The sequence below is a fragment of the Pseudomonas sp. RW10S2 genome, assembly GCF_014268985.1.
Lineage (GTDB): Bacteria > Pseudomonadota > Gammaproteobacteria > Pseudomonadales > Pseudomonadaceae > Aquipseudomonas > Aquipseudomonas wayambapalatensis.
Genome location: NZ_JABWRO010000009.1, coordinates 1 through 55,903 on the forward strand (window position 1 = coordinate 1; position 55,903 = coordinate 55,903).

The window sequence follows — 55,903 nt, forward strand, 5'->3', positions numbered from 1 at the left end:
CGCCCGCCAGTGGGTCGCTGCCGGCGGCGTATTCACCGATGCGGATCAGCATTTCGATATCGTTGCGCCGCGCCATCAGCTCGCGCATGCGCATGGCCAGCTGGCGTTGCTCAGGGCTGGCGACCTGCTCCATCAGGCGGCTGCGGCTGCGCAGCACATCGATGGCGGGAAAATGGTTGCGCTGAGCAAGCTCGGCGCTGAGCACCACATGGCCGTCGAGAATCGAGCGCGCCTCCTCGGCCACCGGATCGGTCGCCGCGTCGCCTTCGGTGAGCACCGTGTACAGCGCCGTGATGCTGCCCCGGGCTGCGGGGCCGGCACGTTCCAGCAGGCGCGGCAGGGCCGAGAAGAACGACGGCGGATAACCGCGACGGGTCGGCGGCTCGCCCACCGCCAGGCCGATCTCGCGCTGGGCGCGGGCGAAGCGGGTCAGGCTGTCCATCAACAGCAGCACGTTGCGGCCCTGGTCGCGGTGATACTCGGCCAGCACCGTCGCCACATAGGCGGCGCGAGCACGCTCGGCGGCCGGCCGGTCGGAGGTGGCGACCACCGCCACGGTGCGCGCGCGGGCCTGAGCATCGAGCTGCACGTCGAGCAGCTCGCGCACTTCGCGGCCACGCTCGCCGATCAGGCCGATCACCACCACGTCGGCATCGGTGTTGCGCACCATGCTGGCGAGCAGCGACGACTTGCCCACCCCCGGCTCACCGAACAGGCCCATGCGCTGGCCACGGCCCAGGGTCAGCAGCCCGTCGATGGCGCGAACCCCCACCGACAACGGCTCGACGATCACCTGCCGGGCGAAGGGTTCAGGCGGCTCGGCCTGCAGCGGATAACGGCGCATCGGCCCCAGCGGCGGCTGGCGGTCGCCATCGAGGTAATCGCCCATGGGGCTGATGACCCGCCCCAACTGGCCATCGCCCACGCTCACCCCCAGCGCCTCGCCGGTGGCCGTGATCTCGGTGCGCGTCGACAAGCCTTCGAGCGAGCCGATCGGCGAGAGAATCGCCTCGTCGCCATCGAAACCGATGACCTCTGCCGCCAGGGCGCGACCACTGGACGGGTCGTGCAGGCGGCACAGCTCGCCGATGCGCACCCCGGCGACGCTGGCACGCAGCAACACACCACGAATGCTGCGGATGGTGCCCTTCATCGGCCGTGGCCGGGCATCGCCCAGGCGCGCGTGCAGGCGCGGCAACAACGCTTGCAAGCTCACGGCGTCACCTCGCCGAACGGCAACAGGCTACGGCGCAGCGCCTGCAACTGGGCGTCCAGCCCCAGCTCCACCGAGCCGACCGGGCTGCTCAGGCGAGCCTGACCGGGCTGCAATTGATCATCGGACTCCACGGCGATCGTCGCCAGGCCATCCGTTTCGCCGTGCATGCGGCGGCGCACGGCCTCGACCTCCAGGCGCGGCACGAACAGCGTCAGCGCCTGGTCCTGGCGAAACGCAACCAGCGCCTTGCGTGTGCACAGCACGATGCGCTCGGCGTCCCCCAGGCTCTCCAGCACTTCGCGGGCAATGCCCAGGGCTAAGTCGGCCAGGCTGTTTTCCAGCCCCGTCAGGTAGGCCTCGACCTTGGCGGCAGTGTCGGCCAGCAATTCGCTGACTGCCTCGGCGCCCTTGGCGCGGCCGAGTTCAAAACCCTCGGCGCGGACCTGCTCCAGCCAGCGCGCGCTGTCTTCACGGATACGTTCGGCCTCATCGCGGGCGGCCTGCAGGTAATCGCGTCCATCGGTCCAGGCCTGGACCTCGGCGGCACGCAGAATGCGCGACGCCGGACGGCTGGGCAACTGACTCATTGCACGCTCTCCCGGTTCTCGGACAACGGCATCAGCAAGGCGGCGACCCGACGCACGATGCCAGGGTCGGCCAACGATGCCGAACCTTCCGCCACAGGCATCGGCAGGCGCAATTGCAGCCAATCGCGCAGGTCGGCGGGCTGCTCGTCGAACCAGGCCTGCACACAGCGCGCACCGTCGTGATCGATGGCGGTCAGCAGGTCGTCAGGCTGGCGCAACAGGTCCATTGCCCCGCCCCATTGCCTATGGGCAATGGCCAGGCCGAAGACCTCATGCCCAAGCCCCTGGCGCAAGTGCTCGACCACCTCGCGACGGATTTCCCGGCCTAAGGTCGCACCGTGCCAGATGGCCCCACACAGGCGCGGCAAACGGGCGAAATCCTGCGGCGCCAGCAGCAATACCGGCAGGTCCTGTTCGGTCGGTTGCGACACCTGATCCAATGGCTGCAACTGGAAGTGCGCCAGCATCAGCGCCTGCAGGCGCGCCTGGAAACGCGGCGACTCGATCAATGCCTGGATCTGCGCACCGGCGACGTTCTCGGCGAAACAGCGGCGCAGGTGGCGCCGGTCGACAAAGGCCAGAGGCTGCTCCAGCAGGGCCTGCCATTGGGGCATCAGGCTCATGGCGCCTCCGACAGGCTGTACAGCGCACGACCACGACGCTGCTGCCAGTGTCGCCAGCCCAACAGCCCGGCGAGGGCCAGCGCCACCAGCAGGCTGCCACCGAGCAGCAGACGCGCGCGGGACGCATCTTGCTCTAGCATCCAGATGCCCATCACGCTGACCAGGCGCGGCTGGCCGTCGGCTTCGCTCCTGGGGGCTGCGGCCTTGATCGCTGTCACCGACACACCGTCATAGCTGAGCCCGGAAATGCCGTTGGCGACCAGGGTCTTGATCTGCGGGATCAGCGGATTGATGTCGGTGTTGGCGTCATAGCGCACCAGCACCGAGGCCGACGACGGGGAAATCACCCGCTTGAGCAAGTCGTTGTCCGGCAGCACCACATGTACCCGCGCCGAGACGATGCCGTCGATCTGCGAGACGCTGTGCGACAGCTCTTCGCTCAGGGCGTAGACCATCTGCGCACGCTCCTGCACCGGCGAGGACACCAGGCCATTGCTCTTGAACACTTCGCCCAGGTTGGAGAACGACTGCCCCGGCAGCCCGGCCTCGTCGAGGCGGGCCATGGCGTCGGCAAAGCGACGCTCGTCCACCACGATCTTCATCTGGCCGTTGTCCTGGACCTTGCGCGAGGCCGGGATGCCATCGCGCAGCAACACCGCGAGCATGGCATTGGCCTCGCGCTCGCTGAGGTTGCTGTACAAGTCCATGTCACAGGCCTGCAACAGGCTGGCCAGGGCGACGACGATCAGCACACGCAGGGCTCGCCAACAACGGGTCATCGATTCATTGTCCTTTGAGCAGGGTGTTGGCGGAGCCGGAAACCTGGGTCGCGCCACGCACCACCATCTGGGTTTCGATGGAGTAGTCGAACATCCGCCCGAGGGACTCGACGATGTTCGCAACCTGGGTCTCTCCGACCTTGGGCGTGCCCTCGGCGCCCGGCGCCACGAACGGCGACGAGCCCACGGCCGGGCTCGACGATGGCATCGCTGGGCCGCCATGGCTAAGCAACTCGGCCCGAGCGCTGAAGGTGCGCGAACGGTCGATGAAACCATCCAGGCGCTGCATCAGGCTCTCACCGATCTGGTGAGGACTGGCACCTTCAGGCATGCCCTTGGCGCTGTTGGCCATGTGTTCGAAGAGGTTCTGGGAGGCACCAAGCCCCCCTTGTCCTCCTGACGGCGGCAGTGCCGCCGTAGTCGCAAGACTGGCTGTCATGGCCGCTTACTCATCGTCGTCCGAGGACTGGGCTTCGTTCAGCATTTCCTGCGCCTTGGGCATGATGATGAACTGCCCGCCGATCATCACGGCCTGGTTCACCAGCGCCTCCTGGAAGCTTGGATCGTCAGAGGCGTCCTGGGATTTGCCGAGCGCAGCATCGAAGCGCGCTTCAGCGCTGCTCGGGGTGCTGCCGGGGGTATCGATCGGGGTAACGGCCATGGGGCTTCTCCTGGTTGGTTTTTCAGTGATCGCTGACGCTGGCGCCGCGGAACACCCGGATACCCCGGGAGGCTGCGGACGTCGCGACGGGTTGGGGTCGGTTGTCGAGGTGCTGCTGGATCATGTTCAGGTAGGCGGGCGGTCCGGACACCAGCAGCTCGTCGCGGTCGGCGCCAGGGCGTTGCGACAACTGGCGGCCGTACACATCGAGGCTTTGCAGGTAGTCGCGCAACTGCTCCAGGTCCAACCCGGGCTGGCGACGGAACAAGCGCGTGGCCACTTCATCGTTGCTATTGATGTAGAGCACGTTGCCGTCGTAGTACCAACCCAGCGCGTTGCTGTCGCACAACTGGGTGAGGAATTCGCCGGCAGTGCTGCTGCGCAGTGGGCTGCGAGCCTTGCCGCGGACCTTGTCGGACACCACCACGACCTGCTCCAGGTTCTGCCCGAACTCGCTCAGGGCGCCGCGCAGGTCCTGGTCGACCAGGGCGTAGGCATAGGGTTGGGCGAACCAGGCGGGGTCACCCTTGCCTTCATCGCTGCGCGCAGGCAACGACAGCACGACCAGCAACAAACCGATGAGCCAGAGCGGGTTACGCATGGGCAATCACCTCTTTGGCAGAGGTCACAGGCGTGAAATCGTATGAAGCGCAGTCGAATTCACACATCAAGTCGCTAGAATGGCCACTCAGTCGTCCGCTCGAGTCCTTTCCATGCCCAAGCGTTTGCCGTCCACCCTGCTTCTGATCGCCAGCACCTTGCTCGGTGCCTGCACCAGCCAGCCACACACTGCCGACGATGGCTACGATCGCCTCATGCACCTGGCGGGCGATCTGCAGCAGCGCGGCGATACCGCCTCGGCTGCTGCGCTCTACCAGAATGCCGCGCAGCAACCTGGGCGCCATCCCGAAGCCTGGCAGAAGCTGGGCGACACCACGCTGGCCGCGGGCGATGCGCGCGCGGCCGAGCGGGCCTACCAGCAGGCGCTTGAACTGCAGCCGGACAACCTCGACGCCCTGCTGGGGCTGGGCAGCGCCCAACTGCGCCAGGGCAAGCTGGAACGTGCGGTCACGTCCCTGACCCAGGCGGCCGAACGTGGCAACCGCGCCGATGCCTGGAACCGCCTGGGCATCGCGCAGATCCTGCGCGGCCAGGCCGTTGCTGCCCAAGGTGCATTCGCCAAGAGCGTGGCGCTGGCCCCGAACGACCTCGACACCCGCTGCAACCTGGCCCTGGCCTACGCCCTGGGCGGTCAGGCGCAACGGGCCCTGGACACCGTGCGCGTGGTCGGCCAGTCGCCCCGTGCCCTGCCCCGGCACCAGCGCAACGAACTGCTGGTCACCGTACTGGCCGGTCGCGAGCAGGACGTCGCCGGCCTGCCCCTGGACGATCTCTCCGCCAGCGAACGCCAGACGCTGCTCAACGAAGCCCGGCGCATCAAGGCGATCCCGGATGCCCAGGCCCAGGCCCGCGAGCTGGGCCTGGTGGACGGTCGCTAGCACCTGCACATGCGCGCGTTTCATTGCTTCTCCTGGCGATCGGCGCGCGCTTGCTGTTCATCCTGGCGTCGACGCAGCTCGGCGCGATCGTAACCCTCGATATAGACCTGCGCGGCGCGTCCCACGGGCGCCGCCATGGTCGGGCCGGTCGGCCGCCCCTGGGCCAGGTCGTCCGGCTGCTCTACCATGCGCATCAGCGTGAGGTTGTTGGCGCAGCCCGGCGGCAGCAGCGGCACGAAGTCCTCATCGAGGCCGAAGTCATCCTTGCTCGCCGGTTTCAGGCACTCCACCGGCAGGATCTCGGTGCTGCCATTGGCCAGTGTCTTGTGCTGGAAATCCGGTGAATAGGAGACCGGCTCCAGGTGTGTCTGGCAGCCAGCCAGCAGTGCCAATGGCAACAGCCAGCAGAGCCCGGCGGGGGCGCTGATCATCGGCTTGGAAAAGATCGATTTCATGGTCACCCCCAAGTCAGTTCATGTAGAAGCCGAACTTGCCGCCACTGCGTGGCCCCGCCGAAGCGGTCGCAGGGCCCGGCAGGGCATCGAGGGGGGTGGCCAGGTCGCGCTCGCGGGTCGGCTGGACCAGGTACGGGGTGATCAGGATCACCAGCTCCGTCTCGTTGCGCTGGAAGCGCTTGGAGCGGAACAGGTTGCCCAGGATCGGCATGTCGCCGAGCATCGGCACCTTGTCCATGTCCTGGCTGCTTTCGCGCTGGAACAGGCCTGCAATGGCAAAGGTCTGGCCGCTGCCGACCTCGACCCGGGTATCGGCACGCCGCACGCGGAACGACGGCACCCGGTAGCCGTTGACGTCGGTGGTGTCCGAGCCCATCAGGCTGCTGACCTCGGGGCGCACCTGCAGGGCGATATGGCCGTTGGGCAACAGCGTCGGGCTGAACAGCAGCGACACACCGAAAGGCTTGTACTCGATGCCCACCAGGTCACGGTTGACCGGCACCGGCACGGGGATTTCGCCGCCCGCCAGGAAGCTTGCGGTCTGCCCGGTCATGGCGGTGATGTTCGGCTCGGCGAGGATCTGCAGCACGCCATTGCTCTGCAGGGCTTCAAGTATCGAGTCGATGTTGACGTTGCCCGAACTGAGGCCGGCGCTGATGACGTTCGATGCACCGCTGGCGGCGTCGGCGGCAAGGCGACCACCGGTGATCAAGCCAAAGGAAAAGGTGCCGTTGTTGAACAGTGCGTTCCAGCTCACCCCGTAGCGCAGCAGCTCGGAACGCGAGACTTCGGCAAAGCGCACGCGGATGTTGACCTGGGCAGAACCGGCATAGGTCGCGGCGTTGACCGCTGGCACCGGGCTCTGGTTGTCGAGCAGTGCATTGAGGTCACTGGCTTCGCCGACATCCCTGACCAAACCCTTGGCCACCAGCTGATTACCCACGGCGCTGACCTGCGCGCCGCTGGCCGGATGCAGGTCCTGCAGCGGACGGCTGACGCTCTGGGTGGCGTTGTTCACCGACAGGCTCAAGGCCGCCAATTGCTTGCCCGCGTCGTCAAGAGCAATCAGGCTGGTCTGCCCCGGCGCCTTGCCGAACACGTAGATCACCCCGTCGGACACCACTTGCAGGTCGGCGATTCCCGGCTCGGCGACCAGCACCGACGCCACCGGCGCTTTGAAATGCAGCACCCTGCCCTCGCCCGATGCCAGGTCCAGGCGGCCATGGCTGCCGGCCGCGATCTCATCGGCAGTGGCCAGGAAGGACAGCAGCAACCCGACCAGGCCGAGCCACAGCCGGTAATGAAGCACAGCGCCAACGCGTGATGAACCGATCATGAAGCACTCGCCAGAGAAGTGACCGAGGCACCGCTGGTGGAGCGGCGTTGAGAGGTGTCGCCAAGTTCGAGAGTGCCCACGGCCTGCAGGTTGTATTCACCGGCCAACTCGCGGAACGACAGCACAGCCAGCTCCAGGTCTCCACGCAGCACCAGGCGGCGCAGATAGCGGCGCAATTCCGGGTGTACCAGCAGCACACTGGTGCGGTCTTCGGGCAGGCGCTCGCAGGCCTGGCGCAGTTGCAGCATCAAGGCGCGGCTGACCTGCTCGGGAATCGCCTCGCGACTACCGTCCTGACGCCGTATCCCAGTGCGCAACTGCTGCTCCAGCACCGGCGCCAGCACCAGGGCGCTGATCACCCGGTTGCGGTCGGCATATTGGTGGCTGATCTGTCGGGCCAGCGCTGCGCGCAGGTGTTCGGCCAGGTGCGCGGCGTCGGCATCGCGGCCTCCCCAATCGACCATGGCCTCAAGCAAGGCGCGCTGGTTGCGGATCGACACACCCTCTGCAACCAGGTAGCGCAGGGCTTCGGCCATACGCTGCAACGACAGGTTGCGCAGCACTTCCTTGATCAGCTCGCCATAGCTGCCCTCGATGCTTTCCAGCAGCGCACGGGTCTCCTGAATGCCGAGGAAATCTGCCGCGTAGCGGCGCAGGGTGCGCTCGACCGTCGCCCGCAGGACTTCCTCGGGGAGCATGAAACCGACGCCCGCCTGTTCCAGACGCTCCTGGTACTCACGAGCGATCCAGTGGGCGCTGCGCGCGGCCAGGGGCGAGTCGGCTTCGATCATCGGGATGTCGAGCAACTGCACATTGACTGGGTCGTCCCTGAGCAGCAGGCAATCGGCAGGCAGTTCACCTTCGCTCACCGGCACGCCTTCAAGTTCGATGACGAAGCGCTGGGCGGCGCTCTTGGCGTCCACATGCACGGCGGCCAGGGGCACATCGATGCCGAGCTCGCCACGGATCTCGTGGCACAGCGCCTCGAAGCGCTGGCGTAGCGGCTGCTCCGGCGCACTGGTCGCAAGGCCCGGCCCCATGACCAGGAGGATACGGCAGTCGAGCGGCTTGCTCGCCGACACGCTGGCCTCCACCGTCGGCATCTGGGGTTCGTCCTCGGCCTCCGGTGTTTGCACAGGCTCAGCCTGCTCGATCGCCTGGCGACGCTTGAGGTAGAACGCCGAGCCACCCAGCACTGCGGCAAGCACGAAGAACACCGCCGCCGGGAAGCCCGGCAGCAGGCCGATGCCCAGCAGGATCAATGCAGTGAGAAACAAGGCACGATGGCTGGCGCCCAACTGGCGAATGATCTCCGTCCCCAGGTCACCGCTGGCACCGTCGCTGTTGACGCGGGTCACCACGGTGCCGGCCGCCACCGAAATCAGCAGCGCCGGAATCTGTGCGATCAGGCCGTCACCGACGGTCAGCAGCGAATAGGTGTGCACTGCGGTGCCGAACGGCATGTCGCGCTCGACCATGCCGATCAGCATGCCGCCCAGCAGGTTCACCGCGAGGATCACCAGGCCGGCGATGGCGTCGCCCTTGACGAACTTCATCGCACCGTCCATGGCGCCGAACATCTGGCTTTCACGCTCCAGGCGCGAACGACGGCGACGGGCTTCGGCCTGGTCGATGTCGCCGTTGCGCAGGTCGTTGTCGATGCTCATCTGCTTGCCGGGCATGGCATCGAGGGTGAAGCGCGCGGCCACCTCGGCAACCCGCTCGGCACCCTTGGTGATGACCACGAACTGCGCCACGGTGATGATCAGGAACACCACCAGGCCGACCACCACCTGGCCGGCGATGACGAAGTCACCGAACGCCTGGACGATATGGCCGGCATCGCCGTGCAGCAGGATCAGCCGCGTGGTGGTGATCGACAGCGACAGGCGGAACAGGGTGCTCAGCAGGATCAGCGGCGGCAGCGCCGAGAACTCCACCGAGTGGTTGATATAGAAAGCGACGACCAGGATCAGCATGCTCAGGGCGATGTTCAGGCCGATCAGGCCGTCGACCAGATAGGTCGGCAGCGGGATGATCATCATCGCGATGGCCATCAGCATGAACGACACGATGATCACGTCGGTGCGCTGGGAGGCCGCACGCGCCAGGCCGTTGAGGCGATCGAGCGGGCTCATCGGGCGGCCCTGCGTGCACTGAGGTAGCGCTTGAAGCACTGGCGCGCTTCGTCCTTGCGCCCGCCGCGCCACAGGGCATGGCTGCGCAGCAGCAACAGGCCGGGTGATTCGCCTTCCTGCTCGGTGAGGCGGTCGAGCGCGTTCAGGGCACGACTGGCGTTGCCGCTGTCGGTGAAGGCCATGGCCAGGTAGCGCAGCAGCGTGCCGTCCTGCGGGGCCATCTGCGCGGCGATCAACAGCATCACCAGCGCGCGCTGGGGCTGACCGCTGCGGCGGTAGAGGTCGCCCAGGCCCTTGAGTAGCTCGATGCTGTCGTGTCGTTCGCGGGACATCATGGTTCCTGCACCTCGGCGCGTTGCTGCTCCAGGGACTGGCGCAGGTGTATCTCTTCACGAAGCAGGTCTTCGGCCAGATCGCGGATCTCCGGTTCGGCATCCAGCGACGGCATGACTTCGTCCAGCAGGTACTGCAGCAGGTCCAGCGCACGGGTGCCGCTGAACAGGTCCGGGTTGATCTCCTCGCCGGCGCACGCTTGCTCGAGCTCTGCGCGCAGCGAGCGGCGACCAGCCACTTCACGCTTGCCCAGCAACGCATCGAAGCGAGCATTGGGGCGCGCCTGCAGCGGGCGCACGGCCTCGACGGAGGGGGTCTTTTCGGTGGAAGACGGCAACAATGGCCGCGGTTCGATCCTCATGCTCGGTCCTATAGGGTCAGGGTGAAGCGTTCTTCACCCCTGGCCAGGATCACCTGGTCGCTGTCGATACGTTCCAGCATCCAGCCGTCGGCCAAGGCCGCGCCGGGATAGAGGCGCTTGCCGCTTTCGCTGATCACATAGGGGTTGTTGCCGAACCACACCGCCTGGAAGCGCACCCGTGGACGGGCGACATCGGCCTGGGCGGTGACCGTGCTGTGCAGCATCACCTGCTGGCCGTAGCGCTGGTCGTAGTCCTGGCGTACGGCGAGCCAGCGCGCCTTCTGCGTCAGGTCCAGGCGCCCCTCGGCCAGCAGTTGCCCGCCTGCTTCGCTGAGCCGTACGCCTTCCAGGCCGTTGACCTGCAGCTGCTGCCCCAGCCATTGATGGGCCTGCGCCAGCGAAGGCAGCTGCGGTGCACGCGGCGCAGGCATCACGCTGGCGGCCAGGGGTTTGGGTGGCTCGCCACGCACGGCGTAGGCGAAGGCGCAGATCAGCATCAGGCCCAGCGCCAGCGCAACGTGGGTACGGGTGAATGCCGAGGCGTTCTGGGGCTGTGCGATCGCGGCAGCGGCGCGCGCGAGCTGTTCGTGCTCCAGGCTCAACCGCGCCTCACCCAAGGCGATACGCAGCGGCAACTGAGCGCGATAACCGCTGCCCAGCGGAACGATGATCGCCCGTCCCTGCTGGTCTTCGACCCGCACTTCGCCGCCCACGGCCTCGACTGCGACCTTGCCGTCAGCCAGGCGCAATACCAGGTGGCGGGGCTCGACGCCCGGGTCATTGAGAATGAAGTCGGCATCAGGTGTGCTGCCGAAGGTGTACTGGGTGCCGTCCAGACTGATTCGGCCACCCTGATGCAGACCCTGGGTGACGCTGAGGACCGGCTTGGAGGCTGTCGCGCCACCGGTGACGGCGGCCAGAGCAGTAAGGGCTGTCATGGGCGGGGCACCACCGTGAATAACACGGGCAACGGCCATTCAGGCCCTTGCCGAAAAATGCGTCGTTGCAAGACATGCGGGCGGAGCAACCTCCGCCCGCAGGGCACAACGTCAGTTCTGCGGACGCTGTTTGGTGGCGTCGAGCTCAGCCTTCTTGGCCGTGGTCAGCTCGGTGATCTGGGCCGACTTCTCGATAGCCATGTTGAAAGTGGCTTCCATCTTGGCGATTGCTGCGTCTGCGCCGCCACCGCTGCTTGCTGGAGGTACGTTGCTCATGGTGATACTCCTTCAGGATAGGGATTCATAAGAAGCCGCTTTGAGGCGGGTAGAAGTCCGTGCAAGACAGCGACTGAAGGGGATGTCAGGCAGTCGCTCTCTAACACGGGGCCCATGTTAGGCAATGAATATTCGCCACTGCTGTGAAACGTTGTGAAAGGTTGGGAAAACTCTTGATACAAATTGCCGGGCACCGCCTTTACACAAGCTACAAGCCATGCACAGCAAGGCCTTCAGCTGAAAAGCCGAATACCTTGAAATGTCTAGGATTGGGGAAAATGCGCTGTTTTTCTGGTCGAAACAGCCGGCAGCCAAGTTCAGTTATTGAATAAACGCAGTAAGGCGGGCGGCGCTACAGGGTCAATATTACAAGGCGTCAGGATAAGCGGATGAATAATGACTTCTGTGAACTCAATCAACTTTGCGCTTGCAGAAACAGCGAAAACAACTCGGACTGTGACTTGATCCCCAATTTGCTGTACATGTGCCTGCGGTGCACTTTCACAGTCTCGGCGGATATCGCCAGCTTGCGCGCGATCTCCTTGCTCGAACAACCACTGAGCATCAAGCGCCCCACTTCCAGTTCCCGTGCAGTCAGGGGTGTCTGCAGCGCCTCGACGGTTTCCTCCAGACGGCTCTGCCAGCGTGGCGCCGGTGGCGTGGCCTGCTCCAGCAATTCGCGCTCGAACGTCATGCGCTGGCGCATCAGCCCGGCCACCCAGGGGCGCAGCAAGTCGAGCAGGGTGATCTGCTCGGCGCTGAAACGCCCCTTGGTCCCCAACGACAGGCACAAGGTGCGCTCCTTCTCCAGCTGCACATTGAACTGCACCTCGTCGGCGACCACGTTCAGGCGAAAGTAGCGCTGGTAGTAGTCGGTCTGCTCGAAGCACTCCGGCGCCACGTCCGCCAATTGGAACAGGCCGCTGCCCGGCGCCTCGCGGCTGGCGATGTAGAACGGATCGAGCAGGTACAGGCCCTTGAGGTAGTCCTGGAACAGCGGGTCGGGCCCGCCGTCCTCGCCAGGACACTCGGCGAACACTTGCGGTCTACCATTGCTGAAGAGCAAGGCCACCCAGCTGTCGAACGGCACATACTGATCGAGCAGGCGCACCAGGGCGAGCCAGAAGCCGGGCTTGTCGAGCGTCTCGACCAGGTGACCGACCGAGCGGTGCCAGGCCAGGTCCTGCAGCGTAAGGTTCATGCCTCTACCCCTGTTGGGTTACCACGTGGGCGTAATTACCCCCGATACGGTGGCCGACGCATACTCGGGCAAGCCTTGCCTCGGTCCGATGCGCATTCTGACCGTTTTTCACCGGGCGGTCATGTCACCGCCATGGCTCGGGCATTTCAATAAAAGATTGGGTCTATGAGAACAGCAATGAAGGTCGAACTCGTGCAACTGGTGGGCCGCGACGGTGACACCGCCTACAACCTGAGCCGCACCCTGGAGGCGATCCACGCCTGCCCTGCCGGCACCGACCTGGTGGTCTTCCCTGAAACCCAGCTGATGGGGTTCCCCAGCGAGGACAACATCGCAACCCTCGCCGAGCCCCTCGACGGCCCCAGCGTGCGCGCCGTGCAACAGGCAGCGCGCGAACATGACGTCGGCGTGGTGGTCGGCATGGCCGAAGCGGGTGACGACGGCCGCTTCTACAACACCACCCTGCTGATCACCGCTGAAGGCATCGCCCTGAAGTACCGCAAGACCCACCTGTGGGCGTCGGACCGCGGCATCTTCACCCCGGGCGACCGCTACGCCACTGCGCTGTTCAAGGGGGTGCGGGTGGGCTTGCTGATCTGCTTCGACATCGAGTTCCCCGAAAGCGCCCGCGCCCTCGGCCAACTGGGCGTCGAGCTGATCCTGGTGACCAACGGCAACATGGACCCCTATGGGCCGACCCACCGTACCGCGATCAGTGGCCGCGCCATGGAAAACCAGGCGTTTGCAGTGATGGTCAACCGCGTCGGCGAGGGGGATGGCGCCCTGGTGTTCGCCGGCGGCAGCGCGGTGGTCGACCCATACGGGCAGTTGCTCTGCGAAGCCGGGCGCGAGGAGTGCCGCATCGGGCTGGAACTGGACCTGGCGCAACTGGATGTTGCCCGTCGCGACTACAGCTATCTGGCCGAGCGACGCTTCGTCCTGCCGGGCGAAGTGCGCGAGCACGATAACGGCCTGCGCGAGCTGGTGATCGGGGCCTGAACACCAGGTCCTGTGCCGGCAATCAGCTCCTGTTTCCACACAGGTATCGGCGCCAGCCTTGGGTCTGGTGCAAGACGATTGCTCGCACATTCGAACTCTGCATAACAAACATAATCTGGAGTAAGCAGTAATGGCCCGACTCAAGCGAACCCTTTCGCTCAGTGCGGTGGTGCTGTTCGGCATCGCCTACATGACCCCGATCATCGTCCTCGGGACCTTCGGCATCCTCGCCGACACCACCGGCGGCGTGGTGCCCTCGGCGTACCTCGCCGCCTCCGTCGCCATGCTGTTCACCGCCCTGAGCTACGGGCGCATGGCCGCCGCCTTCCCGGTGGCGGGCTCGGCCTACACCTATGTGCGCAAGTCGATCAGCCCGAAACTGGGTTTCCTGGCCGGCTGGGGTGTGCTGCTCGACTACCTGTTCCTGCCCATGGCCATCTGGCTGATCGGCGCGGCCTACCTGCACTCGGCCTTCCCCGCCGTGCCGCAAGCCGTCTGGGTGCTGGCGTTCATCGGCGTGACCACAGCGATCAACGTGGTCGGCCTGCGCCTGGCGAAGAACATCAACGGCGCGCTGATGCTGGTGCAGTTCCTCGTTCTGGCGGCCTTCGTGGTGCTGGCGATCCACTATGTGCTGGGGGACGCGAGCAAACCGCTGTGGTCGCTGGAGCCGTTCTTCAAGGAAGGCGTGCAGTTGCCGCTGATCATGAGCGGTGCAGCGATTGCCTGCTATTCGTTCCTGGGCTTCGATGCGGTGAGCACCCTGACCGAGGAAACCCACGAGCCGCGCAAGAACATCCCGCGGGCGATCCTGCTGATTACCCTGATCGGTGGATTCCTGTTCATCGCCGCCAGCTACTTCGTGCAGCTTGCCCACCCCTCCACCCAGTTCGAAAACGCCGACTCGGCGGCCTACGAGATCGCCCGCAACATCGGTGGCGACCTGTTCGTCAGCCTGTTCCTGGTCGGCCTGATCGTCGGCCAGTTCACCTCGGGGCTGTCCGCCCAAGCCAGCGCCTCGCGCTTGCTGTTCGCCATGGGGCGTGACGGTGTACTGCCCAAGGCATTCTTCGGGCGCCTGAGCGAGCGCTTCGGCACCCCGGTCGGCAGCATCGTGCTGTGCGGCGTGGTGGCGCTGCTGGCGTTGCACATGGATGTCACCACCTCCACCTCGTTCATCAACTTCGGCGCCTTCCTGGCCTTCAGCCTGGTCAACCTGTCAGTGGTGTTCCACTACTGGATCGGCCGTGGCGAACGCGGGCCACGCGCAGTGCTGCTGTTCCTGGTGTTCCCGCTGATCGGCCTGGCGGCGGACCTGTGGCTGATGGTGAGCCTGGATCACCTGGCGATCTACCTGGGCCTGGCCTGGCTGGCGGCGGGAATCCTGTACCTGGCAGTGCTGACGGGTGGGTTCAGCAAGCAGCCGCCGGAGATGCATTTCGAAGAAGCGTGATCGGAGGGCACTGGCCACGCCGGTGCCCTTCCTGCCATCGCGGACTACAAGGATCCGAAGCTAAGCTCGACGCTCAAGCTGCCCTGGTTGTCGCGCAGACCAACCCCGTAGCGCCCCTCCAGATCGTCATTGATGCACAACTGCAACTCGCCCTTCTGGCCACGCGGCAACTGCACCTTGTCCCCTATCAGGAACGGCGTGCCGTTACTGCCGATACGGCCGATCAGCGCACCTTCGTTCTGCCCGGGCAAGGTATAGCCAGGTTTGGCGATCAAACCCGCATGACCACTGGCGCCCACGAACCCGGTAGCCGGGTTGGCTGTCCACTGCCCGCCCTTGCACACCGCCAACTGCCAACTGTGACCATTGACCTGCACACCGGTCCCCTGCCAGGCCTGGTTGGCCTGTACCTGCACGGTGCGCGCAAGCAGGTCGCTGGCCACCACATCGGCAGCCTGGAAGGTCAGCGCAGTGATGGTCAGGGTGGGGTTGGCGGTACCGGTGGTGGGGAACACACCGTCGCCGACCAGGAACAGGTTCTTGTGGTCCCAACTGCGCTGCTGCTTGTCGACCACCGATTTGCCCGGGTCGCTACCCATGCGGTAGGTGCCCATCAGGTGCCCGGCGCCGTAGAACGCATAGCGTTCGTTGCCATGGTCGAACACCGTTTGCGGTCCAGGTTCCTTTTTGGGGTGGAAGTCGGTCAACTCGCTGGCGCCCATCAGCTCAGTGATGATGTGCGTCGCGGCCAAACGCGCCTGCCTGAACCCTTCCTTGGTGTAGTCGGAGAAATCATATTCGATCTCCGGTCTAGCCAGCCCGAGGCCATCGGTGAGGGTATCGCTGACCTTCACTCGACACTGCGCCTTGTCCGGGTCTTTTTCCAACTGCTCGACCAGAAAGCCCAGGCGGAACTGGCGAGTCAGCACGCTGTTGAGCTGCTGCACCAGTGCCTGGCCAGACAGTGCCGACTTCTTGGGGTTGGTCCCGCCCTCGTTGGTCCCGTCGATGTAGTCGCAAACGGCCTTGTACGGATCCTCCTGCGACCAGTTCCAGCCCTCGTTGCCGATCTCGATACGCCAGGCCGCATGTTTCCTGCGAAAGTCGCCGTCACGCATTTCCTCGATGCCTGAAGTCGACAGCGGGCCACGGAACGGGAACAGCGGTTTACCCTCGGGCATCAGGCCCCAGGCCAGGTACACCGGATGGTCCGACAAGCCACAGCCAAGCTGCTTGCTGCTGTTGGCAACCCCGTTAGGCCAATCCTTGCTCTTGGAGTTGAGCAGCAGTTTCGGCGTCTCGATGGCATGGGCGGCGATGACGTAACGCTGGCCCTGGGCCACGCCATCATTGCGTTTGCCATCGGCCTGGTACTGGATGAACTCGATGCCACTGACTTGCTTGTCGGTCACCAGCACCTTGCTGGCCACGGTCTGGTAGAGGATGCGCACGTTGCCGGTGTCCAGCGCCTTGGCCATGGTCACGGTGGCATCGTACTTGGCCTGGATCGGGCAGATCGGCGTACAGCTGGTATTACCGGCACAGACCCGCCGCCCGTTGTCGTTCTGCGAGTTGCGTCCGGCCGGGGTCGGGCGCACCTTCAGCGTGATGCCGTTATAGAGCTTGCCGTCGATTGCCTTGGCCACGCCCTGGTCGACCAGCGAAGGCGGGATGCCGTGCATGCGGTACTGGTAGCCCTCGGGGAAGGTCACGCCGAGATAGGACTGGGCCGCCACGTCGGCAGACACGCCCATCTCCTCCTCGGCGCGGCAGTACGCGGTCTGCAGGTCGGCATAGCTGATCGGCCAATCGACCCCGACGTTGTAGGCCGACTTCATGCGAAAGTCATTGGGCAACAGGCGCAGTGCGGTGCCCATCCAGTGCCACATGGTGCCGCCACCGACCCGCTCGTAGGTGCTGGCGAACAGCAGTGGCCCTTTCTGTACCAGATAGCTTTTCTCATCCTTGTGCGGGTCGTTGCTAGCGACCGTGATCACGTCCTTGATGGTCGCTCGGGGAGCGAACTGCTTGTCCGGGGTCTGCTCCATCTGCTCAGGCGGATAGGGCGATTCAGGCGATTTGAGCACCGCGGTGTAGAAACGCTCCAGATACTCGCTGCGGTTCGGCGGAATCGCCGGCCCCGACTCCAGCACCAGTACCTTGAGCCCGGCCAGGCCCAACTGGTAGGCCATCACGCTGCCGGCCATGCCGGCGCCCACGACGATCACATCGGCTTGCTCGATGTTCTTGGCTTGTACGAGGCTCATGGCTGCTGCCCTTCCTTGGCTTTGACACCGGTGAATTGCTCGAGGGTTGGTGGCTGCTCGGCCCAGTAGCCGAAGTGATACTGGCTATAGCCCATGGGATGGGCCTGGGCGATCTTCCACGCCCAGCTTTCCTTGTAGGCCTGGTCGGAAACCACGTGGATATCACCTTTGGTTTTCTGCGCGTCCTTCAGGTCGTAGGGCTGGTACCAACTGCCCAGCAGCCAGAGCTTCATGATCGAACGCGCGCCCTGGGCGATCGGTGAATCCTTGCGGTCCAGAATGGCGGCGGCGATCTCTTTCTCGGGCCGGCCCTTGAGGCTGACAAACAGCTCCAGCAGATTGCTGAAGGCTGCCGCGCCCATGCCGCTTTGCGCTGTGGCGAAAAACACCGGTGGCAGGTTGACCGGGTCGTCGGACGGGGCAAGGTGGTCGCTGGACAGGCCCGTCAGCAGCGCCGAAAGCTCAATGAAGTTCTGCAGGTTCTGGTCGTTCATGGCATCACTCCTTGGCGCCAGTGGATTGGGCACGTTCAAGCAGGAAGGTGAAGTCCGCGAAGCTGGTGCGCGGCGATTCAGTCACCCGGGTGGTCGCGTTGTTGTGGCACTCCATGCAGCTCGAAGACGCCTGCGGCACGGTGCCCTGGTTGTAGGTTTCCAGTGTGGCGTTGGCCAGGAAGCTTGGCGCCGGAGAGCCCAGGGGGTTGACCGGGTCCGGTACCTGGCACTTCGGATCCTTGGCGGGCTTGGTCGGCCATTGCGTACTGACCAGTTGGTAGTTGGCCCAGACCGTGCCGGCCAGCGCGCCTCGCCACTGCTGGTTGAGCGCCTGGGCGGCGGCAGTGATCGGAATCTCGCGCACGATCTGCGACGGCACGGCCTTCTTCGACGGATCCCACGGCAGCGCCGGCGGCTCGTTGATCGGCCGATCGGCCTTGGCGTCATAGAAAAGGTACGGCCCCTTGCGCTCACTCATCGGCGTAGTCTTTTCCGGCACGTTGCGCACGTGCTCGAACGTCGACCACACCCACTGCTGCGCGTCCTGGGTCTTGTGCACGATGTGCAGCCCGACCAGGCCGACCTTCTGCGCACTGCACGACTCGGGAATGAGCGCCCCTTTGTCCGGATCGTCATTGCCCGGGGTATAGACCAGGGCATCGACGGCATGGAACTCATCGGCCTTGTCGCTTGCATCAAGGACCTTCCAGGCCGACTTGACCATGATCGCGCCGACCCGCTTATCCTCGTTCGAACCGCAGGCAAAGGCGATGCGGTTGTCGCTCTTGCCGAGGAACGCCTGTTGCCCCTCCTTGCTGTAAAGGCCGTTGTTGACGATATCGTCGAACATCGGCTGGTTGACCATGATCGCGTTGCGCGTGTACTGCCCGCTCTGGTCGACCAGTGGGCCGGTCTTGAACGGCTGGATGAACTCATCGAGCACTCCGGCGACCTTGCCCATCTGCTGCAGCACAGGCAGGTTGCCCTTGCCCTCACAGGCCGCGGGAAGCGGGGCTTTCTCGTGCCAACCTACAGGTTTCTGCCCCTTGGGCAGGAAGATCTCGTAACTCTCCTTCCACGACTCCCACACCGTCGTTGTGTTCGGCTTGCCGATCGGCGCATCGGTGTCGGCACTGCCATCGGGCTTGGCCGGCCAGTTCAGGGCGACGAAGGTCTTCCACGACAACAGGTCGAAATCGTGCTGCAGGCTTTCAAGGGTAGGTGTGGGCGGTACCACGACGGTGACATCGAAGGGAATCTGCGGCGACAGCACGGGGCTGTCTGCCACCGCGGCCACGGCCAGTACGCTGGTGAAGCCTGCACCCAGGCAGGCCAGGTGTTTCGGTCGTTTTCTCATTATCGTCTCCTCAGCAGATAAAGCGTCGGGACGACACAAGATGCGGGCCCTTCATGGTCCCAGTATTCAGCGTTATCCCTGACGCTGATTTGCAGGCTAGCTGGCCATTTGCCACAGGAAAAATAATCGGATTAACGGTAGGGTTATTGCCCTGCCGTACCGATCAGGACACCTGTTTCACGGATGTAAAACGTTGTGAATTCCCGCGCACTGAAATCTTTACTTACATTCTGTTCTGCTACCGTCGAGCCGCCTCGAGGGTCGCCGAGCGTCCAGCAACGCTGACACGCCTTGCGCCCTTTCTGCCCCGACGAAAGGAGTTTCACGGCATGTCGACCAGCCCTCTCACCCGCAGCGCCGACACCAAACTGTCAGAGCCACGCGATCATAAGCCCGCCGCCACCTTCCGCGTGCTGCTCGCCAACAGCGAGCGCAACGCCGACAGCTACCGCAGTGCCAAGCCCGACGAGCAGATGCCCACGCTGGGCGAGCTGGCCGCGATCGAAGCGCCCGGTGCCCAGGGGGCCGACACCGTGCGCTACGTGACGGCCGCAGGCGACCATGTGCTGGTCAGCAAGGCCACCACCCCCAAGCTCTACCAACAGATCGTCGAGGCCCGCCCGGCACTGGAGGCCATCGCCAAGAGCAAGCAGGACGGCTACGAACTGCTCGGCAAGGACGCCCAGGCCCCCGCCACCCTTGGTGACTACAAGGCCATCGGTGCCGCTGACGAAGTCGGCCCCGGCCTGATCCGATACCAGACCGCCGACGGCAAGGCCTACATCGTCGCCGAGCAGGACAACCCCGAACTGTTCAAGCAGGTCTCGCAGGACTACCAGGCACTTTCGGGCATCAACCGCAGCATCGCCGATGGCTACCAATGGGCCGGGGCCGACCAGCAGGTGCCCGGCACGCTTGGCGACTTCCGCGCCGTGGGCCCCGCCGAGGAAGTCGGGCCGGGCGTGATCCGTTACGAGACCCAGGATGGCAGCAAGTACGTGGTGTCCGAACGCGACAATCCCGAGCTGTTCAAGGCCGCCAGCAGTGCCTACGACAGCCTCTCGGGCCTGCAGGGCAGCGAAGCCGACGGCTACCGGCGCGCCACCGACAATGAAGTCTGGCCGCCCTTCGACGGTACGGCCATCGGTGCCCGCGACGAGGTGGGCCCGGACCTTATCCGCTATGAACACAATGGCGAGAAAGTCGTGGTCGCCCGCGACGACAACCCCAAGCTGTTCGATTACCTGGCCGGCCTGCATGAGGTCTACAGCGACCCGGCCAAGGCTGCCGACATCCGCACTGCACTGGACAACGGCGCCGTGCTGGCCGATGCCAACACACAGGCGCCGGGCCTGAACGACTACAAGGGTTTCGGCTGGACCATCGGCCAGGAAGACAACGTCCTCACCTACGAAACCCACGACGGCACCAAGGTCGTGGTCTCGCGCGACATCGCGCCGGAGCTGTTCAAGCAGGTGGCGACCGCCAACGACACCTGGGGCAAGATCCACGACAGCGAGAAGGACGGCTACAAGCTGGCTGGCCCCAACGATTTTCTCAAGAACAAGGACATGTCTTTCGGCTCGCCGGACGAGCTGGGCGATGGCCTGATCCGCTTCGAGACCGACGAGGGCAAGTTCATCGTCTCCAAGGAGCTCAGCCCACAGCTGTACGACGAAGTGCTCGGCAAATGGGAAGGCTGGACCAAGGGCGAGGTCGATGAGACCCGCAGCAAGTACAACCTGCCGCCGCGCGAGGAGCTCGATGCGCTCAATCTCAAGACCGGGGTCAAGGCCGATGAGAAGGACGCCTCCTCGCCCGAACTGACCGTGGGCGAGTTGGCCACCAAGGAGCTGCTCGACAGCTACCGCAAAGGCTTGCAGGACGGCTCGATCGCCAAGGACGACCCGCGTGCCAAGCTGGTCCGCGCCCTCGAGGCGCAGGCCGCCTACCAGAACGGCCGCGGCATCACCGGCTACGAGGAAGAGCCCGGCGCCTTCGGCGGCACCTGGCGGGTGTTCGACAAGGAACAGACCGCGCTCACCTCCGCCGACATGCACGACATCATCGATGGCGGCAAGCTCAAGGAGCAGATCAGCACCCTGTTCGCCGACGAGACCATCCAGAAGGACTACAAATCGAAGATGGACGATGCGCTCAACCGCATCCCCAACAAGGACGAGGTCAAGCAGAAGCTGCTCGACCTGACCAACAACCCCGACTACATCGCCTACCTCAAGGACCTGCAGAAGCAGGGCAAGGACCACGAGGCCAAGGAAGACCTCAACAATACGCTCTCGGCCTTGTCGTTGTTCGATCCGGAGGCGGCCACCAAGGCGGCCCAGTCGATCCAGGCCGACGGACTGACCAGCGACCTCAATGACCTGGTCGGCGACCCGAGCAAGATTTCCGACGAGAACAAGGAGCTGGCCACCAAGGACCTGTTCGGCCTGCTCAAGAGTGTGCTCAAGGGCTCACTGCTGGACATGCCGCGCCGCACCCAGGAAGTCATCGAGAAGTTTCTCGAAGAGGGGCTGCAGGGCAAGCAGAAATCCTCGGTGGTCACCAAGGTGCTGGAAGATCTGTCGCAGATCGACATGGCCAAGGGCAGCATCAGCGAAGCCGACCTCAAGACCGTGCTGTCCAAGCCCTATGTACCGATTGCCGACCGTGGCACCCTCGGCGAGGTGTTCAGCGCCCTCAACAGCAAGGGCATCCTCGGCACGCTGGGTGCCGGGGTGAACCTGTTCTCGGGCATCTATCAACTGGTCGGCCAGGGCGGCAAGCTGGGCGAGACCTGGCAGCAGCGTCTGTCGATCGCCAAGGACTTCGTCAGTTTCGCCGGCGCCGGCAGCCACTTCGCCAAGGTCGGCGATGCCATCGGCGGGCTGGTCGGCAAGAGCGGGTTGGTCGACTTCCTCGGCCTGGACAAGACGCTGCCGGAGATCTGGGGCAAGGGCGGTATTCAGGAGCCGAAATTCGAGTTCAAGCTCAGCGAGCTGCCGGCGAGCACCAAGGCCAAGATCGCCGAAGCGCTCGATACCCTGCCCGGCAGCAAGCTCGGGGACTTTTCCGACGTGCTCGGTGACGGCGCGGGCAACGCCAACGCCGCCAAGAACGCCTATGGCGGCATCACCCAGCGCCTGGAGGACGCGGTGTCGGCCTCCGGCACGGTCAAGCTGCCACCGGGCAAGGCGGCGAAGATTGCGGGGTCGGTGATCAAGGTACTGGGCCCGGCCACAGACCTTGCCGGTGGTTTCGCCGACATCGTGCTGGGGGCCTTCACCATCAAGAACGCGATCAAGGATGGCGACCCGCTGGCCAAGGCCTCCGGTGGCCTGCAGATCGCCGGCGGTGCCTTCGGTGCCTCGGCCGGTGTCCTCGGCGCCGCCAGCCTGTTCGGTGCAGGCACGGCTGCAGCGCTGACCGGGCCGTTCTTCCTGGTGGGCGTAGTGCTGGGGGTGATTGGCGGGATCATCGGTTACTTCGTCGATCACAACAAACGGCAGAAGGCCAGTGAGAAGGAAAACGACTGGTATCGGGATTTGGCGGCGGATGGGTTGTTGCAGGGCGACTGGGCGGACAAGGTCGAGTATGCCCACTATTCGATCCACCATTATGGCGACCGCGAGGCGCCGGAGGATGACAGCCTGTTCCGCTTCCAGGAGGCCGAATGGAAGCATTTCGACGAGACGCCGCAGAAGAATGGCTCGTCGAGCAACCGCCTGGACGACAAGTTGCACGTGGATCATTGAGCCACTGATTGCAATCCATCCCTGTAGGAGCCCACAGGGGCCTGCGCTGCTTTTGTGGGAGCGGGCTTGCCCGCGAAAAGAACGCCGCGGTGAATGGCACCGGCTTCGCCGGTGTTCGCGGGCAAGTCGGGGCGCCGAACCGCCGCTCCTACAAGGGCTGTGGCTTGGGCACAAAAAAGCCACGAGCCCGCCTGCGGCGATCCTCGTGGCTTTTCAGGCAACGGCCTGTCAGACGACAGGCCATCCCCAGGGCAGCTTACAGCGCCATGTCGTTGGCAGCCTTGCTCTCGGCAGGTGCGGTCGACTCGACACCGGTGCTGTTCCCGACACTCTGGTCAATGACCGGCGGCTTCTCCAGTTGCAGCACTTCAGCGGTGTAGTTCCACTCTTTCTGCACAGCAGCAGCGGAATCGTTCAGCTTAGTACCGTAGCTCGGCACGATTTCACGGATGCGGGCCTGCCATTCAGGCGTGGCGACCTTCTCCTTGAACACGGTTTCCAGCACGTTGAGCATGATCGGCGCGGCAGTCGAGGCGCCTGGCGAAGCACCCAGCAGACCGGCGATGGTGCGGTCTTCGGACGCCACGACCTCGGTGCCCAGCTTCAGCACACCGCCCTTCTCTTCGTCACGCTTGATGATCTGCACGCGCTGACCGGCCTGCCACAGGCGCCAGTCTTCTTTCTTGGCGTTCGGGAAGTAAGTGCGCAGGGCTTCGAAGCGGTCGTCATCCGACAGCATCACCTGGCCGGCGAGGTACTCGACCAGCGGGTACTGCTCGATACCCACTTTGGTCATCGGCCAGACGTTGTGCAGGGTGGTGCTGCTCAGCAGGTCCAGGTACGAACCGTTCTTCAGGAACTTGGTCGAGAAGGTGGCGAATGGCCCGAACAGGATCACGCGCTTGCCGTCCAGCACGCGGGTGTCCAGGTGCGGAACCGACATGGGTGGCGCGCCGGTCGAGGCGATGCCGTAGGCCTTGGCCATGTGCTGCATGGCAACGGTCGGGTTCTCGGTCACCAGGAACGAGCCGCCAACCGGGAAGCCTGCGTATTCCTTGGCTTCAGGAATGCCCGACTTCTGCAGCAGCTTCAAGGCGCCGCCGCCGGCACCGATGAACAGGAACTTGGCGTCGGTGGCAGAGGTGCTGCCATCCTTCAGGTTCTTGTACTCGACGTGCCAGGAGCCGTCCTTGTTACGGGTGATGTCCTGCACTTCGCTGGACAGCTTCAGCTTGAAGTTGTCGCGGGTCTGCAGGTGGCCGACGAACTGGCGGGTGATCTCGCCGAAGTTGACGTCGGTGCCGATCGGCGTCCAGGTCACGGCCAGCTTCTGGTTCGGGTCACGCCCTTCCATCATCAGCGGGACCCACTTGGCGATCTGCGCGTGGTCTTCGGAGAACTGCATCGGGCGGAACAGCGGGCTCGCCTGCAGTGCTTCGTAACGCTTCTTCAGGAAGGCGATGTTGTCGTCGCCCCAGACGAAGCTCATGTGCGGGGTGGTGTTGATGAACGATTTCGGGTTCTTCAGCACGCCCTGGCGAACCTGCCAGGACCAGAACTGGCGCGACACCTGGAAGGCTTCGTTGATCTCGATCGCCTTGGAGATGTTGACCTTGCCGTCCTTGTCCATCGGGGTGTAGTTCAGCTCAGCCAGCGCGGAGTGGCCGGTACCGGCGTTGTTCCAGCCGTTGGAGCTTTCCTCGGCGACGCCATCCAGGCGCTCGACCATTTCCATCGACCAGCTCGGCTCCAGTTCGCTGAGCCATACGCCCAGGGTCGAACTCATGATGCCGCCGCCAATCAGGAGCACATCGACTTTCTTGGCTTCGTCGGCGTGCGCTTGCATGAAGCTCGCCGCGACAGCCAGACCCAGCAAGGTCTTGCCAGCTTTTTTGAACATTGATCACTTCCAGTCAGTAGAACGGAGGGGGGCCTGTGGCTGGCCCAGGTGTTTCTTGTTCTTCAGCGCAGGCTTTTTGTGATCATTGTTCAGCAGCCAGAGAACCCTTACAGGCTTCAGCCATTGGTCTGATTGACCGGGGTCGGCTGAAACGGTTGCGGATTGTAACCGAAACGCCAGCACAAACAAATTGGCGGCGGGAACGTCAACGTGGCGGGTTGCCTCAGGGCTTCGCCCGGCACCAGGGCCGGACGAACGGCAGGATTACAGGTCGGGATCGATATCCCCGGCGTACATGTCCGACTCTTTATACAGGTCGTGCACATGGCGCAGCAGCACCATGATCACCGCCGCCACCGGCAGCGCCAGCAAGACGCCGGTGAAGCCGAACAGCTCGCCACCGGCGAGAATGGCGAAGATCACCGCCACCGGGTGCAGGCCGATGCGATCGCCCACCAGCAGCGGCGTCAGCACCATGCCCTCGAGGGCCTGGCCGATCATGAACACCGCGACAATGCCCAGCATCGGGTACAGGTCGCCGCCGAACTGGAACAACCCGGCGATCAACGCTGCACCGATGCCGACAATGAAGCCCATGTACGGCACGATGGCCGCCAGCCCCGCCAGCAAACCGATCAACAGCCCCAGCTCGAGACCGACCAGCGACAGCCCGACCGCGTAGATCACGCCCAGCGCCAGCATCACCAGCAACTGGCCGCGCACGAACGCCCCCAGCACCTCATGGCATTCACCCGCCAGCCCTACCACCTGATCTTCACGCTGACGTGGCAGCAGGCTGCGCAGCTTGGCCATCATCAGGTCCCAGTCACGCAGCAGGTAGAAGCCCACCACAGGGATCAGCACCAGGTTGGCCAGCCAGGCGATCAGCGCCAGGCTCGAGGCCGTGGCCTGGGACAGGATGATGCCGACGATGTCGGTGGTCTGGCCCATGTGCGCGCCGATGGCAGCCTTGATCTTGTCGAACTTCCAGAAGCCATCGGCCAGGCCCAGGCGGCTCTGCACCCAGGGCAGGGCCACATGCTGCAGCCAGTCGAGCATCTGCGGCGCCAGTTCGTACAGGCGCAGCAACTGCTTGGCCAGCATCGGCACCAGCACCAGCAGCAAGGCGAGGAACACCAGGGTGAACAGGCTGAACACCACCACCACGCCCCAGGTGCGCGACAGGCCCAGGCGCTCCAGGCGATCGACCAAAGGGTCGGCCAGGTAGGCCAGCAGGATGCCAACCAGGAATGGCGAGAGAATGTTATGCAGCAGGTAGAGCAGAACGGCGATCAGCAAGGCGACGCCCAGCCACACCCAACGGCGTACATCAGTCATGTTCGCGGCTCCTTACCAGCGAAAACGCAGGCCATCGAACGGCTTGGGCGCAGCCGCCTGCGGCGCGACCGCCTGGCCAGGCGCTGCCTCTGCTACGGGAGCGGGAGCGGCGGCAGGCGCCTGTTCGACAGGCACCTCCTGCAGATGCGCCAGCCCCAGTTGCGCACGCAGTTGCTCGCGATTGCCGGTGACCGTATAGGTCAGCGTGTCGCCGTCGGCCAACTGCAGCCGCGGGCCATAGGGCTCAAGCACGCGCAGCAGTTCGGCGTAGCGCTGCAGGTTCATGCCCTGCACCTGGACCTGCAGGTCGCTGCTCGCCCCCGGACGGGTGACGTAACGGGGCGCCAGGCGTGCGCTGATCGCCAGCATCACCGCATCGGCCAGCGCAGCTTGGTCGGCGCCCTGCGCCGTGCCCTGCTCGCGCTGATCGCCCAGCCACAGTTGCCATTTGCCCTGCCACTTGCCGTCTGCCTCGTGGGCGTGCACAGCCAGCAGGGCATCGGCGCCATAACGCTCGGACGCCTCACGCAGCGGCGCCGGGTCGTTGCCTTCGAGCTGCTTGGCATTGGCCACCAGTTGTTCCTGCAGGTCGGCCAGCGGCAGGCGCAGCGGCAGACCACGGTGCTGGGCGGCACGACGCAGCGGCTCGGCACTGGTCTGACCATCGCCGACCAGGCTGCTGCCCTCGACACTGTCGTACAGCCACCAGCCAAGAATCGATGGCCGGTTGCTGCCCCACAGGGCCAGGCCGCCCTGGCGCAGGGCGCGCTCGGTGCTGCCGGGGTCGAACTCCACCACCACCGTCTCAGGTGGGCCGGCGTCGCTGCCCACCTGGTTGATGATCTGTTGCGGATCCTTGCGCAGGGCGACCACCGCCGGGTTCTGCGTCGCCTTGGCATCGCCGGTCAGACGCAGCACCAGGGTGTCGAGTGCCTTGGCGGTGGCCTGGGTCCGCGCCTCGCTGCCCTGCCCATCGACAGGTTCGCGGACCTGGTAAAGGCCCGATACGGTCTCGGCCTGTGCCGTTGCACCGATCAGCCCTACGCAAACCACTGCCAGGTAATTGAGAAAACGCATGGAGGATTCCTGTCCGGATGACTTTCAGGTCAGAAGCTACAAGCTGCACACCGTCAGCGGCAAGAAAAAGCGCGCGACACCGCAGCTTGTCTTCTCTTATAGCTTACCGCTCGCCACTTGCCGCTCAATGGAGGATGGCCGCTGCCGGGCAACCCTGATAAAATCGCGCGCCTTCGCAGACCAGTCACGTACAGGCAGCCGCCGCCTCCCGAGCCGGCCTTGGCCGCGCTGGTCGTTTTCCTGAATCCCTCCCCCTTAAAGGCCTGGATCAATGAGCAAGCAACCCTCCCTGAGCTACAAAGACGCCGGTGTAGACATCGACGCCGGCGAAGCACTGGTCGAACGCATCAAGGGCGTCGCCAAGCGCACCGCACGCCCTGAAGTCATGGGTGGCCTGGGCGGCTTCGGCGCCCTCTGCGAGATCCCGGCCGGCTACAAGCAGCCGGTGCTGGTCTCCGGCACCGATGGCGTCGGCACCAAGCTGCGCCTGGCGCTGAACCTGAACAAGCACGACAGCATCGGCCAGGACCTGGTCGCCATGTGCGTCAACGACCTGGTGGTCTGCGGCGCCGAGCCGCTGTTCTTCCTCGACTACTACGCCACCGGCAAGCTGAATGTCGACGTGGCCGCCACCGTGGTCACCGGCATCGGCGCCGGTTGCGAACTGGCCGGTTGCTCGCTGGTCGGTGGTGAAACCGCCGAGATGCCTGGCATGTACGAAGGCGAAGACTACGACCTGGCCGGTTTCTGCGTCGGCGTGGTGGAGAAGTCGGAAATCATCGACGGCTCGAAAGTGGTCACCGGCGACGCCCTGATCGCCCTGCCTTCCTCCGGCCCACACTCCAACGGCTACTCGCTGATCCGCAAGATCCTCGAAGTGTCCGGCACCGACATCGAGAACACCCAGCTCGACGGCCAGCCGCTGACCGACCTGCTGATGGCGCCGACCCGCATCTACGTCAAGCCGCTGCTGGAGCTGATCAAGAAGACCGGCGCGGTCAAGGCCATGGCCCACATCACCGGTGGCGGCCTGCTGGACAACATCCCGCGCGTCCTGCCAAAAGGCGCCCAGGCCGTGGTCGACGTGGCCAGCTGGCAGCGCCCGGCGGTGTTCGACTTCCTGCAACAAAAAGGCAACGTCGACGAGCACGAGATGCACCGCGTGCTGAACTGCGGCGTGGGCATGGTCATCTGCGTGGCCCAGGACCAGGTCGACAACGCCCTGAACGTCTTGCGCCAGGCCGGCGAGCAGCCTTGGGTGATCGGCCGCATCGACGTGGCCGCCGAAGGCGCTGCCCAGGTCGAGCTGCAGAACCTCAAGGCACACTGATGCCGAGCAAGACCTGCAATGTCGTGGTACTGCTGTCGGGCTCGGGCAGCAACCTGCAAGCCCTGATCGACAGCACCGCCGCCACCGATAGCCCGGCGCGGATCCGCGCGGTGATATCCAACCGCCCCGACGCCTTTGGCCTGCAACGGGCCAAAGCCGCCGGGATCGACACCGCCGTGCTCGAGCACGGTGGTTTCGACGGGCGCGAAGCATTCGACGCGGCGCTGGTGCAACTGATCGATGGCTTCGCCCCCGACCTGGTGGTGCTGGCCGGCTTCATGCGCATCCTCAGTGGCGACTTCGTGCGCCACTACCAGGGGCGCCTGCTCAACATCCACCCCTCGCTGTTGCCCAAGTACAAAGGGCTGCACACTCACCAGCGGGCCCTGGATGCCGGTGACGCCGAGCACGGCTGCAGTGTTCATTTCGTCACCGAGGAACTCGACGGCGGGCCCTTGGTCGTACAGGCTGTGGTAGCGGTCGCGCCAGGCGACGATGCGCAGAGCCTGGCACAACGGGTCCACCAACAGGAACACCAGATCTACCCGCTGGCGGTGCGCTGGTTCGCCGAAGGACGCTTGCGCCTGGGCGAACAAGGTGCATTACTGGATGGCCAGCCGCTGGCGGCCAGCGGTCACTTGATTCGACCCTAGGAGAATTTATGCGTCGCGCCCTGCTATTGGCTCTCGCCGTGCTCGCCCTGCCCCTCCAGGCAGCTGATCTGAAGCCGTTCTCGGCCAGCTACACCGCCGACTGGAAACAGCTGCCCATGAGCGGCACCGCCGAACGCAGCCTGGTCAAGAACGCCAACGGTACCTGGGACCTCAACTTCAAAGCCTCCATGATGATCGCCAGCCTGACCGAACAGAGCACGGTGCGCATGGACAACGACACCCTGCTGCCGCAGAAGTACCACTTCGAGCGCGGTGGCCTGGGCAAGGCGAAGAAGGTCGACCTGGACTTCGACTGGAACAGCAAGAAAGTCACCGGCAGCGACCGTGGCGATGCGATCAGCCTGCCGCTCAACCGCGGGGTGCTGGACAAGTCGTCCTATCAACTGGCCCTGCAACATGACGTGGCGGCGGGCAAGAAGAGCATGACGTACCAGGTGGTCGACGGCGACGAGATCGACACCTACGACTTCCGCGTGCTGGGCACCGAGAAGGTTGCCACCAAGACCGGCCAGGTCGATGCGGTGAAGGTCGAGCGCGTGCGCGACCCAAGCCAGAGCAAGCGCATCACCGAGCTGTGGTTCGCCAAGGACTGGGACTACCTGCTGGTGCAACTGCGCCAGGTCGAGACCGATGGCAAGGAATACGTGATCGTGCTGCAGGATGGTACGGTCGATGGCAGGACGGTGAAAGGCAACTGATCCCTTACCTGCGCTGTAACCTGCTGTAGCCCGAGCCCCGCCTAGTGCGGGGCTTTGTTTTGGCTTGCAGGAGCAAGCGCAGCGCGTTTCATGAACATAGTTTCATCGTCGTTTTATTTACTTAGCCTGCTAACAAACTCTATAAAGAAGGTGTGCGACACAGTGTCGCAGACCAACAGAAGTGGAGTTTACCGATGACTGTCCAAGTAACCGAACGCGACGAATCGAGAATGTCCCACGAAGGCCTGGCCGCTGGCGTGCGGATCTGGGACGTACACCAGCAGGGCCAACTGGTCGGCATGTTCCACAACGAACATGAAGCCCACCAGTACCGCCAGGAACTCGAGACCCTCGAGAGCCAACGCGGCACACAATAAGATCTCCCCCACGAAAAACCCCGCCTGAGCGGGGTTTTCGTCATTTACCACATCAGATCGTCAGGGATCTTGTAGGCCGCATAGGGATCGTCCTCATCGGCCTCCTCGACATGGGTGTTGAGCAGCAGGATGCGCTTGGGATCGCGTTCCTGGATCTTCACCGCCGCCTCGCGTGGGATCACTTCGTAGCCGCCGCCATGGGCGACGATCGCCAGCGAGCCGTTGCTCAGCTTGCTGCGCATCAGCGCGTTGACGGCAATGCGCTTGACCTTCTTGTCGTCGACGAAGTTGTAGTAGTCCTCGGTGGTCAGCTTGGGCAGGCGGGTCGCCTCGATCAATTGCTTGACCTGCGCGGCACGGGCCTTCTGCTCGGCCTTCTCCTGCACCTGGCGGTTCAGTTCCTGGTCCTTTTTGGCCTTGTCGGCCATGGCTTCCTTGGCCAGGCGCTGCTGGCTGTCATCCACCTCGACCTGGCCCTTGTGTTCCAGGCGTTTCTGTTTCTTTTCGGCCTTGTTGGCCTGGGAGACCTGCTTCTGGTTGACCAGACCGGCCTTGAGCAATTGATCGCGAAGGGAAAGGCTCATCGGTGTTCACTCACTTATGCATCGGCTCAGCCGCAGCTGGGCAGGTTCTTTTCCTGACGCTTGGCTTCACCCCAGAGGGCATCCAACTCGTCAAGGTTACAATCTTCGATCGGTCGGCCAGTGTCGCGCAATGCCTGCTCGATGAAGCGGAAACGTCGTTCGAATTTACGGTTGGCGCGGCGCAGTGCGTTTTCTGGATCCTGCTTGAGGTGACGGGCCAGGTTCACGGCGGCGAACAGCAGGTCGCCGACTTCGTCTTCCAGTGCCTGCTCATCGCCATCGGCCATGGCCTGCAATACCTCGTCGAGCTCCTCGCGGACCTTGTCCAGCACCGGTAACGCCTCGGGCCAGTCGAAGCCGACGGTGGCCGCGCGCTTCTGCAGTTTGGTCGCGCGCGACAGTGCCGGCAAGGCGCCGGGTACATCGTCGAGCAGCGAGAGCTGTTCGGGGGTACTCTTCTCGGCGCGTTCCTCGGCCTTGATCTCCTCCCAGCGCGATTTGACCTGCGCCTCGCTCAAGCGCGGGATGTCGGGTGCGGCGTAGAGATCGCCGGTCGGGAATACATGCGGGTGGCGGCGGATCAGCTTGCGGGTGATCGAATCGACCACACCGGCAAATTCGAAACGCCCCTCCTCCCGCGCCAGCTGGCTGTAGTAGACCACCTGAAACAGCAGGTCGCCGAGCTCGCCCTGCAACTGCGCGAAGTCGCCCTGCTCGATGGCGTCGGCCACCTCGTAGGCTTCCTCGAGGGTGTGCTTGACGATGCTGGTGTAGTCCTGCTCAAGGTCCCAGGGGCAGCCGTACTGCGGATCGCGCAGGCGGGCCATGAGGTGGAGCAGGTCGTCTAGGGTGTAGGTCATTACAGGTCCTTCGGCGGTGCCTTCATCGCGGGCAAGCCCGCTCCTACAGGGATCACGCTGCACCCGTAGGAGCGGGCTTGCCCGCGATGGAGGCGACGCAGTCTCAAGGCGTACGATTACGCCGCGTCTCGATGATGTTCGGCAACTGCGAGATCCGTCCGAGCAAGCGCCCCAGCGCATCCAGGCCTGGAATCTCGATGGTCAGCGACATCAGCGCGGTGTTGTCTTCCTTGTTCGAGCGGGTATTGACCGCCAGCACGTTGATCTTCTCGTTGAGCAGCACCTGCGAAACGTCGCGCAGCAGGCCCGGGCGGTCGTAGGCGCGGATGACGATGTCGACCGGGTAGGTCTGCACCGGAATCGGCCCCCAGCTCACCTGGATCATGCGCTCCGGCTCCTTGCCCGCCAACTGCAGCACCGAGGCGCAGTCCTGGCGGTGAATGCTTACGCCGCGGCCCTGGGTGATGTAGCCGACGATGGCATCGCCCGGCAGCGGCTGGCAGCAACCGGCCATCTGCGTGAGCAGGTTGCCTACGCCCTGGATCTGGATGTCGTTGCGCTTGCCCGATCGGGCTCCGCGCGCCGGTCGTGGCACCAGCTCGACCGGATCGATGCGCTCCGGCTCCAGCAGTTGCTGGGCGGCGTTGACCATGTGCGCCAGACGCAGGTCGCCAGCCCCCAGGGCGGCAAACATGTCCTCGGCGGTCTTGACGTTGGCCTTTTCCGCCAGGCGCTCGAAATCCACCTGTGGCAGGCCCAGGCGGCTGAGTTCGCGCTCGATGAGGGTCTTGCCGGCAGCGACGTTCTGGTCGCGCGCCTGCAACTTGAACCAGTGGACGATCTTGGCCCGCGCCCGCGAGGTGGTGACGTAGCCCAGGTTGGAGTTCAGCCAGTCGCGGCTCGGGCTGCCCTGCTTGCTGGTGATGATCTCCACCTGCTCGCCGGTCTGCAGGCTGTAGTTCAGCGGCACGATGCGCCCGTTGATCTTGGCGCCACGGCAGTTGTGGCCGATCTCGGTGTGCACCCGGTAGGCAAAGTCCAGCGGCGTGGCGCCCTTGGGCAGGTCGATGGCGTGGCCGTCAGGGGTGAACACGTAGACCCGGTCCGGCTCGATGTCGACCCGCAGCTGTTCGGCCAGCCCGCCGATGTCGCCCAGTTCCTCGTGCCACTCCAGCACCTGGCGCAACCAGGAGATCTTCTCTTCGTAGTGGTTGGAGCTGGACTTGACGTCGGTGCCCTTGTACTTCCAATGCGCACAGACGCCCAGTTCGGCCTCTTCGTGCATGCCATGGGTGCGGATCTGCACCTCCAGTACCTTGCCCTCGGGGCCGATCACCGCGGTGTGCAGCGAGCGGTAGCCGTTCTCCTTGGGGTTGGCGACGTAGTCGTCGAACTCCTTGGGAATGTGGCGCCACAAGGTGTGGACGATACCCAGCGCGGTGTAGCAGTCGCGGATTTCCGGCACCAGCACGCGCACCGCACGCACGTCGTAGATCTGGCTGAACTCCAGGCCCTTGCGCTGCATCTTGCGCCAGATCGAATAGATGTGTTTCGCCCGGCCGCTGATGTCGGCCTTGACCCCGGTGGCCAGCAGCTCGTTCTGCAACTGGTTCATCACATCGCTGATGAAGCGCTCGCGGTCCAGCCGCCGCTCGTGCAGAAGCTTGGCGATCTGCTTGTACTGGTCGGGCTCCAGATAGCGGAAGGACAGATCCTCCAGCTCCCACTTGATATGGCCGATGCCCAGGCGATGAGCGAGCGGTGCGTAGATGTCGAACACCTCGCGCGCCACGCGCAGGCGTTTTTCGTCATCGGCGGCCTTCACCGCGCGGATCGCGCAGGTCCGCTCAGCCAGCTTGATCAGGGCGACGCGCACGTCGTCGACCATGGCCACGAGCATCTTGCGCAGGTTCTCGACCTGCGCCTGCGAGCCCAGCACCAGCGACTGGCGCGGGCTGAGGCTGGCACTGATGGCCGCCATGCGCAGCACGCCGTCGATCAGCTTGGAGACCACCGGGCCGAAACGCTGGCCGACCTCGGCCAGGGTGACCTTGCCTTCGCGGACCGAGCGATAGATCACGGCGGCGACCAGCGAGTCCTGGTCGAGCTTGAGGTCAGCGAGAATTTCAGCGATCTCGAGCCCCGCCTGGAAGCTCGACGTCCCGTCGGCCCAGGAATGCTTGGCCGGGTTGCCCTTCTTCTCGACTTCCTGGGCGAAATCGCAGGCCTCCTTGAGCGCCGTGCGATCCAGCGCCGAGTCGACGCTCACCACATGATCCAGCCATGCTTCGAGATTGATACTGCCGTCGGTGTTGACCGGCTGGTGCACTCTCACCTGTACCATGTTCCGTTTACCTTTCCATACAGCGCACCTCACGGGTGCACTGACAATCAACCGTGCCGCTTCCCATCCGTGGAAGCCACACCAAGGGGCCAGCCGTTACTGGCCCACTTCGAATAACGCCATGGCCTCGACATGCGCCGTCTGAGGAAACATGTCGAGAATCCCGGCCCTTTTTAACCGGTACCCCTGGCCGACCAGCACCTGCGCATCTCGCGCCAGCGTGGCGGGGTTGCACGATACATAGACCAGCCGCTTGGCCTTGAGGCGGGCGATGCTTTGCACCACCTCGTAGGCACCGTCGCGCGGTGGGTCCAAGAGTACCGCAGAAAAGCCCTCGGCGGCCCATTCGGCACCTGCCAAAGACTGCGATAAATCGGCCTGAAAAAACCGTGCGTTATGCACATTGTTGCTCGCGGCGTTGGCGGCGGCCCGATCGACCATCGCCTGCACACCTTCCACCGCCACCACTTCACGGGCCCGGCGAGCCAGCGGCAGGGCAAAATTGCCCAGGCCACAGAACAAGTCCAGTACCCGTTCATCCGGTTGCGGCGCAAGCCACGCCAGCGCCTGTTGGATCATCAGGGTGTTGACCTGGGCATTGACCTGCACGAAGTCGCCAGGTCGCCAGGCCAGCTCCAGCCCCCAAGGGGCAAGGTCAAACCCAAGTGTCGCGGCGCCATCATGTGGCGCCGGCTCACCCTCGCCCTGCAGCCACAGTTGCGCACCCGACTGCTCGCAGAACGCCTGCAGGCGCGCCAGGTCGTCATCGGCCAGCGGCGCTACATGGCGTACCAGCACCGCCTCGGCCGTGCCGCTGAACAATTCCACATGCCCCAGTGCCTGGGGCCTGCTCAGGCTGCGCAGCACGGTCGGCAGGTGACGCAGGATGGTTTGCAAGGGTTGTACCAGCACCGGGCATTCGTCGATGGCGACGATGTCCTGGCTGGCTTCGGCACGAAAACCGACGTGCAGCTCCCGCGCCTTCACATCCCAACGCACGGCGATGCGCGCGCGGCGGCGGTAGCCGAATTCCGGCCCCGCCAGCGGCGCGGCCCACTCCTCAGGCTGCACACCGGCGACACGCTGCAACTGCTCGGCAAGCAGGCGCTGCTTGAGCGCCAGCTGGCCCTCGTGGGGCAGGTGCTGAAGGTTGCAACCGCCGCAGCGGGCGTAATGCCGACACGGCGCCTCGCGCCGCTCGGGGCTGGCCTGCAGCACGCGCTCAAGACGTGCTTCGACGATCTTGCCGCGGGCATTGAGCACCCGCGCCTCGACCGCCTCACCTGCCAGGGCGCCGCTGACGAACCAGGTGCGCCCTTCGACAAAGGCGATGCCGCGTCCGTCACCGGCCAGGCGCTCGATGTCCAGGCGTTGCTTCTTGCCTACCGGCACCTGTGGGGTGCGATCGCCGCCGGCTGGCTGGAAGCGCAGGCCGCTACTGTTGCTTTTCTTTCTGGACATCAGGTTGCGTCGAACAGGCCGGTGGAGAGATAACGGTCGCCGCGGTCGCAGATGATCGCGACCATCACGGCGTTTTCCACTTCACGGGACAGGCGCAGCATCGCCGCGACCGCACCGCCGGAGGACACTCCGCAGAAAATGCCCTCTTCGCGTGCAAGGCGACGGGTGGTGTCTTCGGCTTCCTGCTGGGACATGTCCATCACCCGATCGACGCGAGTGGCGTCGAAGATCTTCGGCAGGTATTCCTCCGGCCAGCGGCGGATACCCGGAATGGCCGAACCTTCCATCGGTTGCAGGCCGACGATCTGCACCGCCGGGTTCTGTTCCTTGAGGTACTGCGAGCAGCCCATGATGGTGCCGGTGGTGCCCATGGAACTGACGAAGTGGGTGATGCTGCCCTGGGTCTGCTGCCAGATCTCCGGGCCGGTGCTGTTGTAGTGGGCAATCGGGTTGTCGCCGTTGGCGAACTGGTCAAGCACCAGGCCGCGACCTTCGGCCTGCAGCTTTTCGGCCAGATCGCGCGCCCCTTCCATGCCCTCTTCCTTGGTCACCAGGATCAGCTCGGCGCCATAGGCGGTCATCGCCGCCTTGCGCTCGGCCGTGGAGTTGTCGGGCATGATCAGGATCATCTTGTAGCCCTTGATCGCCGCCGCCATGGCCAGGGCGATACCGGTGTTGCCGGAAGTCGCCTCGATCAGGGTGTCGCCAGGCTTGATCTGGTTGCGCAGTTCGGCGCGGGTGATCATCGACAACGCCGGGCGGTCCTTGACCGAGCCGGCCGGGTTGTTGCCTTCGAGCTTGAGCAGGAGGGTATTGCTGGTCTGCCCGGCGATACGCTGCAGGCGAACCAGGGGGGTGTTGCCGACGCAATCGGCGATGGTTGGGTACTGCAAGGTCATGGGCGTGTTTCGCAATCAGGACGGCAGGGGCGCCTATCATACCGGCAAAGGACGCGTGGCCATATCACGCAATTGCTGGGGCATATAGCAGACCGTTATATGGGCGGTGCATTCTTCACGGACAACCCTACCCCCACAAGAACATCGAACGCCTTCGGGGGAGCGGGTTGATCCGCGAGAAACCCACTGTCGATACACGGCAGGCGCATGCACAGTCGCAACCCTCGTTGCCCATTCTCGGCCCACAGCCTCCCGCCCTGACGCTGGATCGCACTGCGGGCGATGCTCAGCCCCAGCCCAAAGCCTCCATCCCCGGGGCGCGAGCCGTCGAGACGGGAGAACGGCGCGAAGATCCTTTCCAGATCGTCTTCGTCCACCCCGCCGCCCTCATCCTCCAGGAACAACTGCCAGTGATTGCCCTCGCGCTGGCCACTCAGGCGCACCACTCCGTCGTGCGGCGAGTGGCGGATGGCATTGCGCAGCATGTTCTCCAGCGCCTGGGCCAAATGGTTGAGGTTGCCCTCCACCCAACAACTGGCCGGCAACGTGCACTGCAACCGCTGCGCCGCCCAGCCGCTTTCGTAGCAGGCATTCTCCACCAGCAGGTCCCACAGGGCCTGAAGCTGGATGGGCTCAAGGTTCATCGGCGCACGCTCGGCATCCTGCCAGGCCAGTTGCAGGGTGTCCTCGACCAGTTGCTGCATGCAATCCAGTTCCCGCCCGAGGCGTTCGCGCAGGCGCGCGACGTCGGTCTCGCCCTCGCAGGCCACACGCAGGCGGCTCAGGGGCGTGCGCATCTCGTGGGACAAGTCGCGCAAGAGTTGCTGCTGCAGGGCCACGGTGCTCTGCAGGCGCTCGGCCATCTGGTCGAAGGCACGCGCCAGTTCGCCCAGCTCGTCGTCACGGCCGATGGTGCGCGAATCGAGCCGCGCCGACAGTTGGTCGGCACGCCAGGCATTGGCCTGCTCGCGCAACTGGTTCAGCGGCACGATCAGCATCCGGTAGAGGCCTACGCACAACAGCAGGGTGAACAGCCCCGGCATCACGCCATTGGTGATGATCCGCCAGAACAGCCGATACTGGCCGGGGGTCAGGCGCTGGGGCAACTCGATCACCAGCATGCCTTGCTCAGGGGCATGGGGGAACGGCAGGCGCAGCCAGGGCTGGTCGACGCTGCGCCTGCTCATCGGCCAGTCGACGCCGCGCAGACGGGTCAGGCGCTGGATTTCCTCAGTGGACAAGCGAGCGCCGGCGAGCGGTCGCAAGTTGCCATCGAGCACCCCGATCCAGCCCGACTCACGCTGGCGCATGTCCAGCAACCAGCGGTCGAGGCCTTCGCGACCGCCCTGGTTCCAGGCCTGCTCGGCCTCGGCGGCATAACCGCGCAGCAGGTGCCGGGCAGGCTCCGACAGGAAGGCGTTCTGGGTTTCCATGTGCCGGCCCCAGGTGTAGCTCAGGCCGATCATCAGCAGGCAGAAGCCCACCAGCAGCACCGCCAGCTTCCAGAACAGCGATCGACGCTCGAGCATCCTCAGTCTGCCTCGCCCGCACAGAACACGTAGCCCTTGCCCCATACCGTGCGCACCTGGCGCTCGTGATAACCGATGCCCTTTAGCTTGCGACGGATCTGGCTGACATGCATGTCCAGGCTGCGATCATGGCGCGAATAGCCCCGCTGCAGGACCTGCTGATAAAGGAAGGGCTTGCTCAGCACCTCCTCCTGGCTGCGGTTGAGGGTGTCGAGCAGCCGGTATTCGCTGGGCGTGAGCCCTGCTGGCTGCCCGTCGAGCGTCACGTCGCAGGCCTGTTCGTCGAAATGCAGCTGCCCCGGCAGAACGTCACGCGGCGCCTGATGACGGCGCTCCAGGGCGACCCGACGCAGGATCGCCTCGATGCGTACGCGCAGCTCGGCCATGCTGAAGGGCTTGGGCAGGTAGTCGTCTGCACCGCGCTGGAAACCGCTTATACGGTCCGCCTCGGCCCCCAGCGCCGACATCAGGATGACTGGCGTGGCACTGCGCCGGCGTAGTTGCGCCAGGGTGTCCAGACCGTTGAGCCCGGGCAGCAGGATGTCCAGCAACACCACATCGAAGGCCTCGCGGCCAGCAGTTTCCAAGCCTTCCAGGCCGTTACGGCACCAGGTCACGCGGAAACCGCCGCGCTGCAACTCCTCGTGCAGGTAGGCGCCGAGCACCGGATCGTCCTCGATGGCGAGGATGCTTGAGTCGTGAATGGATACGGTATGCATTGGCATCTGCCATGAATTCTCAGTTGCGCGATTATTGGCGAGGGACGCCGTTCTGGCAACCGAGTGTCGACCAATGCCCCGGCAAGCGCCGTGCGGCATAAAAAACCCGCACAAACAAAGTGCATTACCGCTGCGCGCGGAGTAACGTTCTGCGGGATCCCGTCCACTCGCGACGGCCCGCACGCACATGACAGGAGACAGGTGTGCTCGATCGTTTGGGAATCAGAAGCCGCGTCCTGCTGCTGGCCCTACTGCCCGCCGGGCTGATGGCGCTGGTGCTGGGCATTTATTTCACCTGGTTGCAGCAGAACGAACTGCGCACCCAGCTGTTGCAACGCGGCAAGATGATCGCCGAGCAACTGGCACCGCTCGCAGCCCCCGCCCTGGCTCAGGAAGCGCCAGCGCAGCTCGAGCGCATTGCCGCCGAGGCTTTGGAGCAGACCGATGTACGTGCCGTGGCCTTCCTGGCCCCGGACCGTTCGCGCCTGGCCCATGCCGGCCCCAGCATGCTCAACCAGCCGCCCAGCGGCGGCACCGGTATGCAACTGCTGCAACGCACCGGCAACGACGCCACGCGCTACCTGATGCCGGTTTTCGGCCATCACCGTGACCTGGCCACCGAAGCCGTGCCTAACGAATCCGAGCGCTTGCTTGGCTGGGTCGAAATCGAACTGTCCCACGACGGCACCCTCCTGCGCGGCTATCGCAACCTGTTCACCAGCCTGCTTCTGATCTTCGCCTGCCTGAGCCTCACGGTGCTGCTGGCACTGCGCATGAGCCGGGCGATCAACGGCCCGATCGGGCGCATCAAGCACGCGGTCACCCAGCTCAAGGAGGGCAACCTCGAAGAACGTCTGCCGCCGATGGGCAGTGTCGAGCTGGACGAGCTGGCGGCTGGCATCAACCGCATGGCCGAAACCCTGCACAACGCCCACGAAGAGCTGCAGCACAGCATCGACCAGGCCACCGAGGACGTGCGCCAGAACCTGGAGACCATCGAGATCCAGAACATCGAGCTGGACATGGCGCGCAAGGAGGCCCTGGAGGCCAGCCGGATCAAATCCGAATTCCTCGCCAACATGAGCCACGAGATTCGCACCCCGCTCAATGGCATTCTCGGTTTCACCCACCTGTTGCAAAAAAGCGAGCTCACGCCTCGACAGCTCGACTATCTGGGCACCATCGAAAAATCCGCCGACAACCTGCTGGGGATCATCAACGAGATTCTCGACTTCTCCAAGATCGAAGCCGGCAAGCTGGTGCTCGACAGCATCCCCTTCAACCTACGCGACCTGATCCAGGACACCCTGACCATTCTCGCCCCAGCGGCCCACGCCAAACAGCTGGAGCTGGTCAGCCTGGTGTACCGCGACACGCCTTTGTCGCTGGTCGGCGATCCGCTGCGGCTCAAACAGATCCTCACCAACCTGGTGAGCAACGCCATCAAGTTCACCCGCGAAGGCACGATCGTCGTGCGCGCCATGGTCGAAGACGAGCACGAAGACACCGCGCAACTGCGCATCAGCGTGCAGGACACCGGCATCGGCCTGTCACCGGCGGACGTGCGCACCCTGTTCCAGGCCTTCAGCCAGGCCGACAACTCGCTGTCGCGCCAACCCGGCGGCACCGGCCTTGGGCTGGTGATTTCCAAGCGCCTGATCGAACAGATGGGGGGCGAGATCGGTGTCGACAGCACGCCGGGCGAAGGCTCGCAGTTCTGGATCAACCTGAGCCTGCCCAAGGCCCATGACGACACCGAGGAACTGCCCCTGCAAGCGCTGCTGGGCCGTCGCGCAGCGATCGTCGACGGCCACGAACTGGCCCGTCAGGCCCTGGAGCACCAGCTCGAAGACTGTGGCCTGAGCGTCAGCCTGTTCTCGTCGTTCGAGCAGTTGCTGCAAGGGGTGCAGGCCGCCAGCCAGGCCGGCCAACCCTTCGAGTTCGCCGTGCTTGGCGCCAACCTGGCCAACCTCTCGCCCGACCAGCTCGGCCAGTACCACCAACAACTCGAACGCCTGGGCTGCCAGTGCGTGGTGCTGTGCCCGACCACCGAGCAGGCGCTGTATCACCCATTCCTGCCCAATGCCCATGGCCAACTGCTGTCCAAGCCCACCTGCACCCGCAAGCTGCGCCGCCTGCTGCTGGAACTGGTGCAACCGACCCGCCCCAGCAGCGAACCGCGGTATACGGCCGGCTCACGGGTGCCGAGGATTCTCTGCGTCGACGACAACCCGGCCAACCTGCTGCTGGTGCAGACCCTGCTCGAAGGCATGGGCGCCGCAGTGGTGGCGGTGGACAACGGCTTTTCGGCAGTTCAGGCCGTGCAGGACGAGCCCTTCGACCTGGTGCTGATGGATGTGCAGATGCCCGGCATGGACGGCTGCGCCTGCACCGAGCAGATCCGTCGCTGGGAAACCAGCCAGAGTAGCCCACCCCTGCCCATCGTCGCCCTGACGGCCCACGCCATGGCCAACGAAAAGCGCGCCCTGCTGCACAGTGGCATGGATGATTATCTGACCAAGCCGATCAGCGAGCGCCAACTGGCCCAGGTGGTGATGAAGTGGACCGGCCTGAGCCTCGGCACGCCCTCGCTTGACCGCGCCACTGAACGTTTCCCCGATGGCAACGAGCTCAAGGTGCTCGACCACGAAGAGGGTTTGCGCCTGGCGGCCGGTAAAGCGGACCTGGCCGCCGACATGCTGGCGATGCTGCTGGCCTCGCTGGAAGGTGATCGCCAGGCCATCCGCAACGCCCGCGAACAAGGTGATCGCTCGGCAATGATCGAGCGCGTGCATCGCCTCAACGGCGCTTCGCGCTACTGCGGCGTCCCACAGTTGCGGGCGGCCTGTCAGCGCAGCGAGACCCTGCTCAAGCAGGACAGCCCGCAGGCATTGCAGGCGCTGGATGACCTGGAGCGCGCCATCCACCGGCTGGCGGAGCAGGCGCACCTGAGTGCCTGATCGTCGACGACACACCGAAGGAATCCCCACCATGCGCGTCCTGTTGTTCAGCAGCCAGCACTACGACCAGGAAAGTTTCACCCAGGCCGCTGCCAGCAGCGCGCTGGAGCTGCATTTCCAAGCCGCCCGCCTCACCCCGGACACCGCACCGCTGGCCCAGGGTTTCGAGGTGGTCTGCGCCTTCATCAACGACGATCTGGGCGCCGACGTCCTGCAACGCCTGGCCAGCGGCGGTACACGGCTGATCGCCTTGCGTTCGGCGGGCTACAACCATGTTGACCTGACGGCCGCAGCACACCTGGGGCTGACAGTGGTGCGCGTCCCGGCCTATTCGCCGCACGCCGTGGCCGAACACGCGGTGGCGCTGATCCTGGCCCTCAACCGCCGCCTGCACCGCGCCTACAACCGCACCCGCGAAGGCGACTTCACCTTGCATGGCCTGACCGGCTTCGACCTGCACGACAAGACTGTCGGCGTGGTCGGCACCGGGCAGATCGGTGCTGCGTTCGCCCGCATCATGGCCGGCTTCGGCTGCCAGTTGCTGGCCTACGACCCCTACCCCAACCCCGAGCTGCTGGCCCTCGGCGCCCGCTACCTGGAACTGCCCGAACTGCTCGGCCAGGCGCGAATCATCAGCCTGCACTGCCCACTGACCGAGCATACCCGTCACCTGATCAACGCCGAGAGCCTCGCGCGCCTGCAGCCCGGTGCCATGCTGATCAACACCGGGCGCGGTGCGCTGGTCGATACCCCGGCGCTGATCGACGCGCTCAAGTCTGGCCAGCTCGGCTACCTGGGCCTGGATGTCTATGAAGAAGAGGCGCAACTGTTTTTCGAGGACCGCTCCGACCTGCCACTGCAGGACGACGTGCTGGCGCGGCTGCTGACCTTCCCCAACGTGATCGTCACCGCACACCAGGCGTTTCTGACCCGCGAAGCCCTGGAGGCGATCGCCGCGACCACCCTGGACAACATCGCCCGCTGGGCAGCAGGCGATGCGCAAAACACGGTCACAGGGTAGGATACGCGGCATTTCTGGAGGACCCATGGTCGAGCACGATTTCCGCTACACCCTTTTCAACCCGCAACACACCCTGATCGAATGCCGTGCACTGGTGCCAGGTCGCTACCAGGTGACCGGCAACGGCGGATCGATGCATAAAGGCGACGTCCTGCTGGTGACGCTCAAAGGCAGCAAGGACCTGTCCATGCGCCTGACCGTCGAGAGCGTCCGTCACCTGATCAACCCTCGCGGCCAGTGGGTTGCCGTGGCCAGCGGCCCGGTGTTCAACGAACTGGAAATCCTCACCTGGCAGGTCAAGTGCGACAGTTGCGAGGCCGTGCTCGACTTCGAATTCGCCGTCGATGCCAAGCTCGGCAAGAAGGCCCGCCAGCCCGCCGCCAATGCACGCATCGCGGAACTGGGCTGGAGCAGCCAGGGCGAGCGTCACCTGTGCCGCAACTGCCAGGGAAGCGCCCAGTGAAACACCTGTTGATCTGCGCCGCGCTGCTCGGCGGCCTGTTCGGCTGCGCGGCGCAGCCATCCAAACTGCAGCAGGAGCGCAGCTATGTGCTGGAATGGATCGGCGAACGCCCGCTGATCGACTACAGCCACCTGACGCTAACCCTGGCCAATGATGGCCGCGCCTACGGCAATGCCGGCTGCAACCATTGGTTCGCCAGCTATACGCTGGACGGCGAGCAATTGAGCTTCGGCAAGATCGGCAAGACCCGCAAGCTGTGTGCACCGGCATTGATGGAGCAGGAAAAGCGCTTCCTCCAGGCACTGGAGACGGTGCAGCGCTGGGATGTGTCGGCGATCGAGCAGATCCGTTTCTGGCCGGCCGAAGGCAAGCCGCTGCGCTTCTGGCCTGAGGAAGGCTGAAGTGCATCGGGGCCGCTGCGCGGCCCATTCGCGGCACGAGGCCGCTCCCACAAGTAACACCGCAGTATTCAGAAATTGCGGAGCTCTTGTAGGAGCGGCCTCGTGCCGCGAATGGGCTGCGAAGCAGCCCCGACAACAGGTCAGGCGCCGCCCTTGAGTGCCTTGATCTTCGCCTGCAGCCCTTCGAGCGTTTGCTCGCCGAGCAACTGCTCACGCACCTTGCCCTTGTCGTCGATGATGTAGGTCACCGGCAGTGCTTCGCTGCGAGGCAGCTCGTAGCGCTCGGCCGGGTCCTGGGCCAGCACGGTGAAGTCGATGCCCAGGGCCTGCGCGGCCTGCTTGAGGTCATCGCCCTGCAGCCCGTCGAAGTTCACCCCCACCACCTTGATGCCCTGGGCGTCCCATTGCTTGGCCGCCGTATTCAGTTCAGGGATCTCGGTGCGGCACGGTCCGCACCACTCGGCCCAGTAATTGAGCACCAGCCAGTGCCCGTCGATCTGTTCGGCCTTCACCGTATTGCCGTGCTGGTCCACGCCGTAGTCCGCACCGCAGCCGCCGAGCAAAAGACTCGCGGTGATGGCCAGTGCAGCTGCCAAACGCCTTGCCATGGGTCAATCCTTCTCGAAGTTTTAAAGCATGAAATGTCGGTCGCTGCGGTTAGAATAGCCGCCAAACCCAGCTGGATGCGACCCGTCATGACCGATCTGACCCTCTATCATAACCCGCGCTGCTCCAAATCCCGCGGCGCCCTTGAACTGCTGGAAGAACGCGGCCTGGCCCCGACCGTGGTGCGTTACCTCGAAACCCCGCCCGACGCCGCCACGCTCAAGGCGCTGCTCGGCAAGCTCGGCATCGGCCCACGCCAGTTGTTGCGCAGCGGCGAAGACGAATACAAGGCCCTGGACCTGGCCAACCCAGCGCTCACCGACGCGCAACTGATCGACACCATGGTCCAGCATCCGAAACTGATCGAACGCCCGATCCTGGTCGCCGGCGACAAGGCCGTGATCGGTCGGCCCCCCGAGAAAGTCCTGGAGATCCTGCCGTGAGCGATCCCTTCATCCTGGTCCTGTACTACAGCCGCCACGGCTCCACCAGCGAGATGGCCCGGCACATCGCCCGCGGTGTCGAGATGGCGGGCCTGGAAGCGCGCCTGCGCACCGTGCCGGCGATTTCCAGCGAGTGCGAAGCCGTGGCCCCGGACATCCCCGCCAGCGGCGCGCTCTATGCCACCCTCGACGACCTGCGCCACTGCGCGGGCCTGGCCCTGGGCAGCCCGACGCGCTTCGGCAACATGGCCGCGCCGCTCAAGTACTTCCTCGACGGCACCAGCAGCCTGTGGCTGGGCGGTGAACTGGTCGGCAAGCCAGCGGCGGTGTTCACCTCCACTGCCAGCCTGCACGGCGGCCAGGAAACCACCCTGCTGTCGATGCTGCTGCCGCTGATGCACCACGGCATGCTGGTCACTGGCCTGCCCTATAGCGAATCGGCCCTGCTCGAAACCCGTGGCGGCGGCACGCCCTACGGCGCCAGCCATCATGCTGGTGCCGATGGCAAACGCGAACTGGACCAACACGAGATCACCCTGTGCAGGGCGCTGGGCCAACGCCTGGCCAATACCGCCAAGGCCCTGGGTGGCGAGCGTGGCTAGAAAGTCCAAGGCCCTGCCTGCACTCGACTGGCTGGCCCCACGCCTGCGCCTGACCCGGGCGCTGAGCCTGGCCTGCTTCTTCGGCCTGATCGCCTTGCTGGTGGTGAACAACCTGTGGTTCGCCGACCTGCATGGGGCGCGGGTCGAAGTGATCCTGGCCATCGAGCTGATCCCTCTGCTGCTACTGCTGCCAGGCATGCTCAGCGGCAGCGCCCGGGCGCATGCCTGGACCTGCTTCGTGGTCAACATCTATTTCATCAAGGGCGTGCTGGCGGCGTTCGATCCGGGCCGGGCGCTGTTTGGCTGGGTCGAGGTGCTGGTGAGCCTGGGATTGTTCGTCAGCGGGTTGCTGTACGTGCGCTGGAAGTTTCAGCACGAGCGGCGGCTGGCGGGGGAATAGAACACCGGGTGCGGCATTCGCGGGCAAGCCGGCTCTGTAGGAGCGGGCTTGCCCGCGAAGCAGGCGCCGCAAACCTCAATGATTGACGGTATGCGCCAGCATCACCGACAACTGGCACAGCGGCCGGCCACTCTCTTCATGCCACTGGTTGAACGCCTGCTGCACCAGCGCCAGGTCGCGCAGGCTGGTGGGCGGCTTGTCGATCACCTTCTGCGCGATCAATGCCGCGGCCATGTCCTCGGTGGGGATGAAGGTATCCTTGCCGACCATGCGCAGGAAGCGCGGCGCCGACAACCCACCCAGCTGGTTGCCATGCTTGGCCAGGTACTTCCACAACCCGACGATATCGGTCTCGGGCCAGTCGGCGATGAAGGCACCGAAACTACCCTTCTCCTTCGCTACATCGAGGATCATCTGCGCATTGCGCGGCACGCTCTTGAGCTTGCCCAAGTGGCGGATGATGCGCTCGTCCTGCATCAGGCGCTCCAGGTGCTCGGCGCCCATGAGCACCACTTTCTCGGGGTCGAAACCGAAGAACACCTGCTCGAACGCTGGCCATTTGGCGTCCACCAGGCTGTGCTTGAGCCCGGCGCGGAACACGCGCAGGGCCAGGGTCGACAGGTAGCGGTCGTCAGTGATGTCGCGCAGTTGCGCCGACGTGCGCGGTTGCGGCAGGAAGGCTTCGAGCGCTTTGGACGAGCCGAAGCGATTGAGGCAGTACTCGTGCAGCCACTGGTAATCGCGCATGGGTTCAGATGTTCAGCACGTCGAGGAAGCGCGGAGTGGCGCTCTCGTCGATTTTCAGGCTGGTGAAGTCGAACAGGTTGCGGTCGGCCAGTTGCGACGGCGCGACGTTCTGCAGGGCGCGGAAGATGCTCTCGGTACGGCCCGGATGCTTGCGCTCCCACTCCACCAGCATGTCCTTGACCACCTGGCGCTGCAGGTTCTCCTGCGAACCGCACAGGTTGCACGGGATGATCGGGAATTCCTTCATGTCCGAGTAAGCCTGGATATCCTTCTCGCTGCAGTAGGCCAGCGGACGGATCACCACGTTGCGGCCGTCGTCGGCGCGCAGCTTGGGCGGCATGCCCTTGAGCGCGCCATTGAAGAACATGTTGAGGAAGAAGGTCTCGACGATGTCGTCGCGGTGGTGACCGAGCGCCATCTTGGTCGCACCGATCTCGTCGGCGAAGGTGTACAGCGTGCCACGGCGCAGGCGCGAGCACAGCGAACAGGTGGTCTTGCCTTCGGGGATCAGTTCCTTGACCACCGAGTAGGTGTCCTTCTCGACGATGTGGTACTCGACGCCGAGGGTCTTCAGGTAGGCAGGCAGCACGTGCTCGGGGAAGCCTGGCTGCTTCTGGTCCATGTTCACCGCGACGATCTGGAACGAAATCGGCGCCACCTTCTGCAGGTGCAGCAGAACATCGAGCATGGTGTAGCTGTCCTTGCCGCCGGACAGGCAGACCATGACCTTGTCGCCATCCTCGATCATGTTGTAGTCGGTGATGGCTTCGCCGGCGAGACGACGCAGGCGTTTTTGCAGTTTGTTCTGGTTGACCGAGAGGGTGCCCATAGCGCTTGGATCCGCGAGGTGTGACAAAAGCCGGCTATTTTACGCACAAACCGAGCACAGGCGTAGGCCATTCCGATAAAGAATCAACAGCGCCACCGACAGCGCGATTTGCTCTAAAAAGCCGCGTTTATGCCGGGTTCTGCTTCCTATACTGCGACATAAGGCCATATTACCGCTTGATCGGTTGCCTGGCCTCGAGCCACAGGCGCTCCGCTTGGGGGGCGTTTGGCAACGACGATAGGAGTGACCGGCATGATCCATCACGTTCTGGGACTGTTTACCCATCCCGACCAGGAATGGCGGGAGATTCGTGGCGAAGAAGAAAGCATCAGCCATATGTACCTGACCCACACCCTGATCCTGGCGGCGATTCCGGCGGTGTCCGCCTTTATCGGCACCACTCAGGTCGGCTGGGTGATCGGTGACCGACCACCGGTGATGCTGACCATGGAAAGCGCGCTATGGATGAGCGTCATGTCCTACCTGGCAATGCTCGCCGGGGTGGCGGTGATGGGGGCCTTCATCCACTGGATGGCGCGCACCTATGATGCCAACCCCTCTATGGCGCAATGCATCGCCTTTGCCACCTACACCGCCACGCCACTGTTCCTCGGCGGCCTGGCGGCGCTCTACCCCCACCTGTGGCTGGGCATGCTGCTGGGGACAGCGGCCATCTGCTACACGGTCTACTTGCTGTATGTCGGGCTACCGACCTTCATGAACATCCCCACTGACGAGGGCTTCCTGTTCTCCAGCTCCGTGCTGGCGGTGGGCCTGGTGGTGCTGGTGGCGATCATGGCCGCCACCGTGATCATCTGGGGGCTTGGCGTGGGGCCGGTCTACACCAATTAGAAACACCAACACTGGGGCGTCGGGCCAGGGGCCGCCGTTTTGGCGGCCTCTGGCTTCGTGCTGACCGGCGGCTCGGCAAGCGTGCAGGGCTTGCGGCATAATGGCGCGTCAGGAGAATCATCCCGCCATGCCCGAGCAACTCAAGCAACGCGTCGAAACCTGTTACCAGCAAGCCGAAACCTTCTTCAAACGCCCCTTCCCCCGCCCGGAAGTCAGCTTCAAACTGCGCGGCCAGAAGGCCGGTGTCGCCCATCTGCACGAGAACCTGCTGCGCTTCAACCTGCAGCTGTACCGCGAGAACCAGGATGATTTCCTGCGCCAGACCGTGGCCCATGAAGTCGCCCACCTGATCGCCCACCAACTGTTCGGCGACCGCATCCAGGCCCATGGCGAGGAGTGGCAACTGATCATGCGCGGGGTGTACGAACTGCCGCCCAACCGCTGCCACAACTATGAGGTGCAGCGCCGTGTGGCAACCCGCTACATCTACCGCTGCCCCTGCCCGGACAGCGACTTCCCCTTCAGCGCACAGCGACACAAGCTGGTGCGCCAGGGGCGTCGCTACCTGTGCCGGCGCTGCCGGGAGATCCTCGTGTACAGCGGCGAGACACGCGTCGAATGACCCAACGCATTTGCGGGCCAGTCCGATCACCACAAAAACCGAGCATGAAAAAAGGCGACCCTAAGGTCGCCTCTTTCGCATCACTACAACCGCTATCAGCGAGTAGCCGGGCCTTCAGCAACGCCCAGGTCGTCGGTCGGACGGGTTTCAACCAGCGGTGCACCGCCGGAAGCCAGTTCCGATTGCAGCTTGTCGGTGTCCAGTTCCTTCACCCACTTGGCCACGACCACGGTGGCAACGGCGTTGCCGATCAGGTTGGTCAGGGCGCGGGCTTCGGACATGAAGCGGTCGATACCCAGGATCAGCGCAAGGCCGGCAACTGGCAGGTGGCCAACGGCGGACAGGGTGGCGGCCAGGACGATGAAGCCCGAACCGGTAACGCCAGCAGCACCTTTGGACGCGACCAGCAGCACCAGCAGCAGGGTGATCTGGTGAGTGATGTCCATGGGGGTATCGGTGGCCTGGGCGATGAACACCGCAGCCATGGTCAGGTAGATCGAGGTGCCGTCCAGGTTGAACGAGTAGCCGGTCGGGATCACCAGGCCAACCACGGATTTCTTCGCGCCCAGGCGCTCCATCTTGGTCAGCATGCGTGGCAGGGCCGATTCCGAGGAGGAAGTACCCAGTACGATCAGCAGTTCTTCACGGATGTAGCGGATCAGCTTGAGGACGCTGAAACCGTGGGCGCGGCAGATACCGCCGAGGACGATCAGGATGAACGCCAGGCAGGTGATGTAGAAGCAGGCCATCAGGTAGCCCAGCTGCACCAGCGAACCCACGCCGTACTGGCCGATGGTGAAGGCCATGGCACCGAAGGCACCGACCGGCGCCAGCTTCATGATCATGTTGATGATGTTGAACATGACATGGGCGAAGCGGTCGATCAGCTCGAGCACTGGCTTGCCGTAGCTGCCCAGGCGATGCAGGGCGAAGCCGAACAGCACCGAGAACATCAGCACCTGGAGGATGTCGCCGTTGGCGAAGGCACCGACCACGGTGTTAGGGATGACGTTGAGCAGGAAGCCAACGGTGGTCTGCTGCGCACCGGCGGCGGCGTAGGCTGCGACGCTGCTGGCGTTCAGGGTGCTGACGTCGACGTGCATGCCAGCGCCAGGCTGAACCACGTTGACGACGACCAGGCCGATGATCAGGGCGATGGTGGAGACGATCTCGAAGTACAGGAGCGCATAGCCGCCGGTCTTGCCGACCGACTTCATGCTCTGCATGCCGGCGATGCCGCTGACCACGGTGCAGAAGATGATCGGGGCGATGACCATCTTGATCAGTTTGACGAAGCCGTCACCCAGGGGTTTGAGGGCGACACCGGTTTCGGGGTAGTAGTGGCCGAGCAGAATACCGATGGTGATTGCAACGATCACCTGGACATACAGGGACTTGTACAGCGGCTGACGTTTCGTCATGGCTTAATTATCCTCAAGTGTGCCGTTTCACCCTTCCCAGGGCGAGGCACCTAAAGCGCGAACCCTCCTGCACCTGGAGGGATTTGTCGTTGTGTTCGAGCTGCCTGAGCAGGCCTCTGCCAGATCTTTAGCAAGGGTGATGCCAAAATGCCCGGATTGGGTGCAATGCCAGTGTTTTCGGGAAATTTCTGCCCAAGGACAGGGCGAATCGACAGGGGTGGGTTGGCGGATTTCCGCCCGGTGGCGAAATTCGTACAAGGCCGATGGCGGGAATCCGCCCGATGCGGGGCATGATGCAGGAAAGCCTCACCTGCGGGAGCTAGCCTGCCCGCAAGCTCACTCCAGGCTGAACACGATCCTGAATGCCGCCCCGCCCAGGGGCGAATCATCCAGCGTAAGCCGGGCATCGAAGCTGTCGATGATGTCCTTGACCACCGCAAGCCCGATCCCCTGCCCCGGATGCTGCCGGTCCAGGCGCTCGCCGCGCTGCAGGATACGTTCGCGCTGGCCTGCGGGCACACCCGGACCATCATCCTCCACGCACAACACCTGCTGCCCGGGCAGCGCCTCCAGGCTCACCCGCACCTGCCCCAGGCACAGCCGATAGGCGTTCTCCAGCAGGTTGCCGAGCAGCTCGAGCAAGGCACCCTCTTCGATCGGCACCCAGGCTTGCGCGGGAACACTCAGGGTGACGGTGACACGCTTGTCGCGATAGACCTTGTCCAGCGTGTTGCACAGGCTATCGAGCACCGGCGCAAGGCGTACCTTGTGCCGCACCAGGCCGCTCTTGCGCAGGCTGGCGCGTTGCAGCTGGTAGTCGATCTGCTGGCTCATGCGCTCGATCTGGCTTTGCAGCACCCGCGCCTGTTCGCGTTCGCCGCTGCGCTGGCCCATGCTTTCGCCAACCCCCTGCAGCACCGCCAGCGGGGTCTTGAGGCTGTGTGCCAGGTCATCCAGCGAGTCGCGATAACGCTGACGTTGCTCGCGCTCGCTGTGCAGCAGGCGGTTCAGCGAGCCGGTCAGGCGCAGCAGTTCGCGCGGGTGCTCACGGCTCAGCCCCTCACGGGCACCGCTCTCCACTTCATCCAGTTCGTGACTCAACCGGCGCAACGACCGCAGCCCCCAGGTCAGACCAGCCCAGAGCAGCACCATCAATGCCAGCAGGGCCGCGCCAAAGCCCAGGTAGAGTTTCTCGCGCAGGCCGTCGAGGGTGTGCTGGTACTCGCGCACCGGCTGCAGGGCAACGATGCTGAAGGCTGCGCTCTTGCCACCGAGCAGCTTGACCTCGACGTCATAGACGAAGAACTCGTCACCGTCGTCCTGGCGGATTCGCGCGAATTCGCTGCCGCGACCGTCATAGCGGGGTTGATAGTTGATGTGCTTGTCGGCGGTGGCGCGTGAACGCCAGACCAGCCGGCCCTCGCGGTCAAAGATGTAGCCAAGCAGGCCCATGTTGGGCAGGTTGTAGCGCTCGTCGGGCAGCAGCTCGGGCATCTGCAGATGACCATGCTCGATGCGCGCCGCCGAGATCATGGTGGTCACATCCGAGGCCAGGCGCTGCTCGATCGACTCCTGCAGGGCCAGGCTGAAGGCCTTCTGCAGCGCCGGCAGCAGCGCCAGCATGAACAGCAGGGCCAGCAGCGCTGCGGCCAGCATCAGGCGCAGGCGCAGCGAACGGATCATCGGCAGCGCTCGGTGAACAGGTAGCCCAGGCCGCGCACGGTGTCGATGGGTTTGAAGCCGTTGTCGCCCTCGAGCTTGCGGCGCAAACGGCCGACCAATACCTCGATGACGTTGGGATCGCGCTCCTCGTCGTCCGGGTAGAGCTGCTCCATCAGACGGTCCTTGGCCACCACCTGCTGGTGATGGCGCATGAGGTATTCGAGGATCCGGTATTCATAGGCGGTCAGCGCCAGGGGCTGCTCGTCCAGTGTCGCCTGCTTGCGATTGAGGTCCAGCACCAGCGGGCCGGCAGCGATGGTCGACTGGGTAAAGCCACTGGAGCGACGCAGCAACGCGTTCAGGCGCGCCTCCAGCTCTTCGAACTGGAAAGGCTTGACCACATAGTCGTCGGCACCGGCGGCCAGGCCTTCGACCTTGTCCTGCCAGTTGCCGCGGGCGGTGAGAATCAGAATGGGGAACGTCTTGTCCTGGCTGCGCAACTGGCGGATCAGGTCCAGCCCGCTCATGCCCGGCAAGCCCAGGTCGATCACGGCGAGGTCATGGTTGTACTGCTCGGCCTGGTAGAGCGCCTCTTCGGCATCGCCCACCGCCTGCACCACATGCCCGGTCTCGCCCAGACGTGTATACAGATGATGGCGCAGCAGCGCCTCGTCCTCGACCACCAGCAATTTCATGCCGCATCTCCTTTGTCTATATCTCCCGGACCGCCGAGCGGTCAGGGCCGGCACAGCATAACAGCGAACCGGCACGGGAAACCCCTGCCGGTTCGATGAGCCTCGGCCTTAGAACTTGTAGCTGGCGGCGAGGTAGGTCTGGGCGCTGCTGGTCAGGCGCAGGGTGCCGTCCTTCGGACCACCGTGCGGCGACAGCTCGGTGGCGGCATTGCTGCGCAGGTAACGGTAGCCCAGTTCCACCGAGGTGTTGTCGGTGACCTGCTGCAGCACGCCGGCTTGCAGGCCGACCGCGTAGCCGTAGTCAGTATCGCGGCTGTAGCCAGACGAAGTCTGGGTCAGCTTGGTCATGCCCAGGCTGCCGCCGCCGAAGAGCTTGGTGGTGTCGGTGATCGGCAGGAACACATCGTAGCTGCCGAGCAGGTTTTCCTGGCGCAACTTGACGCCGCTGTGATCACCCGAAACGTTGTCGTAGGTCAGGTAGTAGCGGCCTTGATCGTTGATCTGGCCGACACGCAGGCCCCAGGTGCTGTCCTTGCCGATGATGCCGTCGGCGTTGAGGTTATCGGTGTTGCGCTGCAGCAGGCCGGACTTGCGGACTTTGTCGCTGGTCTGACCGTAGGTCAGGCTGGCGAAGTTATCGTCGGCCTGGGCGGTGGCGGCAACGCCAGCGGCGCAAACAGCCATGGCGACCATCAGGGTGTTGAGTGCTTTCATGCTTTGTTACTCCAGTTAGGTGCGCTGTTTCGGTCTGGGGACTAGAGTAAGCAGGGCGCCCTGAACCGCTCCTGAACCCCGGCTGAACCTTGGCTGAACGAACCCGATACGGCTGCATCTTTCCTGGAGACCCCCTCATGCGTTCACTGCTTGCCCTGGCCCTGATGTGCAGCGCCGCCTTCGCCCAGGCGGCGGTACAGACCCGCGAGATCCGCTACCAGGACGCCGAAGGCACTGCGCTGATCGGCTACTACGCCTATGACGACGCCATCGCGGGCAAGCGCCCCGGTGTCGTCGTGGTGCATGAATGGTGGGGGCTGAACGACTACGCCAAGCGCCGCGCCCGCGACCTCGCGGCGCTGGGCTACAACGCACTGGCCATCGACATGTATGGCGACGGCAAGCACACCGAGCACCCGCAGGACGCCCAGGCATTCATGGCCGCCGCGCTGAAGGATCCAGCGGCAGCGGCGCGACGCTTCGACGCCGGGCTCGAGCTGCTCAAGCTGCAACCCAACACCAACAAGCACCAGTTGGGCGCCATCGGCTACTGCTTCGGTGGCAAGGTGGTACTCGACGCCGCACGCCGGGGCGAGAAGCTCGATGGCGTAGTGAGTTTCCATGGCGCGCTGGTCACCCAGACCCCGGCCAAGCCCGGAGTGGTGAGGGCGAAGATCCTGGTCGAACATGGCGAGGCCGACAGCATGGTCACGCCCGAACAGGTCGAGGCCTTCAAGAAGGAGATGAAGGATGCCGGAGCAGACATGCAGTTCGTCGGCATTCCCGGGGCCAAGCATGGCTTTACCAACCCCGATGCGGACCGCTTGAGCCATGGCGCGCATGGCGGGCCGGATATCGGCTATGACAAGGCGGCAGATGAAAGCTCCTGGAAGGACATGCAGGCGTTCTTCAAGCAGGCGTTCAAGTAAGGGCCCAAGCCCCCGCGAATTCTCTGCGTACTTGTAGGAGCGGGCTTGTCCCGCGATCGGGCGCACAGCGGCCGTAAAACTGACACAGAGGTTTTTCAGGAAGACTTCGGTCGCCTGGTTGCACGGCCGCTGCGCGCCCGATCGCGGGACAAGCCCGCTCCTACAGGAATCGCGTCAGTTGCGGATTTGCATTGGCCTTGCCCGCGAAACGGCCGGAACTGGCACAATACCGCCCATGGACAGACTCCCCACCTGCTGCACCCCACTCCAGCATCACTGGCCCCTGCCCCAGCCCCTTCCCGGCGCGGTGCTGGTCAGTTGCGCCTTCGATCCCAAGCGCCTGGCCGCCGACGATTTCCAGCGCGCCGGCATCGCACAGAGCCACAGCCTGCAGCGCTCGGTGGCCAAGCGTCAGGCCGAGTACCTGGCCGGCCGAGTCTGTGCCCGTGAGGCGCTGCAACGCCTGGACGGCCGCGACTATGTTCCGGGCAGCCACGAAGACCGCTCACCGGTCTGGCCCGCCGGCATCCGAGGTTCGATCACCCATGGCCAGGGCTGGGCCGCTGCCGTCGTCGCCCACGAAGGTGCCTGCAACGGTATCGGCCTTGACCAGGAGAGCCTGCTTGACGACGAACGCGCCGAGCGCCTGGCGGGCGAGATCCTCACCGCCGACGAGCTGCAGCGTCTGGACCGCTCAATGATCGGCCTGGGTGTGACCCTGACCTTCTCGCTCAAGGAAAGCCTGTTCAAGGCCCTCTACCCCCTGACCCTCAAGCGCTTCTATTTCGAACACGCCGAAGTGCTGGAGTGGGACGCCACAGGCCACGCACGCCTGCGCCTGCTCACCGAGCTGTCGAGCGAGTGGCACCACGGCCGCGAACTGGATGGCCAGTTCTGCCTGCAGGACGGCCACCTGCTCAGCCTGGTCAGCGCCTGAGCCTCACCCCGGCGCCTGCTGTCGTGGCCAGTTCAGGCTGAAGCAGGCGCCACCCAGCGCCTCGCTGCGCCCCACCTGCGCCCGCCCACCGTGCCAGTAGATGATCCGCCGCACGATCGACAGGCCCAGGCCATGCCCTCCCGAGGCACGGGTACGGCTGTCATCCAGGCGGGTGAAGGGGGTGAAGATGCGGTCCCAGACGCCTTCGGGAATCCCTGGGCCGTCGTCCTCCACTTCGATGCGGCAACGTTGCTGGCCAAGCTGAAAGCTCAGGCGCACCTCGGACTCGGCATGGCGCATGGCATTGCTCACCAGGTTCTGCAACGCCCGATGCAGGTAGCGCGGTTCGGCCTCGACCCAGGCCTGATGGTCTTCCCCCAGCTGGCAGGTTCCGCGGGTCACCCGAACATCCGCACGCAGCGGTGCCAGTTCGTCGATCACCCGATCCAGCAGGCTGTCCAGCTCGATGCGCTGGAACTTCAGGGCCGGCGCGCCCTGCTCCAGGCGCGCGTAGGTCAGCATCTCGTCGACCAGTCGGTCCAGGTCCTGGATATCGCTGTCCATGCCCGCCAGGTGCTTGCTCCGCGCCTGCTCGGTGCTGGCGCTCTCGATCATCTCAAGGCCGAAGCGCAAGCGCGCCACCGGTGTGCGCAACTCGTGGGACACCGCCCGCACCAGCTCACGCTGCATGCTCAGCGAGCGCTGCAAGTGCTCGGCCATGCCATTGAACGCCGCTGCCAGGCGCCCGACCGAGTCCGCATCACCGGCCGGCACGCGGGTTTCCAGGCTGCCTTGGGCGATGCGCGAGGCCGCCATCTCCAACCCCGAAACACGGCGCTCGAGCTGGCGCACCAACAGGTACACCACCAACCCGATCAGGCACAGGCCGAGAAAGGCGATCAGGATCAACAGCTGCGGCGGATAAGGATTGAGCTGATACAGCGGGCCGATTTCCAGCACCCACGGCGAGCCGGACAAACCGGCAAACACGCGGATCGAGTCACCATCGCGGCCCAGCGCCATCACCGTGTCGCCTTCCTCGACCCGGCGCCGCTGGTCGTCGTCCAGCCCTACCCGCTCG

The 55,903-nt window shown here is 64.6% G+C and carries 55 protein-coding genes (1 of these 55 cut by a window edge); 19 read left to right on the forward strand and 36 right to left on the reverse strand.

Annotated features, from left to right (window positions below; translation table 11 throughout):
• The 7 genes from HU729_RS03560 to HU729_RS03590 form a co-directional block, all read right to left on the reverse strand.
• Positions 1 to 1,216: FliI/YscN family ATPase (locus tag HU729_RS03560; protein ID WP_186708412.1), on the reverse strand; the 1,216-nt coding region annotated here is incomplete at its 3' end.
• The gene (locus HU729_RS03565) at positions 1,213 to 1,803 is read right to left on the reverse strand and encodes a FliH/SctL family protein (protein ID WP_186708414.1); all 591 of its coding nucleotides are present in this window, start codon (positions 1,801 to 1,803) and stop codon (positions 1,213 to 1,215) included. The genes HU729_RS03565 and HU729_RS03560, both read right to left, overlap by 4 nt.
• Positions 1,800 to 2,426, reverse strand: coding sequence for a type III secretion protein (locus tag HU729_RS03570; protein WP_186708416.1), 627 nt, complete (start codon positions 2,424 to 2,426; stop codon positions 1,800 to 1,802). Before HU729_RS03570 ends, HU729_RS03565 begins: the two co-directional genes overlap by 4 nt.
• The gene (sctJ, locus tag HU729_RS03575; protein ID WP_186708418.1) at positions 2,423 to 3,205 is read right to left on the reverse strand and encodes a type III secretion inner membrane ring lipoprotein SctJ; all 783 of its coding nucleotides are present in this window, start codon (positions 3,203 to 3,205) and stop codon (positions 2,423 to 2,425) included. The genes HU729_RS03570 and sctJ overlap by 4 nt, the downstream gene beginning before the upstream one ends.
• A 4-nt stretch (positions 3,206 to 3,209) precedes the next feature.
• The gene (locus HU729_RS03580; RefSeq protein WP_186708420.1) at positions 3,210 to 3,644 is read right to left on the reverse strand and encodes a hypothetical protein; all 435 of its coding nucleotides are present in this window, start codon (positions 3,642 to 3,644) and stop codon (positions 3,210 to 3,212) included.
• Positions 3,645 to 3,650: 6 nt separating this feature from the next.
• Positions 3,651 to 3,866, reverse strand: coding sequence for a hypothetical protein (locus HU729_RS03585; RefSeq protein WP_186666937.1), 216 nt, complete (start codon positions 3,864 to 3,866; stop codon positions 3,651 to 3,653).
• A 22-nt stretch (positions 3,867 to 3,888) separates the two neighbouring features.
• Entirely contained in the window at positions 3,889 to 4,467 is a 579-nt protein-coding gene (locus tag HU729_RS03590) for a type III secretion protein (RefSeq protein WP_186708422.1), read from the reverse strand.
• Positions 4,468 to 4,579: 112 nt separating this feature from the next.
• On the opposite strand from HU729_RS03590, the gene HU729_RS03595 reads away from it, so the two are divergent.
• Positions 4,580 to 5,365 carry a tetratricopeptide repeat protein gene (locus tag HU729_RS03595; protein WP_186708424.1) on the forward strand — a complete coding sequence of 262 codons (786 nt, stop codon included), beginning with the start codon at positions 4,580 to 4,582 and terminating at the stop codon, positions 5,363 to 5,365.
• A 20-nt stretch (positions 5,366 to 5,385) separates the two neighbouring features.
• Here the strand turns inward: HU729_RS03595 and HU729_RS03600 are convergent, their stop codons facing one another.
• From HU729_RS03600 to HU729_RS03635, 8 genes are all read right to left on the reverse strand, one after another.
• On the reverse strand, positions 5,386 to 5,820 hold the full coding sequence (locus HU729_RS03600; protein WP_238348295.1) for a hypothetical protein: 435 nt from the start codon (positions 5,818 to 5,820) through the stop codon (positions 5,386 to 5,388).
• A gap of 13 nt (positions 5,821 to 5,833) precedes the next feature.
• Complete coding sequence (locus tag HU729_RS03605; protein ID WP_186708426.1) at positions 5,834 to 7,156, reverse strand: type II and III secretion system protein family protein; 1,323 nt, start codon at positions 7,154 to 7,156, stop codon at positions 5,834 to 5,836.
• Positions 7,153 to 9,294: a type III secretion system export apparatus subunit SctV gene (gene sctV, locus HU729_RS03610; protein ID WP_186708428.1), complete on the reverse strand. Its 2,142-nt coding sequence runs from the start codon at positions 9,292 to 9,294 to the stop codon at positions 7,153 to 7,155. Before sctV ends, HU729_RS03605 begins: the two co-directional genes overlap by 4 nt.
• Complete coding sequence (locus HU729_RS03615) at positions 9,291 to 9,629, reverse strand: tetratricopeptide repeat protein (RefSeq protein WP_054892878.1); 339 nt, start codon at positions 9,627 to 9,629, stop codon at positions 9,291 to 9,293. Before HU729_RS03615 ends, sctV begins: the two co-directional genes overlap by 4 nt.
• Complete coding sequence (locus HU729_RS03620; RefSeq protein ID WP_186708430.1) at positions 9,626 to 9,988, reverse strand: hypothetical protein; 363 nt, start codon at positions 9,986 to 9,988, stop codon at positions 9,626 to 9,628. Before HU729_RS03620 ends, HU729_RS03615 begins: the two co-directional genes overlap by 4 nt.
• Before the next feature lie 8 nt (positions 9,989 to 9,996).
• The gene (locus tag HU729_RS03625) at positions 9,997 to 10,926 is read right to left on the reverse strand and encodes an FHA domain-containing protein (protein WP_186708433.1); all 930 of its coding nucleotides are present in this window, start codon (positions 10,924 to 10,926) and stop codon (positions 9,997 to 9,999) included.
• Between the two features lie 111 nt (positions 10,927 to 11,037).
• Positions 11,038 to 11,202 (reverse strand): hypothetical protein, encoded by a 165-nt coding sequence (locus HU729_RS03630; protein WP_172964786.1) that lies wholly within the window; start codon positions 11,200 to 11,202, stop codon positions 11,038 to 11,040.
• A 415-nt stretch (positions 11,203 to 11,617) separates the two neighbouring features.
• A complete protein-coding gene (locus HU729_RS03635) occupies positions 11,618 to 12,403 on the reverse strand; it encodes a LuxR C-terminal-related transcriptional regulator (RefSeq protein ID WP_186708435.1) in 786 nt (261 codons plus the stop codon).
• A 177-nt stretch (positions 12,404 to 12,580) separates the two neighbouring features.
• On the opposite strand from HU729_RS03635, the gene HU729_RS03640 reads away from it, so the two are divergent.
• Together HU729_RS03640 and HU729_RS03645 are read left to right on the forward strand one after the other, a co-directional pair.
• On the forward strand, positions 12,581 to 13,402 hold the full coding sequence (locus HU729_RS03640) for a carbon-nitrogen hydrolase family protein (protein WP_186708436.1): 822 nt from the start codon (positions 12,581 to 12,583) through the stop codon (positions 13,400 to 13,402).
• 130 nt (positions 13,403 to 13,532) lie between these two features.
• Entirely contained in the window at positions 13,533 to 14,855 is a 1,323-nt protein-coding gene (locus HU729_RS03645; protein WP_186666946.1) for an APC family permease, read from the forward strand.
• Positions 14,856 to 14,899: 44 nt separating this feature from the next.
• Here HU729_RS03645 and HU729_RS03650 read toward each other — a convergent pair whose 3' ends face one another.
• From HU729_RS03650 to HU729_RS03660, 3 genes are read right to left on the reverse strand one after another with little or no spacing between them, the layout of a single operon-like run.
• Entirely contained in the window at positions 14,900 to 17,122 is a 2,223-nt protein-coding gene (locus HU729_RS03650; RefSeq protein ID WP_186708438.1) for a GMC family oxidoreductase, read from the reverse strand.
• Entirely contained in the window at positions 17,119 to 17,616 is a 498-nt protein-coding gene (locus HU729_RS03655; RefSeq protein ID WP_186666948.1) for a sorbitol dehydrogenase, read from the reverse strand. Before HU729_RS03655 ends, HU729_RS03650 begins: the two co-directional genes overlap by 4 nt.
• 4 nt (positions 17,617 to 17,620) lie before the next feature.
• Positions 17,621 to 18,973, reverse strand: a complete 1,353-nt coding sequence (locus HU729_RS03660) for a cytochrome C (RefSeq protein WP_186666949.1) — start codon at positions 18,971 to 18,973, stop codon at positions 17,621 to 17,623.
• 473 nt (positions 18,974 to 19,446) lie between these two features.
• Here HU729_RS03660 and HU729_RS03665 point away from each other — a divergent pair, with 473 nt between their 5' ends.
• On the forward strand, positions 19,447 to 22,728 hold the full coding sequence (locus HU729_RS03665; protein WP_238348297.1) for a hypothetical protein: 3,282 nt from the start codon (positions 19,447 to 19,449) through the stop codon (positions 22,726 to 22,728).
• 256 nt (positions 22,729 to 22,984) lie between these two features.
• On the opposite strand, the gene mqo is transcribed toward HU729_RS03665, so the two are convergent.
• The 3 genes from mqo to HU729_RS03680 all read right to left on the reverse strand — a co-directional run bounded on the left by mqo (position 22,985) and on the right by HU729_RS03680 (position 27,043).
• Positions 22,985 to 24,628 (reverse strand): malate dehydrogenase (quinone), encoded by a 1,644-nt coding sequence (mqo, locus tag HU729_RS03670; protein ID WP_186708442.1) that lies wholly within the window; start codon positions 24,626 to 24,628, stop codon positions 22,985 to 22,987.
• A 264-nt stretch (positions 24,629 to 24,892) separates the two neighbouring features.
• Positions 24,893 to 25,966 (reverse strand): AI-2E family transporter, encoded by a 1,074-nt coding sequence (locus HU729_RS03675; protein ID WP_186708443.1) that lies wholly within the window; start codon positions 25,964 to 25,966, stop codon positions 24,893 to 24,895.
• A gap of 12 nt (positions 25,967 to 25,978) precedes the next feature.
• Entirely contained in the window at positions 25,979 to 27,043 is a 1,065-nt protein-coding gene (locus HU729_RS03680; RefSeq protein ID WP_186666952.1) for a DUF2066 domain-containing protein, read from the reverse strand.
• Between the two features lie 271 nt (positions 27,044 to 27,314).
• On the opposite strand from HU729_RS03680, the gene purM reads away from it, so the two are divergent.
• The 4 genes from purM (at position 27,315) to HU729_RS03700 (ending at position 30,122) form a co-directional block, all read left to right on the forward strand.
• Positions 27,315 to 28,373: a phosphoribosylformylglycinamidine cyclo-ligase gene (purM, locus tag HU729_RS03685; RefSeq protein ID WP_054892891.1), complete on the forward strand. Its 1,059-nt coding sequence runs from the start codon at positions 27,315 to 27,317 to the stop codon at positions 28,371 to 28,373.
• Positions 28,373 to 29,026 carry a phosphoribosylglycinamide formyltransferase gene (purN, locus tag HU729_RS03690; protein WP_186666953.1) on the forward strand — a complete coding sequence of 218 codons (654 nt, stop codon included), beginning with the start codon at positions 28,373 to 28,375 and terminating at the stop codon, positions 29,024 to 29,026. Before purM ends, purN begins: the two co-directional genes overlap by 1 nt.
• 8 nt (positions 29,027 to 29,034) lie before the next feature.
• On the forward strand, positions 29,035 to 29,745 hold the full coding sequence (locus HU729_RS03695; protein WP_054892893.1) for a DUF3108 domain-containing protein: 711 nt from the start codon (positions 29,035 to 29,037) through the stop codon (positions 29,743 to 29,745).
• A 194-nt stretch (positions 29,746 to 29,939) separates the two neighbouring features.
• A complete protein-coding gene (locus tag HU729_RS03700) occupies positions 29,940 to 30,122 on the forward strand; it encodes a hypothetical protein (RefSeq protein WP_054892894.1) in 183 nt (60 codons plus the stop codon).
• A gap of 44 nt (positions 30,123 to 30,166) precedes the next feature.
• Here HU729_RS03700 and HU729_RS03705 read toward each other — a convergent pair whose 3' ends face one another.
• From HU729_RS03705 to HU729_RS03735, 7 genes are all read right to left on the reverse strand, one after another.
• Positions 30,167 to 30,706: a DUF2058 domain-containing protein gene (locus tag HU729_RS03705; RefSeq protein WP_186666954.1), complete on the reverse strand. Its 540-nt coding sequence runs from the start codon at positions 30,704 to 30,706 to the stop codon at positions 30,167 to 30,169.
• 26 nt (positions 30,707 to 30,732) lie between these two features.
• A complete protein-coding gene (gene mazG, locus HU729_RS03710; protein ID WP_186666955.1) occupies positions 30,733 to 31,566 on the reverse strand; it encodes a nucleoside triphosphate pyrophosphohydrolase in 834 nt (277 codons plus the stop codon).
• A gap of 103 nt (positions 31,567 to 31,669) precedes the next feature.
• The gene (gene relA, locus HU729_RS03715; RefSeq protein WP_186708445.1) at positions 31,670 to 33,910 is read right to left on the reverse strand and encodes a GTP diphosphokinase; all 2,241 of its coding nucleotides are present in this window, start codon (positions 33,908 to 33,910) and stop codon (positions 31,670 to 31,672) included.
• Between the two features lie 96 nt (positions 33,911 to 34,006).
• Positions 34,007 to 35,371: a 23S rRNA (uracil(1939)-C(5))-methyltransferase RlmD gene (rlmD, locus tag HU729_RS03720; RefSeq protein ID WP_186708447.1), complete on the reverse strand. Its 1,365-nt coding sequence runs from the start codon at positions 35,369 to 35,371 to the stop codon at positions 34,007 to 34,009.
• Positions 35,371 to 36,270 (reverse strand): cysteine synthase CysM, encoded by a 900-nt coding sequence (gene cysM, locus HU729_RS03725; protein ID WP_186708449.1) that lies wholly within the window; start codon positions 36,268 to 36,270, stop codon positions 35,371 to 35,373. The genes rlmD and cysM overlap by 1 nt, the downstream gene beginning before the upstream one ends.
• Before the next feature lie 95 nt (positions 36,271 to 36,365).
• The gene (locus HU729_RS03730; RefSeq protein ID WP_186666959.1) at positions 36,366 to 37,799 is read right to left on the reverse strand and encodes a sensor histidine kinase; all 1,434 of its coding nucleotides are present in this window, start codon (positions 37,797 to 37,799) and stop codon (positions 36,366 to 36,368) included.
• Between the two features lie 2 nt (positions 37,800 to 37,801).
• On the reverse strand, positions 37,802 to 38,518 hold the full coding sequence (locus HU729_RS03735) for a response regulator transcription factor (protein WP_186708451.1): 717 nt from the start codon (positions 38,516 to 38,518) through the stop codon (positions 37,802 to 37,804).
• 203 nt (positions 38,519 to 38,721) lie between these two features.
• On the opposite strand from HU729_RS03735, the gene HU729_RS03740 reads away from it, so the two are divergent.
• From HU729_RS03740 to HU729_RS03755, 4 genes are read left to right on the forward strand one after another with little or no spacing between them, the layout of a single operon-like run.
• The gene (locus HU729_RS03740) at positions 38,722 to 41,478 is read left to right on the forward strand and encodes a response regulator (RefSeq protein ID WP_186708453.1); all 2,757 of its coding nucleotides are present in this window, start codon (positions 38,722 to 38,724) and stop codon (positions 41,476 to 41,478) included.
• Between the two features lie 31 nt (positions 41,479 to 41,509).
• The gene (locus HU729_RS03745; protein ID WP_186708456.1) at positions 41,510 to 42,499 is read left to right on the forward strand and encodes a 2-hydroxyacid dehydrogenase; all 990 of its coding nucleotides are present in this window, start codon (positions 41,510 to 41,512) and stop codon (positions 42,497 to 42,499) included.
• A 25-nt stretch (positions 42,500 to 42,524) separates the two neighbouring features.
• Positions 42,525 to 42,962, forward strand: a complete 438-nt coding sequence (locus tag HU729_RS03750; RefSeq protein WP_063543577.1) for a hypothetical protein — start codon at positions 42,525 to 42,527, stop codon at positions 42,960 to 42,962.
• The gene (locus tag HU729_RS03755; RefSeq protein ID WP_186666963.1) at positions 42,959 to 43,363 is read left to right on the forward strand and encodes an META domain-containing protein; all 405 of its coding nucleotides are present in this window, start codon (positions 42,959 to 42,961) and stop codon (positions 43,361 to 43,363) included. Before HU729_RS03750 ends, HU729_RS03755 begins: the two co-directional genes overlap by 4 nt.
• 140 nt (positions 43,364 to 43,503) lie before the next feature.
• Here HU729_RS03755 and HU729_RS03760 read toward each other — a convergent pair whose 3' ends face one another.
• Positions 43,504 to 43,971: a TlpA disulfide reductase family protein gene (locus HU729_RS03760; protein WP_186708458.1), complete on the reverse strand. Its 468-nt coding sequence runs from the start codon at positions 43,969 to 43,971 to the stop codon at positions 43,504 to 43,506.
• Between the two features lie 87 nt (positions 43,972 to 44,058).
• Here HU729_RS03760 and arsC point away from each other — a divergent pair, with 87 nt between their 5' ends.
• From arsC to HU729_RS03775, 3 genes are read left to right on the forward strand one after another with little or no spacing between them, the layout of a single operon-like run.
• Positions 44,059 to 44,412: an arsenate reductase (glutaredoxin) gene (arsC, locus tag HU729_RS03765; protein ID WP_186708460.1), complete on the forward strand. Its 354-nt coding sequence runs from the start codon at positions 44,059 to 44,061 to the stop codon at positions 44,410 to 44,412.
• Positions 44,409 to 45,014: an NAD(P)H:quinone oxidoreductase gene (gene wrbA / locus HU729_RS03770; RefSeq protein WP_186708462.1), complete on the forward strand. Its 606-nt coding sequence runs from the start codon at positions 44,409 to 44,411 to the stop codon at positions 45,012 to 45,014. The genes arsC and wrbA overlap by 4 nt, the downstream gene beginning before the upstream one ends.
• Positions 45,007 to 45,414: a DUF2069 domain-containing protein gene (locus HU729_RS03775; RefSeq protein WP_186708464.1), complete on the forward strand. Its 408-nt coding sequence runs from the start codon at positions 45,007 to 45,009 to the stop codon at positions 45,412 to 45,414. Before wrbA ends, HU729_RS03775 begins: the two co-directional genes overlap by 8 nt.
• Positions 45,415 to 45,489: 75 nt before the next feature.
• Here HU729_RS03775 and HU729_RS03780 read toward each other — a convergent pair whose 3' ends face one another.
• A complete protein-coding gene (locus HU729_RS03780) occupies positions 45,490 to 46,161 on the reverse strand; it encodes a DNA-3-methyladenine glycosylase I (RefSeq protein WP_186708466.1) in 672 nt (223 codons plus the stop codon).
• 4 nt (positions 46,162 to 46,165) lie between these two features.
• Positions 46,166 to 46,990 carry a tRNA 2-thiocytidine(32) synthetase TtcA gene (ttcA, locus tag HU729_RS03785; protein ID WP_186666969.1) on the reverse strand — a complete coding sequence of 275 codons (825 nt, stop codon included), beginning with the start codon at positions 46,988 to 46,990 and terminating at the stop codon, positions 46,166 to 46,168.
• A gap of 252 nt (positions 46,991 to 47,242) precedes the next feature.
• Between ttcA and HU729_RS03790 the strand changes: the two genes are divergently transcribed.
• Both HU729_RS03790 and HU729_RS03795 read left to right on the forward strand, forming a co-directional pair.
• Positions 47,243 to 47,842, forward strand: a complete 600-nt coding sequence (locus HU729_RS03790; RefSeq protein ID WP_054892910.1) for a Yip1 family protein — start codon at positions 47,243 to 47,245, stop codon at positions 47,840 to 47,842.
• A gap of 100 nt (positions 47,843 to 47,942) precedes the next feature.
• Complete coding sequence (locus HU729_RS03795) at positions 47,943 to 48,464, forward strand: SprT family zinc-dependent metalloprotease (protein ID WP_272979761.1); 522 nt, start codon at positions 47,943 to 47,945, stop codon at positions 48,462 to 48,464.
• Positions 48,465 to 48,559: 95 nt separating this feature from the next.
• Here the strand turns inward: HU729_RS03795 and HU729_RS03800 are convergent, their stop codons facing one another.
• From HU729_RS03800 to HU729_RS03815, 4 genes are all read right to left on the reverse strand, one after another.
• Positions 48,560 to 49,885 (reverse strand): dicarboxylate/amino acid:cation symporter, encoded by a 1,326-nt coding sequence (locus HU729_RS03800; protein ID WP_186666971.1) that lies wholly within the window; start codon positions 49,883 to 49,885, stop codon positions 48,560 to 48,562.
• 336 nt (positions 49,886 to 50,221) lie between these two features.
• On the reverse strand, positions 50,222 to 51,568 hold the full coding sequence (locus HU729_RS03805; RefSeq protein ID WP_186666972.1) for an ATP-binding protein: 1,347 nt from the start codon (positions 51,566 to 51,568) through the stop codon (positions 50,222 to 50,224).
• Positions 51,565 to 52,242: a response regulator gene (locus tag HU729_RS03810; protein ID WP_054892914.1), complete on the reverse strand. Its 678-nt coding sequence runs from the start codon at positions 52,240 to 52,242 to the stop codon at positions 51,565 to 51,567. Before HU729_RS03810 ends, HU729_RS03805 begins: the two co-directional genes overlap by 4 nt.
• Before the next feature lie 108 nt (positions 52,243 to 52,350).
• The gene (locus HU729_RS03815) at positions 52,351 to 52,956 is read right to left on the reverse strand and encodes an outer membrane beta-barrel protein (protein WP_186666973.1); all 606 of its coding nucleotides are present in this window, start codon (positions 52,954 to 52,956) and stop codon (positions 52,351 to 52,353) included.
• A 137-nt stretch (positions 52,957 to 53,093) separates the two neighbouring features.
• On the opposite strand from HU729_RS03815, the gene HU729_RS03820 reads away from it, so the two are divergent.
• Both HU729_RS03820 and HU729_RS03825 read left to right on the forward strand, forming a co-directional pair.
• Positions 53,094 to 53,885, forward strand: a complete 792-nt coding sequence (locus HU729_RS03820) for a dienelactone hydrolase family protein (RefSeq protein ID WP_186708468.1) — start codon at positions 53,094 to 53,096, stop codon at positions 53,883 to 53,885.
• A gap of 235 nt (positions 53,886 to 54,120) precedes the next feature.
• Positions 54,121 to 54,822 (forward strand): 4'-phosphopantetheinyl transferase superfamily protein, encoded by a 702-nt coding sequence (locus HU729_RS03825; protein WP_186708470.1) that lies wholly within the window; start codon positions 54,121 to 54,123, stop codon positions 54,820 to 54,822.
• A gap of 3 nt (positions 54,823 to 54,825) precedes the next feature.
• Here HU729_RS03825 and HU729_RS03830 read toward each other — a convergent pair whose 3' ends face one another.
• Positions 54,826 to 55,903: the 3' portion of an ATP-binding protein gene (locus HU729_RS03830; RefSeq protein WP_186708472.1), read on the reverse strand. It continues 527 nt past the right edge of the window; only the last 1,078 of its 1,605 coding nucleotides appear in the window; the start codon falls outside the window, past its right edge; its stop codon occupies positions 54,826 to 54,828.

Coding starts and splice junctions, on each gene's coding strand:
- HU729_RS03640 (WP_186708436.1), top strand. CDS start 12,581: ATGAAGGTCGAACTCGTGCAACTGGTGGGCCGCGACGGTGACACCGCC.
- arsC (WP_186708460.1), top strand. CDS start 44,059: ATGACCGATCTGACCCTCTATCATAACCCGCGCTGCTCCAAATCCCGC.
- HU729_RS03705 (WP_186666954.1), bottom strand. CDS start 30,706: ATGAGCCTTTCCCTTCGCGATCAATTGCTCAAGGCCGGTCTGGTCAAC.
- HU729_RS03795 (WP_272979761.1), top strand. CDS start 47,943: ATGGCGCGTCAGGAGAATCATCCCGCCATGCCCGAGCAACTCAAGCAA.
- HU729_RS03590 (WP_186708422.1), bottom strand. CDS start 4,467: ATGCGTAACCCGCTCTGGCTCATCGGTTTGTTGCTGGTCGTGCTGTCG.
- HU729_RS03585 (WP_186666937.1), bottom strand. CDS start 3,866: ATGGCCGTTACCCCGATCGATACCCCCGGCAGCACCCCGAGCAGCGCT.
- ttcA (WP_186666969.1), bottom strand. CDS start 46,990: ATGGGCACCCTCTCGGTCAACCAGAACAAACTGCAAAAACGCCTGCGT.
- HU729_RS03805 (WP_186666972.1), bottom strand. CDS start 51,568: ATGATCCGTTCGCTGCGCCTGCGCCTGATGCTGGCCGCAGCGCTGCTG.
- cysM (WP_186708449.1), bottom strand. CDS start 36,270: ATGACCTTGCAGTACCCAACCATCGCCGATTGCGTCGGCAACACCCCC.
- HU729_RS03760 (WP_186708458.1), bottom strand. CDS start 43,971: ATGGCAAGGCGTTTGGCAGCTGCACTGGCCATCACCGCGAGTCTTTTG.
- rlmD (WP_186708447.1), bottom strand. CDS start 35,371: ATGTCCAGAAAGAAAAGCAACAGTAGCGGCCTGCGCTTCCAGCCAGCC.
- HU729_RS03675 (WP_186708443.1), bottom strand. CDS start 25,966: ATGACTGATGTACGCCGTTGGGTGTGGCTGGGCGTCGCCTTGCTGATC.
- sctV (WP_186708428.1), bottom strand. CDS start 9,294: ATGAGCCCGCTCGATCGCCTCAACGGCCTGGCGCGTGCGGCCTCCCAG.
- HU729_RS03820 (WP_186708468.1), top strand. CDS start 53,094: ATGCGTTCACTGCTTGCCCTGGCCCTGATGTGCAGCGCCGCCTTCGCC.
- HU729_RS03700 (WP_054892894.1), top strand. CDS start 29,940: ATGACTGTCCAAGTAACCGAACGCGACGAATCGAGAATGTCCCACGAA.
- HU729_RS03635 (WP_186708435.1), bottom strand. CDS start 12,403: ATGAACCTTACGCTGCAGGACCTGGCCTGGCACCGCTCGGTCGGTCAC.
- HU729_RS03665 (WP_238348297.1), top strand. CDS start 19,447: ATGCCCACGCTGGGCGAGCTGGCCGCGATCGAAGCGCCCGGTGCCCAG.
- HU729_RS03790 (WP_054892910.1), top strand. CDS start 47,243: ATGATCCATCACGTTCTGGGACTGTTTACCCATCCCGACCAGGAATGG.
- HU729_RS03780 (WP_186708466.1), bottom strand. CDS start 46,161: ATGCGCGATTACCAGTGGCTGCACGAGTACTGCCTCAATCGCTTCGGC.
- HU729_RS03825 (WP_186708470.1), top strand. CDS start 54,121: ATGGACAGACTCCCCACCTGCTGCACCCCACTCCAGCATCACTGGCCC.
- HU729_RS03600 (WP_238348295.1), bottom strand. CDS start 5,820: ATGAAATCGATCTTTTCCAAGCCGATGATCAGCGCCCCCGCCGGGCTC.
- HU729_RS03745 (WP_186708456.1), top strand. CDS start 41,510: ATGCGCGTCCTGTTGTTCAGCAGCCAGCACTACGACCAGGAAAGTTTC.
- HU729_RS03655 (WP_186666948.1), bottom strand. CDS start 17,616: ATGAACGACCAGAACCTGCAGAACTTCATTGAGCTTTCGGCGCTGCTG.
- HU729_RS03680 (WP_186666952.1), bottom strand. CDS start 27,043: ATGCGTTTTCTCAATTACCTGGCAGTGGTTTGCGTAGGGCTGATCGGT.
- HU729_RS03750 (WP_063543577.1), top strand. CDS start 42,525: ATGGTCGAGCACGATTTCCGCTACACCCTTTTCAACCCGCAACACACC.
- relA (WP_186708445.1), bottom strand. CDS start 33,910: ATGGTACAGGTGAGAGTGCACCAGCCGGTCAACACCGACGGCAGTATC.
- HU729_RS03695 (WP_054892893.1), top strand. CDS start 29,035: ATGCGTCGCGCCCTGCTATTGGCTCTCGCCGTGCTCGCCCTGCCCCTC.
- HU729_RS03815 (WP_186666973.1), bottom strand. CDS start 52,956: ATGAAAGCACTCAACACCCTGATGGTCGCCATGGCTGTTTGCGCCGCT.
- HU729_RS03660 (WP_186666949.1), bottom strand. CDS start 18,973: ATGAGAAAACGACCGAAACACCTGGCCTGCCTGGGTGCAGGCTTCACC.
- HU729_RS03650 (WP_186708438.1), bottom strand. CDS start 17,122: ATGAGCCTCGTACAAGCCAAGAACATCGAGCAAGCCGATGTGATCGTC.
- HU729_RS03625 (WP_186708433.1), bottom strand. CDS start 10,926: ATGACAGCCCTTACTGCTCTGGCCGCCGTCACCGGTGGCGCGACAGCC.
- mazG (WP_186666955.1), bottom strand. CDS start 31,566: ATGACCTACACCCTAGACGACCTGCTCCACCTCATGGCCCGCCTGCGC.
- HU729_RS03620 (WP_186708430.1), bottom strand. CDS start 9,988: ATGAGGATCGAACCGCGGCCATTGTTGCCGTCTTCCACCGAAAAGACC.
- HU729_RS03630 (WP_172964786.1), bottom strand. CDS start 11,202: ATGAGCAACGTACCTCCAGCAAGCAGCGGTGGCGGCGCAGACGCAGCA.
- purN (WP_186666953.1), top strand. CDS start 28,373: ATGCCGAGCAAGACCTGCAATGTCGTGGTACTGCTGTCGGGCTCGGGC.
- HU729_RS03580 (WP_186708420.1), bottom strand. CDS start 3,644: ATGACAGCCAGTCTTGCGACTACGGCGGCACTGCCGCCGTCAGGAGGA.
- HU729_RS03615 (WP_054892878.1), bottom strand. CDS start 9,629: ATGATGTCCCGCGAACGACACGACAGCATCGAGCTACTCAAGGGCCTG.
- HU729_RS03800 (WP_186666971.1), bottom strand. CDS start 49,885: ATGACGAAACGTCAGCCGCTGTACAAGTCCCTGTATGTCCAGGTGATC.
- HU729_RS03810 (WP_054892914.1), bottom strand. CDS start 52,242: ATGAAATTGCTGGTGGTCGAGGACGAGGCGCTGCTGCGCCATCATCTG.
- sctJ (WP_186708418.1), bottom strand. CDS start 3,205: ATGACCCGTTGTTGGCGAGCCCTGCGTGTGCTGATCGTCGTCGCCCTG.
- HU729_RS03735 (WP_186708451.1), bottom strand. CDS start 38,518: ATGCATACCGTATCCATTCACGACTCAAGCATCCTCGCCATCGAGGAC.
- HU729_RS03570 (WP_186708416.1), bottom strand. CDS start 2,426: ATGAGCCTGATGCCCCAATGGCAGGCCCTGCTGGAGCAGCCTCTGGCC.
- HU729_RS03595 (WP_186708424.1), top strand. CDS start 4,580: ATGCCCAAGCGTTTGCCGTCCACCCTGCTTCTGATCGCCAGCACCTTG.
- HU729_RS03565 (WP_186708414.1), bottom strand. CDS start 1,803: ATGAGTCAGTTGCCCAGCCGTCCGGCGTCGCGCATTCTGCGTGCCGCC.
- HU729_RS03645 (WP_186666946.1), top strand. CDS start 13,533: ATGGCCCGACTCAAGCGAACCCTTTCGCTCAGTGCGGTGGTGCTGTTC.
- HU729_RS03605 (WP_186708426.1), bottom strand. CDS start 7,156: ATGATCGGTTCATCACGCGTTGGCGCTGTGCTTCATTACCGGCTGTGG.
- HU729_RS03730 (WP_186666959.1), bottom strand. CDS start 37,799: ATGCTCGAGCGTCGATCGCTGTTCTGGAAGCTGGCGGTGCTGCTGGTG.
- mqo (WP_186708442.1), bottom strand. CDS start 24,628: ATGTTCAAAAAAGCTGGCAAGACCTTGCTGGGTCTGGCTGTCGCGGCG.
- purM (WP_054892891.1), top strand. CDS start 27,315: ATGAGCAAGCAACCCTCCCTGAGCTACAAAGACGCCGGTGTAGACATC.